This window comes from Acinetobacter radioresistens DSM 6976 = NBRC 102413 = CIP 103788, assembly GCF_006757745.1.
Lineage (GTDB): Bacteria > Pseudomonadota > Gammaproteobacteria > Pseudomonadales > Moraxellaceae > Acinetobacter > Acinetobacter radioresistens.
Genome location: NZ_AP019740.1, coordinates 1 through 57,671, shown reverse-complemented (window position 1 = coordinate 57,671; position 57,671 = coordinate 1). Strand labels below are relative to the sequence as shown.

53 protein-coding genes and 1 pseudogene (1 of these 54 running past the window's edge) are annotated in these 57,671 nt (G+C 43.0%); 32 read left to right on the top strand and 22 right to left on the bottom strand.

Annotated features, from left to right (window positions below; translation table 11 throughout):
* Both ACRAD_RS00270 and tviB read right to left on the bottom strand, forming a co-directional pair.
* Positions 1–61: the 5' end (the start) of an NAD-dependent epimerase/dehydratase family protein gene (locus tag ACRAD_RS00270; RefSeq protein WP_005023753.1), read on the bottom strand. The gene continues 956 nt to the left of window position 1, outside the view; the window shows 61 of its 1,017 coding nt (coding positions 1–61); its start codon is at positions 59–61; the stop codon falls past the left edge of the window.
* A gap of 18 nt (positions 62–79) precedes the next feature.
* On the bottom strand, positions 80–1,357 hold the full coding sequence (tviB, locus tag ACRAD_RS00265) for a Vi polysaccharide biosynthesis UDP-N-acetylglucosamine C-6 dehydrogenase TviB (protein ID WP_005023755.1): 1,278 nt from the start codon (positions 1,355–1,357) through the stop codon (positions 80–82).
* A gap of 362 nt (positions 1,358–1,719) precedes the next feature.
* Here tviB and ACRAD_RS00260 point away from each other — a divergent pair, with 362 nt between their 5' ends.
* The 5 genes from ACRAD_RS00260 to ACRAD_RS00240 all read left to right on the top strand — a co-directional run bounded on the left by ACRAD_RS00260 (position 1,720) and on the right by ACRAD_RS00240 (position 7,080).
* Positions 1,720–2,799 carry a polysaccharide biosynthesis/export family protein gene (locus ACRAD_RS00260; protein WP_005023757.1) on the top strand — a complete coding sequence of 360 codons (1,080 nt, stop codon included), beginning with the start codon at positions 1,720–1,722 and terminating at the stop codon, positions 2,797–2,799.
* Positions 2,800–2,801: 2 nt separating this feature from the next.
* A complete protein-coding gene (locus ACRAD_RS00255) occupies positions 2,802–3,230 on the top strand; it encodes a low molecular weight protein-tyrosine-phosphatase (protein WP_005017405.1) in 429 nt (142 codons plus the stop codon).
* 17 nt (positions 3,231–3,247) lie between these two features.
* Positions 3,248–5,431, top strand: coding sequence for a polysaccharide biosynthesis tyrosine autokinase (locus ACRAD_RS00250; protein WP_005023759.1), 2,184 nt, complete (start codon positions 3,248–3,250; stop codon positions 5,429–5,431).
* A 208-nt stretch (positions 5,432–5,639) separates the two neighbouring features.
* Positions 5,640–6,344 (top strand): FKBP-type peptidyl-prolyl cis-trans isomerase, encoded by a 705-nt coding sequence (locus ACRAD_RS00245; RefSeq protein ID WP_005023763.1) that lies wholly within the window; start codon positions 5,640–5,642, stop codon positions 6,342–6,344.
* Positions 6,345–6,390: 46 nt separating this feature from the next.
* Positions 6,391–7,080 (top strand): FKBP-type peptidyl-prolyl cis-trans isomerase, encoded by a 690-nt coding sequence (locus tag ACRAD_RS00240; protein ID WP_005017411.1) that lies wholly within the window; start codon positions 6,391–6,393, stop codon positions 7,078–7,080.
* Here the strand turns inward: ACRAD_RS00240 and ACRAD_RS00235 are convergent.
* Entirely contained in the window at positions 7,072–8,166 is a 1,095-nt protein-coding gene (locus tag ACRAD_RS00235; RefSeq protein WP_005023766.1) for an RNA-guided endonuclease InsQ/TnpB family protein, read from the bottom strand. The genes ACRAD_RS00240 and ACRAD_RS00235 overlap by 9 nt on opposite strands.
* A 20-nt stretch (positions 8,167–8,186) precedes the next feature.
* Between ACRAD_RS00235 and tnpA the strand changes: the two genes are divergently transcribed.
* A complete protein-coding gene (gene tnpA, locus ACRAD_RS00230; protein WP_005023768.1) occupies positions 8,187–8,600 on the top strand; it encodes an IS200/IS605 family transposase in 414 nt (137 codons plus the stop codon).
* 142 nt (positions 8,601–8,742) lie between these two features.
* On the opposite strand, the gene murJ is transcribed toward tnpA, so the two are convergent.
* Positions 8,743–10,284, bottom strand: coding sequence for a murein biosynthesis integral membrane protein MurJ (murJ, locus tag ACRAD_RS00225; protein ID WP_005023769.1), 1,542 nt, complete (start codon positions 10,282–10,284; stop codon positions 8,743–8,745).
* A gap of 69 nt (positions 10,285–10,353) precedes the next feature.
* On the bottom strand, positions 10,354–10,932 hold the full coding sequence (gene ampD, locus ACRAD_RS00220) for a 1,6-anhydro-N-acetylmuramyl-L-alanine amidase AmpD (RefSeq protein WP_005023770.1): 579 nt from the start codon (positions 10,930–10,932) through the stop codon (positions 10,354–10,356).
* Positions 10,933–11,077: 145 nt separating this feature from the next.
* On the opposite strand from ampD, the gene nadC reads away from it, so the two are divergent.
* Positions 11,078–11,923, top strand: coding sequence for a carboxylating nicotinate-nucleotide diphosphorylase (gene nadC / locus ACRAD_RS00215; RefSeq protein WP_005023773.1), 846 nt, complete (start codon positions 11,078–11,080; stop codon positions 11,921–11,923).
* A gap of 8 nt (positions 11,924–11,931) precedes the next feature.
* Here nadC and ACRAD_RS16395 read toward each other — a convergent pair whose 3' ends face one another.
* From ACRAD_RS16395 to ACRAD_RS00190, 5 genes and pseudogenes are all read right to left on the bottom strand, one after another.
* A complete protein-coding gene (locus ACRAD_RS16395) occupies positions 11,932–12,075 on the bottom strand; it encodes an ABZJ_00068 family colistin stress protein (RefSeq protein ID WP_016801140.1) in 144 nt (47 codons plus the stop codon).
* 356 nt (positions 12,076–12,431) lie between these two features.
* Positions 12,432–14,595 (bottom strand): annotated as a pseudogene (locus tag ACRAD_RS00210) (phosphocholine-specific phospholipase C).
* 284 nt (positions 14,596–14,879) lie between these two features.
* A complete protein-coding gene (gene rph / locus ACRAD_RS00200) occupies positions 14,880–15,596 on the bottom strand; it encodes a ribonuclease PH (RefSeq protein WP_005017425.1) in 717 nt (238 codons plus the stop codon).
* A gap of 69 nt (positions 15,597–15,665) precedes the next feature.
* Complete coding sequence (locus tag ACRAD_RS00195) at positions 15,666–16,838, bottom strand: fatty acid desaturase family protein (protein ID WP_005023779.1); 1,173 nt, start codon at positions 16,836–16,838, stop codon at positions 15,666–15,668.
* A 32-nt stretch (positions 16,839–16,870) separates the two neighbouring features.
* Complete coding sequence (locus ACRAD_RS00190; protein ID WP_005023781.1) at positions 16,871–17,890, bottom strand: flavin reductase family protein; 1,020 nt, start codon at positions 17,888–17,890, stop codon at positions 16,871–16,873.
* Positions 17,891–18,063: 173 nt separating this feature from the next.
* Between ACRAD_RS00190 and ACRAD_RS00185 the strand changes: the two genes are divergently transcribed.
* Positions 18,064–18,699 (top strand): TetR family transcriptional regulator, encoded by a 636-nt coding sequence (locus ACRAD_RS00185; protein WP_005017428.1) that lies wholly within the window; start codon positions 18,064–18,066, stop codon positions 18,697–18,699.
* 136 nt (positions 18,700–18,835) lie between these two features.
* Positions 18,836–19,471, top strand: a complete 636-nt coding sequence (locus tag ACRAD_RS00180; RefSeq protein ID WP_005017430.1) for a TetR/AcrR family transcriptional regulator — start codon at positions 18,836–18,838, stop codon at positions 19,469–19,471.
* Positions 19,472–19,550: 79 nt separating this feature from the next.
* Here ACRAD_RS00180 and ACRAD_RS00175 read toward each other — a convergent pair whose 3' ends face one another.
* Positions 19,551–20,168, bottom strand: a complete 618-nt coding sequence (locus ACRAD_RS00175; RefSeq protein ID WP_005023783.1) for a thiol:disulfide interchange protein DsbA/DsbL — start codon at positions 20,166–20,168, stop codon at positions 19,551–19,553.
* Between the two features lie 182 nt (positions 20,169–20,350).
* Between ACRAD_RS00175 and ubiG the strand changes: the two genes are divergently transcribed.
* From ubiG to ACRAD_RS00115, 12 genes are all read left to right on the top strand, one after another.
* Positions 20,351–21,070, top strand: a complete 720-nt coding sequence (gene ubiG / locus ACRAD_RS00170; RefSeq protein WP_005023784.1) for a bifunctional 2-polyprenyl-6-hydroxyphenol methylase/3-demethylubiquinol 3-O-methyltransferase UbiG — start codon at positions 20,351–20,353, stop codon at positions 21,068–21,070.
* The gene (locus tag ACRAD_RS00165) at positions 21,067–21,762 is read left to right on the top strand and encodes an HAD family hydrolase (RefSeq protein WP_005023791.1); all 696 of its coding nucleotides are present in this window, start codon (positions 21,067–21,069) and stop codon (positions 21,760–21,762) included. Before ubiG ends, ACRAD_RS00165 begins: the two co-directional genes overlap by 4 nt.
* Positions 21,763–21,791: 29 nt before the next feature.
* A complete protein-coding gene (locus tag ACRAD_RS00160) occupies positions 21,792–22,538 on the top strand; it encodes a YciK family oxidoreductase (protein WP_005017438.1) in 747 nt (248 codons plus the stop codon).
* A gap of 341 nt (positions 22,539–22,879) precedes the next feature.
* Entirely contained in the window at positions 22,880–23,257 is a 378-nt protein-coding gene (locus ACRAD_RS00155) for an RcnB family protein (protein WP_005023793.1), read from the top strand.
* A 224-nt stretch (positions 23,258–23,481) separates the two neighbouring features.
* Complete coding sequence (locus ACRAD_RS00150) at positions 23,482–23,838, top strand: RcnB family protein (RefSeq protein WP_005023794.1); 357 nt, start codon at positions 23,482–23,484, stop codon at positions 23,836–23,838.
* Positions 23,839–23,964: 126 nt separating this feature from the next.
* A complete protein-coding gene (argA, locus tag ACRAD_RS00145) occupies positions 23,965–25,311 on the top strand; it encodes an amino-acid N-acetyltransferase (protein ID WP_005023795.1) in 1,347 nt (448 codons plus the stop codon).
* Between the two features lie 309 nt (positions 25,312–25,620).
* Positions 25,621–26,586: a sulfonate ABC transporter substrate-binding protein gene (locus ACRAD_RS00140; protein ID WP_005023796.1), complete on the top strand. Its 966-nt coding sequence runs from the start codon at positions 25,621–25,623 to the stop codon at positions 26,584–26,586.
* 18 nt (positions 26,587–26,604) lie between these two features.
* Positions 26,605–27,594, top strand: coding sequence for an aliphatic sulfonate ABC transporter substrate-binding protein (locus ACRAD_RS00135; protein ID WP_005023797.1), 990 nt, complete (start codon positions 26,605–26,607; stop codon positions 27,592–27,594).
* Between the two features lie 23 nt (positions 27,595–27,617).
* Positions 27,618–28,793, top strand: a complete 1,176-nt coding sequence (ssuD, locus tag ACRAD_RS00130) for an FMNH2-dependent alkanesulfonate monooxygenase (RefSeq protein WP_005023798.1) — start codon at positions 27,618–27,620, stop codon at positions 28,791–28,793.
* Positions 28,790–29,596 carry an aliphatic sulfonate ABC transporter permease SsuC gene (gene ssuC, locus ACRAD_RS00125; RefSeq protein ID WP_005017455.1) on the top strand — a complete coding sequence of 269 codons (807 nt, stop codon included), beginning with the start codon at positions 28,790–28,792 and terminating at the stop codon, positions 29,594–29,596. The genes ssuD and ssuC overlap by 4 nt, the downstream gene beginning before the upstream one ends.
* A 16-nt stretch (positions 29,597–29,612) precedes the next feature.
* Positions 29,613–30,407, top strand: coding sequence for an ATP-binding cassette domain-containing protein (locus ACRAD_RS00120; RefSeq protein WP_005023799.1), 795 nt, complete (start codon positions 29,613–29,615; stop codon positions 30,405–30,407).
* A 414-nt stretch (positions 30,408–30,821) separates the two neighbouring features.
* Complete coding sequence (locus tag ACRAD_RS00115; protein ID WP_005023800.1) at positions 30,822–31,487, top strand: TetR/AcrR family transcriptional regulator; 666 nt, start codon at positions 30,822–30,824, stop codon at positions 31,485–31,487.
* Positions 31,488–31,525: 38 nt separating this feature from the next.
* On the opposite strand, the gene ACRAD_RS00110 is transcribed toward ACRAD_RS00115, so the two are convergent.
* Entirely contained in the window at positions 31,526–32,107 is a 582-nt protein-coding gene (locus tag ACRAD_RS00110) for a 5'-methylthioadenosine/S-adenosylhomocysteine nucleosidase family protein (RefSeq protein WP_005023801.1), read from the bottom strand.
* 87 nt (positions 32,108–32,194) lie between these two features.
* Complete coding sequence (locus ACRAD_RS00105) at positions 32,195–33,325, bottom strand: TDT family transporter (RefSeq protein WP_005023802.1); 1,131 nt, start codon at positions 33,323–33,325, stop codon at positions 32,195–32,197.
* Positions 33,326–33,534: 209 nt separating this feature from the next.
* Between ACRAD_RS00105 and ribF the strand changes: the two genes are divergently transcribed.
* From ribF to ACRAD_RS00075, 6 genes are all read left to right on the top strand, one after another.
* On the top strand, positions 33,535–34,536 hold the full coding sequence (gene ribF / locus ACRAD_RS00100) for a riboflavin biosynthesis protein RibF (RefSeq protein ID WP_026055429.1): 1,002 nt from the start codon (positions 33,535–33,537) through the stop codon (positions 34,534–34,536).
* Between the two features lie 64 nt (positions 34,537–34,600).
* The gene (gene ileS / locus ACRAD_RS00095; protein WP_005023805.1) at positions 34,601–37,441 is read left to right on the top strand and encodes an isoleucine--tRNA ligase; all 2,841 of its coding nucleotides are present in this window, start codon (positions 34,601–34,603) and stop codon (positions 37,439–37,441) included.
* Positions 37,434–37,970, top strand: coding sequence for a signal peptidase II (lspA, locus tag ACRAD_RS00090; RefSeq protein WP_005017478.1), 537 nt, complete (start codon positions 37,434–37,436; stop codon positions 37,968–37,970). The genes ileS and lspA overlap by 8 nt, the downstream gene beginning before the upstream one ends.
* A complete protein-coding gene (locus ACRAD_RS00085; RefSeq protein ID WP_005017480.1) occupies positions 37,967–38,449 on the top strand; it encodes an FKBP-type peptidyl-prolyl cis-trans isomerase in 483 nt (160 codons plus the stop codon). The genes lspA and ACRAD_RS00085 overlap by 4 nt, the downstream gene beginning before the upstream one ends.
* Before the next feature lie 311 nt (positions 38,450–38,760).
* A complete protein-coding gene (locus ACRAD_RS00080) occupies positions 38,761–39,222 on the top strand; it encodes a hypothetical protein (RefSeq protein ID WP_005023806.1) in 462 nt (153 codons plus the stop codon).
* Between the two features lie 114 nt (positions 39,223–39,336).
* Entirely contained in the window at positions 39,337–39,876 is a 540-nt protein-coding gene (locus ACRAD_RS00075) for an NADPH-dependent FMN reductase (RefSeq protein ID WP_005017485.1), read from the top strand.
* A gap of 84 nt (positions 39,877–39,960) precedes the next feature.
* On the opposite strand, the gene tyrS is transcribed toward ACRAD_RS00075, so the two are convergent.
* A complete protein-coding gene (tyrS, locus tag ACRAD_RS00070; RefSeq protein WP_005023807.1) occupies positions 39,961–41,193 on the bottom strand; it encodes a tyrosine--tRNA ligase in 1,233 nt (410 codons plus the stop codon).
* A gap of 63 nt (positions 41,194–41,256) precedes the next feature.
* Here tyrS and ACRAD_RS00065 point away from each other — a divergent pair, with 63 nt between their 5' ends.
* The gene (locus tag ACRAD_RS00065; protein WP_005017492.1) at positions 41,257–42,387 is read left to right on the top strand and encodes an anhydro-N-acetylmuramic acid kinase; all 1,131 of its coding nucleotides are present in this window, start codon (positions 41,257–41,259) and stop codon (positions 42,385–42,387) included.
* Positions 42,388–42,500: 113 nt separating this feature from the next.
* On the top strand, positions 42,501–43,346 hold the full coding sequence (locus ACRAD_RS00060; RefSeq protein ID WP_005023808.1) for an alpha/beta fold hydrolase: 846 nt from the start codon (positions 42,501–42,503) through the stop codon (positions 43,344–43,346).
* 52 nt (positions 43,347–43,398) lie between these two features.
* Here the strand turns inward: ACRAD_RS00060 and erpA are convergent, their stop codons facing one another.
* The 4 genes from erpA to ACRAD_RS00040 form a co-directional block, all read right to left on the bottom strand.
* Entirely contained in the window at positions 43,399–43,734 is a 336-nt protein-coding gene (gene erpA / locus ACRAD_RS00055; protein ID WP_005017496.1) for an iron-sulfur cluster insertion protein ErpA, read from the bottom strand.
* A 124-nt stretch (positions 43,735–43,858) separates the two neighbouring features.
* Positions 43,859–44,863, bottom strand: coding sequence for a putative solute-binding protein (locus ACRAD_RS00050; protein WP_005023811.1), 1,005 nt, complete (start codon positions 44,861–44,863; stop codon positions 43,859–43,861).
* A 132-nt stretch (positions 44,864–44,995) separates the two neighbouring features.
* Positions 44,996–46,003, bottom strand: a complete 1,008-nt coding sequence (locus ACRAD_RS00045) for a putative solute-binding protein (RefSeq protein ID WP_005023813.1) — start codon at positions 46,001–46,003, stop codon at positions 44,996–44,998.
* 197 nt (positions 46,004–46,200) lie between these two features.
* Positions 46,201–47,205, bottom strand: a complete 1,005-nt coding sequence (locus ACRAD_RS00040) for a putative solute-binding protein (protein WP_026055428.1) — start codon at positions 47,203–47,205, stop codon at positions 46,201–46,203.
* A gap of 232 nt (positions 47,206–47,437) precedes the next feature.
* On the opposite strand from ACRAD_RS00040, the gene ACRAD_RS00035 reads away from it, so the two are divergent.
* The 3 genes from ACRAD_RS00035 (at position 47,438) to ACRAD_RS00025 (ending at position 51,378) form a co-directional block, all read left to right on the top strand.
* Positions 47,438–49,372, top strand: coding sequence for an ATP-binding cassette domain-containing protein (locus ACRAD_RS00035; RefSeq protein ID WP_005017509.1), 1,935 nt, complete (start codon positions 47,438–47,440; stop codon positions 49,370–49,372).
* Positions 49,373–49,653: 281 nt separating this feature from the next.
* Complete coding sequence (locus tag ACRAD_RS00030) at positions 49,654–49,899, top strand: DUF2171 domain-containing protein (RefSeq protein WP_005017512.1); 246 nt, start codon at positions 49,654–49,656, stop codon at positions 49,897–49,899.
* A gap of 315 nt (positions 49,900–50,214) precedes the next feature.
* Entirely contained in the window at positions 50,215–51,378 is a 1,164-nt protein-coding gene (locus ACRAD_RS00025; protein WP_005017515.1) for a zinc-dependent alcohol dehydrogenase, read from the top strand.
* A gap of 54 nt (positions 51,379–51,432) precedes the next feature.
* Here the strand turns inward: ACRAD_RS00025 and gyrB are convergent, their stop codons facing one another.
* The 4 genes from gyrB to dnaA form a co-directional block, all read right to left on the bottom strand.
* Positions 51,433–53,901, bottom strand: a complete 2,469-nt coding sequence (gyrB, locus tag ACRAD_RS00020) for a DNA topoisomerase (ATP-hydrolyzing) subunit B (RefSeq protein ID WP_005023820.1) — start codon at positions 53,899–53,901, stop codon at positions 51,433–51,435.
* Positions 53,902–53,925: 24 nt separating this feature from the next.
* The gene (gene recF / locus ACRAD_RS00015) at positions 53,926–55,029 is read right to left on the bottom strand and encodes a DNA replication/repair protein RecF (protein WP_005023823.1); all 1,104 of its coding nucleotides are present in this window, start codon (positions 55,027–55,029) and stop codon (positions 53,926–53,928) included.
* Between the two features lie 15 nt (positions 55,030–55,044).
* Complete coding sequence (gene dnaN, locus ACRAD_RS00010; protein WP_005023825.1) at positions 55,045–56,193, bottom strand: DNA polymerase III subunit beta; 1,149 nt, start codon at positions 56,191–56,193, stop codon at positions 55,045–55,047.
* A 95-nt stretch (positions 56,194–56,288) separates the two neighbouring features.
* Positions 56,289–57,671 (bottom strand): chromosomal replication initiator protein DnaA, encoded by a 1,383-nt coding sequence (gene dnaA, locus ACRAD_RS00005; protein WP_005017523.1) that lies wholly within the window; start codon positions 57,669–57,671, stop codon positions 56,289–56,291.

Sequence of the window (57,671 nt, the reverse complement as noted above, 5' to 3'; positions counted from 1 at the left end):
TAATTAACCAGGTTTTTGGTGCTTGTTGTAATTGCTCGCATACAGTTTGATATTGGCTCATTTTTATGGTCCCTATAAATTACAGACGAAGGTCAGATTCAGATTGATCCAGTACATATTTTAGATCATATAAAATATGCGCGGACTTGCCCAAGGCACGTAATGCTTCAGCACCCATAGCTTTAAACTGATCATGGGCAACGGCCAGAATCACTGCATCATACTGATCCTGCTCCAGGTTTGCGACTGGAGTAATCCCGTATTCATGTTGAGCTTCGCTTGCATCTACCCATGGGTCATACACATCGGCAGCAATATTGTATTCTGTCAGTTCATTAACAATATCAATAGTTTTGGTGTTACGAATATCCGGGCAGTTTTCTTTAAAACTTAAGCCTAAAACCAGAACCTTGGCACCTTCGACCTGAATTTTTTTCTTGATCATGGCTTTGACCAATTGGGTCACCACATAAGCCCCCATGCCATCATTTAAACGGCGACCTGCCAAAATAATTTCAGGGTGATAACCGATAGACTGTGCTTTATGAGTTAAATAGTACGGATCGACACCAATACAGTGCCCTCCGACCAGACCTGGACGGAATGGCAAGAAATTCCATTTGGTACCGGCAGCCTGCAAAACCGCTTCAGTATCAATGCCCATTTTATTAAAGATCACTGCCAGTTCATTGATCAAAGCAATATTGACATCACGCTGGGTATTTTCAATAACTTTGGCCGCTTCAGCTACTTTAATGCTGGTCGCTTTATGCGTACCTGCCTCAATTACCAAGTTATATACCTGATCAATAAATTCAGCGACTTCAGGGGTAGAGCCTGAGGTAATTTTCAGAATATTGGTCACTCGGTGCAGTTTATCACCTGGGTTAATTCGTTCCGGACTATAACCGGCAAAGAAATCCTGATTGAACTTCAGGTCTGATACCTGTTCCAGAACCGGAATACAGGTCTCTTCAGTGGCTCCCGGATATACTGTGGACTCATAGACCACCACATCACCTTTTTTAAGCACTTGACCAATACTGGTCGAAGCCTTAACAAGCGGGGTTAAGTCTGGCTGTTTAAATTCATCAATAGGGGTAGGCACAGTCACAATAAAAAAGTTACAGCTTTTTAAATCTTCTAAATTTGCTGAATAACTGAGCTGATTTGCCTGTTTGAGTTCTTCTGGGGAAACTTCTAGGGTATGATCTTGACCACTTCTAAGTTCATCAATTCGTTTTTGGTAGATATCAAAACCGATAACAGGTACTTTTTTACCAAACTCTACCGCCAGAGGTAAACCCACGTAGCCTAGGCCTATAATTGCTATTTTTAATTCAGGGAGTTGCAACATAGAACAGCCTTTATCCTTATATGTTAAAATCAACAATTTCTGTAATAGAAAAACTTAGCAAGTCATTAAGGGACAGTAATATAACAGAAAAATTTCAATAGAATTTCTTCATTAAAAGTCATTTTGTTTATTTCTGTTATCTTTTGTTTTATATAAAAAATTTAAAAATAAATATATTTATATATAAAATTTTTAAATTACATTATTCTGACAAGTACACAAATTTATACAAACTATACAAACCAAGAAATTCTTCTAGTGTATTCCATGTTTTTTTCAGTTAAGATTTCTGCGCATTGAGTATCAATTTTATATTGTTCATTGAATTAAACAAATTAGAGATAAATATATAAGGGTCAAGCGTGAAATTTTACCAAGCTCTTTTTTTATTGGGTTTCGGCCTCGGTTCTACAGGATGTGCGATTACTTCAGGTTTTCAAACTTATAATTTGCCAGAAGAAGGGGTGTATCAGACTGAGCTTGGTACACCATTAAATATTGTAAAAATTACACAAGATAATTTATCTGCCATTCAACCAGCTACGGTCAATTTTCAGCGTGACTATGCTCACTTGTTTCAAAATAGTCCACATACCTATTTATTAAGTCCAGGAGATGTTCTTTCCATACAACTGTGGGCTTATCCAGAAATTAGCGGGAACAGTACCGATCCCGCAAATGGTTATCAGATTGATCAAAGTGGATATATACATTTTCCCATGATTGGACGCTATAAAGCCGCAGGTAAAAGTTTAGTCAAAGTTAACCAAGAACTTCGTTCTCAGCTTTCTCGTTACTTAAAAAATCCTGATGTCATTGCACGTGTAATATCTTACCAAGGAAAACATATTTCAATTTTTGGGAATGTTGAAAAGTCTGGACAAATCAACTTAAATGATCAACCCATGACGCTGTATAATGCCTTAAGTATGTCAGGTGGGGCCGCAGAAAACACCAGTAATACCTACGTGCAGCTTATTCGTAATAGTATGACATATGACTTAAATATTATTGAGTTAGAACGTGCAGGAATGTCACTACATAATTTAATTCTGCAACCTAATGATACCATCTACGTCAGTACTCGAGAAAATCAAAAAATATATGTGATGGGAGAAGCCAGTAAAAATCAGGCATTATCTATACGTGACCAGGGTATGAGCTTAGGTGATGTGCTAGGTGAAAGTCAGGGCATTAATCCACTTTCAGCAAGTGCAGGACGTATTTATGTTTTACGTACGAATCTTAATGATCGAAGTACAGAGCTTTATCATCTTGATTTAAGTAATATAGGTGATTTCGGACTAGCCAATCAGTTTAAAATGCGTAATAACGATGTCGTCTATATTGACTCGACTGGCTTAACTCGTTGGCAACGTGTCATTGGACAGATTGTTCCATTCTCTAATGCTATTTATAGTTTTGATCGTTTAGGTAACTAATAATGGCCATTAAGAATATTCTGGTTGTGTGTATCGGAAATATCTGCCGTAGTCCAATGGCGGAGTATTTTTTAAAGCAAGAATTTCCAGAGCTTCATATTGAATCAGCTGGAATTTCTGGTTTAACAGGTCATACAGCAGATGAGAAAGCTCAGCTTTGTATGCAGCGCTTAGGTATGGATATGCAATCGCATATTGCCAAAAAATTAAATGCCGAGTTAATTAAAAAAGCTGATCTTGTACTGGTCATGAGTCAGAATCAGCAAAAACATATTGAACAGAGTTGGCCTTTTGCTAAAGGAAAAACCTTTCGGCTGGGTCACTGGCAGAATAAAAATGTACCAGATCCTTATCAGCATGATCAGCAGGTATTTGATGAAACCTGTGAACTGATTCAAAGCTGTATTGCGGACTGGAAAAAATATATTTAACTTTTGAACCAAGAATTATGAGCCAAAATACCACCACTGAAGATACCATTGACCTAAAGGAACTGTTTTTTTCCTTGATTGCGCAGTGGAAGTTGATCGCCCTCTGTACGATTTTAAGCCTAGTTTGTGCTTTACTTTATCTCAGGACTACACCGAATATTTATCAAGTTGATGCTATGGTGCAAGTAGAAGATAAAAAGGGGGCTTCTGCAGCATTACTAGGCGATCTGTCTGAGATGGTTGAACAAAAGTCTCCAGCACAGGCAGAAATCGAAATTTTAAAATCTCGTTTAATTCTTGGTAATGTTATCCATTCTTTAAATCTTGATGTGCAGATTTCAAGCACTGAAGACAGTTTTATACAACGTTTACTTCATAAGCCTGAATTTCAAACTAAATATTCTAACCAATCAGTTGTTTTTAAAGACGGGAATAAGACTTTTAGTCTCCGTCAATTTGATGTACCCTCTTATTACTTAGACAGAAATCTACAGCTAATTTTTGAGAATAATAATTTTATTTTAACTGATACGATAACGCATGAGCCAATCTTTAAAGGTTTGCTCAACCGTAACAATCAGTTTAATTCCCAATATGGTCTATGGAAAGTTGCCATATATAGTAAGGACCAGTTAGCTGATACCTATAATATTAAAAAACTTTCCTTACCTGCCGCAGTAAATACTATTTCTGCCCCCTTTTCTGTAGCAGAAAAGGGTAAACAGTCTGGTATTCTAGGATTGAATTATGAAGGTACAGATAAGCAGCATATTACACAGGTCCTAAATGCGATATTAGCAGCGTATAGTCAGCAAAATATTGAACGGCGTACAGCCGAAACTGCCCAAACCTTAAAATTTCTAGATGAACAGCTTCCACAATTAAAACAGCAGCTTGATAAATCTGAACGTGAATTTAATAATTTTCGTGAGCGTTTCAATACGGTTGATGTCACTAAAGAGTCTGAATTATATTTAACTCAGAGCATTACGTTAGAAACCCAAAAAATAGAGCTGCAGCAGAAACAGGCAGAGATGGCAGCTAAATATACTGCTGAACATCCACAAATGCGTGAAATTAATGCCCAGCTTGGTGCAGTAAATAATAAAATCAATGAACTGAATGGTACATTAAAACGATTACCTGAATTACAACGACAATATTTACAGTTATTTCGTGAAGTTGAAGTAAACCAGCAACTTTACACCACCTTACTTAACTCTTATCAGCAGCTGCGCGTAGCTAAAGCTGGTGAAATTGGTAGTGTCCGTATTATCGATACTGCAGTTGAGCCATTAGGACCAATTAAACCTAGAAAACCTTTAATTCTAGGAATATCTCTTTTTATTGGGGCATTTATAGGGATATTACTTGCATTACTACGTAATATGATGCGCTCAGGCGTAAAAGATTCGAGCCAAATTGAAAATGAATTAGATTTACCTGTTTACGCAACTGTTCCTCGTTCTCCTGTACAGGAGAGCCGTATTAAGCTTCTTAAAAAGAAAAAACATATTCCTGTTCTCGCAGTTAAGAATAGTGATGATATTGCCATTGAAAGCCTGCGCAGCTTACGTACTGCAATTAATTTTGCTTTAGCAAATGCTAAAAATAATATCATCATGATCGCAGGACCTGCACCGGAGGTGGGGAAATCATTTATTTCAACCAATCTTTCTGCAATTTTTGCCCAAAGTGATAAACGCGTATTACTCATTGATGCTGATATGCGTCGTGGCTATCTGCATAAGTATTTTAATGTAAATACACAGCCAGGACTGTCTGAATATCTAAACGGGCAAAATAATCTATCTGATGTAATTCATGAGACTGAAATTAAAAATTTATATATGATGAGTCGGGGAAAAAGTCCAGCTAATCCTTCTGAATTATTAAGCTCTACAGCTTTTAGTACAATGCTAGAGCAACTTTCCAGTCAATATGATCATATTATTATTGATACTCCACCGGTACTGGCCGTGACTGATGGAATTATTATTTCTCAATATAGTGGTGTAAACCTGATTATTGCCCGCCATGCTAAAACACAAGTGAAAGAGCTGGAGATTACAGTGAATCGCTTTGAGCAGGCAGGCGTAAAAGTTAATGGCTTTATACTGAACGATATTCAGCATACTGCAGCAGGTTATGGTTATGGCTATAACTATGCTTATGCTTATCAGGCAAAAAAAGATGATTAAATCAGTTTTGAAATAATTTAAAAGCCGGAGTTTATTCCGGCTTTTTATTTTACGGTAGCAGATAGATTGTTATACAAGTTTAAAGTAGGATTTTAATGCACAGAAAAAACATATTGTTTGATTGCAAAATATTCTATGCTAAAAGAGTTAGATGACCTGATTACCCCATGGTCTATGTTAAAAGATAAAATGAACTGGAACGCCCTTTATGAGTAAAGCCTTACCTATTGCTGTTGCTGTTATCCTCGGCGGTGCTGCCCTGATCCCTGTTTACTATGCCAGCCAGCATCCTGTGACGCATACCGGTAATGTTAGCAAAGATGCCTCTTCAATCCAGAAAATCAGTTATGCGCTGGGTTATGAAGTTGCACATCAAACTCCACCAGAACTTGATGTTGACAGTTTTGTAACTGGTATCCGTCAGGGACACGCCCGTGCCAAGCCAGCTTATACTGAAGAAGAGCTACAGGCAGCGTATGTGCAGTTCCAGCAAGATATGCAGAAAAAGCAGCTTGAACAGGCTCAAAAAGCTGAATCTGACAGTAACAGCTTTTTGACTGAAAATGCCAAAAAAGCTGGTGTACAGACTACAGCTTCAGGGTTGCAATATAAAATCATTAAAGAGGGTACAGGCAAGCAGCCTACTGCTACTTCCCGTGTGACAGTTCACTATAAAGGCCAGCTGACAGATGGAAAAGTATTTGACAGCTCTTATGACCGTGGCGAGCCAGTCGAGTTCCCTTTAAACCAAGTCATTCCGGGATGGACAGAAGGCTTACAATTACTGAAAGAAGGCGGCAAGGCTACCTTGTATATACCTGCTAAACTTGGTTATGGTGAACAAGGCGTACCTGGTACGATTCCACCAAACAGTACTCTAATTTTTGATGTAGAGCTGCTTAAAGTACAATAATAATGCACAGGAGGGTCTGATTGCCCTCTACCCTTCAGGATTTTTTATGAAAAAAACACTGCTCGCTTCTATTTTAATCTCGGCCAGCTTCTCTGTCTGGGCGTTACCTGTGACCAATAAAAGTCCGCAAAAAGACCAGCTGGGTTATAGCTATGGCTATGTCATGGGTCGTACCAATGCAGATACCTTGAAAGACCTTAATCTGGAAGCTTTTATTCAGGGCCTAAAAGAAGGCTCTGAAGGCAAGTCTGCCCGTTTGACTGAAGAGGAAATGGCCCGAGCCTTAACTCAATATAAAAAGCAGGCGGAAGCTGAACAGCTGATTGAATTTCAGAAGATGGCTGCCAAAAATGGGCAGGCCGGTGCAGTATTCTTAGCAGAAAATATGAAAAAGCCTGGTATTATTAGCACCAAATCTGGCCTGCAATATCAAATTATTCGAGCGGGGCAGGGAAAAACTCCCAAGCCAACCTCACAGGTCAAAGTACATTATGAAGGCCGTTTACTGGATGGTACCGTGTTTGACAGTTCAATTGCACGTAGCCAACCGGTAGATTTTCAGCTGAACCAGGTCATTGAAGGTTGGTCTGAGGGTTTACAGACCATGAAAGAAGGCGGTAAAAGCCGTTTCTTTATTCCAGCCAAGCTGGCTTATGGTGAAATTGGTTCCGGTGACGCTATTCCACCGAATAGTACCTTAATTTTTGATGTAGAGCTTTTGCAGATTTTACCTTAATTTCTGTTCTTTGACATCCTCCCCGACCTTTAGGACAGGGATTCCTCCTACGAGACGCTCATGTCCGAGCGCAAGAATGTTGAGTGCTGAGTTTATATCTCTATCGTGGAATGTACCGCATTCCACACACTGCCATTCTCTTATTCCAAGCCCTGCTCTACCTTTCGGACTACTGGAGCGTGAACCACAGCACGAACAAGTCTGGGTGGTATATGCCTCGTTGACTTCTTCATACCATACTCCTGCGTTCTCGCATTTATACTTGAGCATGGATCGAAGTGTTGTCCAACCTGCATCTAGCACAGACTTGGCTAGTTTGGTCTGTGCCAATGCTTTGGCATTGACATTGCCAACGAAGATTGCTGCATGTTCATTCACCAGTTTATGGCTGAATTGATGCAACATATTTTGTCGTATATTTTTAATTTTGGCATGTATCGCTTTGACACGTTTCTTATTTTTTGCACGTTGTGCAATACCAAGTCTTTGTTCGTATTGGCGATAAATTTGAGGGGCTTTGAGTTTCATCCCATTTGAACAGGTCGCTAAATCTTTTAAGCCTAAATCTATGCCTATTGATGTTTTTGCATTGGTCTTTACTTGTTGAACATTTTCAACCACTAGACATACATACCAGCGTCTACGACTGTCTTCTACAAACGAGCCTGTTTTGATATTATATTTACTTAGTCCATAACTGTCCCATAGTTTGAATTGGTGCTTGCCATATTGAATATAGCCATCAGCATATTTGATTGCTACTTTCTTGAAGGGTATCCAACCTAACGAACGCCTAGCCGATTTCTTATTACTAACACGCCATTTTAGTTTTGCTTTCTTGAATTGCTTGCGTCTTATGACTAATTCTTCTGTGACAGCCTGAATAGTTTGGCTATGCAGATTACATTCTTTAGATGCGCCTTTAGTATATTTAGCAACGTCATAAGCTGAAAAGAATTGCTGTTTTCTTTGCAGATACTTGAAACACAAATCATTGACGTAATTCCAGACAAAGTTTACCTCTAATGCTAGTTGGTCTAACTCCTTGCAATATTTGTCTTTTATGCGTAGTTTAAGTGTCTTCATCACTAAAATATATTTGGTCTATGAGTAATAGTCAAGAGATTAGGACAGGTCGCCATTGTGTTTTTAATATGCACGTTCATTTAGTCTTTGTGGCTAAATATCGTAGCGATGTTTTTACCAAAGCTATGCTTGAAACAATGCGTGATGTGTTTGAGCGTGTTTGCCTTGATTTTGAAGCAGAATTAGTAGAATTTGACGGTGAAGATGACCATGCCTATTTACTTGTAAATTATCCACCTAAAGTTGCTATTTCTAGCTTGGTCAATAGTTTAAAGGGCGCATCAAGTCGTATTTTACGCACTAAACACCCCGAAATTAAAAACAAACTATGGGGTAATGCCTTATGGTCGCCCAGTTATTTTGCAGCCAGCTGTGGTGGTGCTCCAATTTCAATCATTAAACAATATATTAAGAGCCAGCAAACACCTCATTAGTAATCCTAGCTAACCCCTACAAGGGGGACTAGCGGATTGCAGCCTTATATTACCGCCCTGAAGGGTGAGGTTTTACGGCTATCCTGATAAAAAAACCGCCTATATAGAGGCGGTTTTTTATTTATATCGTAGTAAAACTGGCTTAATGCTTGAGCTGGCGAGGATGAAAACCGCTGATCAGCAAACCAACAGCATAAGCTAGAACTCCGACTATACACAGTCCTGCCACTTCAGCCACACGTAACCACTGTGAAAGCTCGCCGTTATACCACTGTAAGCCAAACCATAAGGCAGTTGCCATTATGGTGTTGGCGACCACAAATTGTATAAACAGTTTTTTCCAGTGGCTACCGAAGCGGAAAATATTACGCTTATGCAGGTAATAGTAAAGCAGACCGGCATTGGCAAGTGCAGAACCTGAAGAGGCTAATGCCAGCGCCATATGCTCTGCATGCCAGTTGATCAGTTTAAAAAATCCAATAAAGACTATATTCAATATAGCATTGGTTGCAACTGCAATCAGGCCAACACGGACTGGAGTCTTGGTATCCTGCTGGGCATAGAAGCCAGGTGCAAAGACTTTAATCAGCATAAAGGCAATTACTCCCGCACTCATACATTGCAGTGCCAGTGCTGTCATTCGGGTATCTTCCCAAGTAAATTCACCACGCTCAAATAACGCCTGAATGATCGGTGTAGAGAGCATAAACAGTGCAATACTGGCTGGAATACCAACCAGCATGATTACGCGGGCTGCCCAGTCCAGCATGCCACGGAATTTGGTCTGATCCTGCTCGGCATGACGGGCTGAAAGTGAAGGCAGGATCACCGTACCAATCGCGACACCGATTAGACCCAGCGGCAATTCAGTCATCCGTTCGGCACTATACAGCCATGAGACCGAACCATCCTGCATAAAGGAGGCCCAGATGGTGTTCAGTAACAGGTTAATCTGGGTAACTGACACCCCGAACAGTGCTGGCAGCATCAGTTTAAGAATACGTTCTACCCCTTCATGCTTGAAATCCACTTTAGGTGGAATCAGCAGTTTTTTACGCCACAGTTCCGGTATCTGAATCGCCAGTTGTAGAATACCAGCGACAACCACAGCCCAGCCCAATGCCATGATTGGCTCAGCCATATACGGCGTCAGCCACCAAGCCCCAGCAATCATCGCGACATTAAGAAGTACGGGTGAAAAAGCTGGTGTACTAAAAGAACCATAGCTGTTTAAAATACTGCTGGCAAAAGCCGTCAGTGACATAAACATCAGGTAAGGAATAGTCAGGCGGAACATGTCGACTGCCAAATCAAACTTGGCCGGATCATCATGAAATCCTGGTGCATAGATATACAGAATAGCCGGTGCTGCTACCATCGCGATAAAGGTTAATAGTGTCATGACCGTCAGCAGGCAGCCAAAAACCCGGCTAATCAGGATCTGGACTTCAGCATGAGTACGGCTGGTTTTATATTCAGTTAAAACTGGAATAAAGGCCTGCGAGAATGCACCTTCAGCAAACAGACGCCTGAAAAAGTTAGGGATACGAAAGGCCACCACAAAGGTATCGAAATCCTTGCCAGCACCAAATACATTAAGCAGGACCACATCACGTACCAGTCCCAGTACCCGTGACAGCATGGTCATTGCACTTACAATAAAGGTCGATCGCCACAGCGCCATGTATCCACCCAAGCCAAAAAGAAAGACGTTATTGTAATGAAAGTGCAGTAAAATTGCGTTGTAAAATCATCAATAAGATGACTGCTTTTTCTGCTTTAATAATTCCCTGAAATGTGCCCAGTCAAAATGGGGCCCTGGATCGGTTTTTCGTCCCGGCGCAATATCGCTGTGGCCGGCAATATGCTGGCCAATTTTAGGGTAAGCCTGTTGCAAGACAATCGTCACTTCAGCCAGCACCTGATATTGAATCTCGCAAAACTCAGTATCATCACTGCCCTCAAGTTCAACCCCGATAGAATAATCATTACACTCTACCCTGCCCAGATAGCTGGAGCGGCCCGCGTGCCAGGCACGATCATTGAAATTGACGAACTGCAGGACTTCACCGCTACGCAGGATCAAAAGATGGGTTGAAACCTGCATACCGCGAATGGTCTGGAAATAAGGATGCGCATTCCAGTCAAGCTGGTTCTGAAAAAACTGTTCAATATAGCCCCCCCCAAATTGTGACGGCGGCAGGCTAATGTTATGCACGACAATCAGCTGGATTTCACATGGCTCGGGACGCTGGTTAAAATTGGGAGAGCTGATCTGTCTGGCCCCCATTAATTTTCCGTCAATTACCTGAAATGTGGGAGCTGTATGCATAAATTTATCCGTTTAGAAAATCTGTAGGTGAGCCTGAACCAGTGATCTGGACGCTGAAAAGCAGGATGAAAAACTGTCTCTTTCCAGCGGGACAATGCTAATATATCGCACAATTTTTATGGGTACATCACGATACGGAAATTATATGAGCATTCCTGCCTCTTTGCTTGAACAGTCGATTCAGATCAATATCCAGCAGGCCCTGCAAGAAGATATCGGTATGGGTGACATCACGGCTTTATTAACGCCTGAAGATGAACAGGCAACTGCAACTATTATCAGTCGGGAAGATATGATACTGGCAGGACAGCCTTGGGTGAATAGCCTGATTCAGACTTATGACCCTAAGATAGAAGTGATCTGGCTAAAAAATGATGGTGACCGGGTACAGGCGAATGAGGCTTTTCTAAAACTGGCTGGCTCTGCACGCAGTCTGCTCACTGTGGAACGCCCTGCCCTAAACTTTATTCAGACTTTATCAGCTGTCGCAACCAAAGTAGCCGACTATGTTCAGCGACTTAACGGGCTGAATACCAAGCTTCTTGATACCCGCAAGACTCTGCCTGGGCTACGTATTGCCCAGAAATATGCAGTTGCAGTGGGTGGTGGACAAAATCACCGTTTGGGTCTGTTTGATGCTTTCCTGATTAAGGAAAATCATATTATGGCAGCTGGCGGTATTGCCCAAGCCATTGCTAAAGCCCATGACATTGCACCTGGTAAACCGGTTGAAGTTGAAGTTGAAACCTGGGATGAACTTAATCAGGCCTTAAACGCTGGTGCAGATATTGTCATGCTGGATAATTTTAGCACTCAGCAAATGCAGGATGCGGTTCAACATGTAGCGGGACGCTGCAAACTGGAAGCTTCAGGTAATATCACCCTGGAAAATCTGCGAGAAGTTGCCTCGACAGGCGTAGATTATATTTCGATGGGTGCCCTGACCAAAGATATAAAAGCTGTTGATTTATCAATGCGTTTTAATGGCTAATACAGAAATTAATTAACAGTTTCCTCACTCTGGTCGGTAGTTTCGGCTGTCTGCCAGGCTGATTCAGCCGTATTTTTTTCTTGGGAGCGTGGATCACAGGCCATTAATGCGAATGTAATAAAAGAAATTAAAATAATAAACAGTTTCAGCAAAAGTATAGTTCCTTATAGGTTAGGTCATAATGAGAAGGTATAAAACACATTAACTTATTCAGATAGACTGCGACGCAGGTTTAAGCCTTTCTATGTATTTTATTGGTTATATTTTGTAGGGGTGAATAAATTGCTGTATTGCCTTGAGTCAAGAAGGCTAATTTATATCATATATGGGGTTAAAATTATGAATTTCAATAGATTATACTTTTTATTTTAGACTCTTTAGATTCTCTTTTATATCATCTGTTCTTTTGAGCTCCTCTGGTTAGAGCCAAAAAGGAAGAGTGTGCTCAAGGCAGGAAAAGTACTGGCTATAACCGGTTTAAATAAACATTATAGCCAGCCAGTTAAGATTAAACCGAATAACCCATAAATGGATCAGAGTAAGAATCTTTTCCTGTTTCAATCCGTCCGGCAAAGCGGCGTTTGAATTCGGGCTCATTTTCTAGACTGACCGTAAAATCATACCAGCCGTACCATTCACTCATATCCAGTAACAGCTCGGTTTCCGCCGTGCGGGTTTCTATGTGCCAGGACTTGTTTAAATAGGCATTGGCCTGAATCACCAGCTTTGCTGTTTTTTGACTCTCACTTCTGAGTTTTAGATATATTTTTGGTTCACACTCTTCTACACATATCCGAATTTCAGGCAGACTTTCACTATAAAGTTTGCTGTGAAGATTCCCCTGAAAACTCCGGTGAAAACCATTTGGTCCCAGTACCCACAAGTCATATCTGCCGTCATGTACAGACCAGATATCGTCTAGCTGTTTCCCTGCTTCTACCATATAACGTCGCGGAATAGCTTCCAGATCAAGCTTGTCATAAACATGAAAAACTGCTGCCTGCTCGCCGGTATTGGAAAAAATTAGCTGAACCTGCTGTCGGGCCAGTTCGACCTTGGCGCTACAGTGCAAAATATAGGGTAAGGCACGTGACAGGCGTATACCAGTCTGCTGTAGTGGCATGTTCTGGTTTTTCGGTACAGCCAGCTGTGGCAATAAAGCCTGCGTTAGACGGATTGCATCTGCTTCCTGTCTGGATTTCTGCCCAGGCAGCTCAGGTAGAATGTCCAGATTAGGAGTTTTAAAATTAAAGGCGGAGGTCAAGTCACCACAGACTGCGCGGCGGTAAGGGCTGATATTGGGTTCCTGTATTCCAAAGCGCTGTTCCATAAAACGTAAAATAGAGGTATGGTCAAAAACCTGTGAGTTTACCCAGCCACCACGGCTCCAAGGTGAAAGGATATACAATGGCACACGTACGCCTGGACCATATACCCGGCCATCCGGCTTGGGTTGTGATTTGGAACCTGCCACCGCAGGGTGATTGAAATATTCATAAGAAAGCTGCTGCTCGGTTAAGGTTGTTTTGCCGTGTAACTGGCCAGTCTGATCTTTTGAGGGTGCACTTGGCGATGGTATATGGTCAAAGAAGCCATCATTTTCATCAAAATTGACCAATAATACGGTCTGGCTCCAGATGTGCGGATTTTCTGTGAGAGCATTTAAAACTTCTTGGATATACCATGCACCTTGTACCGGGCTGGAAGGCCCGGGATGTTCACTATAAGTTGCGGGCGCTACTATCCAGCTCACCTGTGGTAACTGACCCTGCTGGATATCTTCTTTAAAACTGCCGAGAAACCCGCCATCTGGCATGGTATTGGCAATACCTTTATAAAGCGGCTGATTGGCATCAATTCTGGCATCGTATGCTGGACTTTTCAAGTCACTGTGACTAACGGGCTGACCAGACTGCTCATTGGCACGGCGATACTGTTTAAAACCGGCTAACGGATTATCTGTAAAGTTATCTGGCATGTTCTGGTAGACCTTCCAGCTGACTCCCGCCTGCTGTAGACGTTCAGGATATGTACTCCATTCATAGCCTTCACTTGAAGGCCCCAGTCCATCAAATTCATTTAATACGCTGGCTACGCCTGCTCCAGTTGGGCCATTGGTACCAGTCCAGATAAATTTGCGGTTCGGATTGGTTCCTGCATGCATGGCACAGTGATAGGCATCACAGATGGTAAAAGCATCTGCCAAGGCAAACTGATATTCCAGTTCCTGTTTTTTATAATATCCCATGGATTGTGGCTGCTTGTACTTGATCCAGTCTCCCATACGGCCATGGTACCAGGCTGCTTGTCCATCTGACCAGGAATGTGGTGTACCACTGACCCGCTGGGCATTACCTTTCGTACTGTCCAGATGATAAGGCAGAACTTTGTTCTGCTGGGCATCATACTGCTCCCAGACTGAACGGCCCTCTTTCAAGGGAATGGTAAAACGGTCCCCGAAACCACGGACTCCTTTTTAAAGTACAAAAATAATTGTCAAAGGAGCGGTTTTCCTGCGTCAGGATAACTACATGTTTGACGTCCTGCAGCGTACCTGTCTCTACTTTGGCATCGATTGCCAGTGCTTTTTGAATACTGAGCGGAAAACTGGCCAGAGCGGCGGTGCCAAACAAGGTTTTACTAGTGGTTAATAAGAATTCACGACGGTCCATTTTAAGTCCTGCTGTTTGTCCAGAGATTAAGGGGCACAGTGCATTTTGCATCCAGAGGGTGAAGGCACTAATGTGCCGGAGTCGGCCTCATCTTCATTACAGGCACTGAGCAGCAGGCTGCCGGTTATGATTAAAACTAAAAATAATTTATGCATTGTCCATTACCCAATAAAGAAGTAAGGACTAGAAATACTGAAAACCAATGACGTTTACGTTATATTTTGATGTCGTTTCCATGAAATAAAAAACGCATCCGAAGATGCGTTTTGAATAGAACATGCAGCTTACCAGCCCAGCGCTTCCTGCTGTTTCTTGATCAGCTCGCTAATTCCCTGTTCTGCCAGCTCCAGCATGGCATTGCATTGGGCACGGGTAAATGGCTTATCTTCTGCAGTCCCCTGAATCTCAATAAATTCACCTGCCTGAGTCATTACCACATTCAGGTCAGTCTGGCAGTTTGAATCTTCTTCATAACACAGGTCCAGTAACACCTCATCCTGATACATGCCGACAGAAATAGCCGCAACTAGCCCTTTTAAGGGATCATGTTTGATTTTTTTGCGCTCGAGCAACACATTCATGGCATCTACCAGTGCAACAGCTGCTCCAGTAATGGCTGCTGTACGCGTACCGCCATCAGCCTGGATCACGTCACAGTCGATAGTAATAGTATTTTCACCCAGTTTTTTCAGATCGACCATTGCACGCAGGCTACGGCCAATCAGGCGCTGGATTTCCTGGGTACGGCCACTCTGCTTGCCGCGTGCCGCTTCACGGTCACTGCGAGTATGGGTAGAGCGCGGTAACATGCCGTATTCAGCAGTTACCCAGCCCTGACCCTGACCTTTTAAAAAGCGAGGTACAGAATTATCGATACTGGCTGTACACAATACTTTGGTATGACCAAACTCAACCAATACTGAGCCTTCGGCATAACGTGTGTAGTTGCGGGTGATTTTGACATCACGTAATTGGTTTAGGGCACGCTGGTCAATACGCATAATCCATCCTATAGCTGGCTCAAAATTGATTGCGCGCTATTATAGCAGATGCATCTCTTTCCCGTGCAGCTACAAATTGTGCTCATTCGAAAAGCGGTTCTTCAGTAAGGTAAATGCTTCCTTCCAGCGGCCTGCCTTGACCTTTTGCAGACTACCTTCCGGTAAAGAGCATTTCGCCAGCCGGACCCATACGCTCGCAAACTGCTGCATAAAACTCGCTTCATTATAGTGAATGCCATATTCTGCACACAGAGCCTTAATTTTCGGCGCCACTTCGGCATAGCGGTTAGCCGGCATATCCGGAAACAGGTGGTGTTCAATCTGGTGACTCAGGTTACCGCTCAGAATATGCAGCCCTTCCGTGCCACTGAAATTACTTGAACCACGAATCTGGCGTAAATACCACTCTGTTCGGCTTTCACTTTCAGTATTGTCTGGCTCGAAGGTTTCGGCATCTTCAGTAAAATGGCCGTTAAAAATTACCGCGGAGGCCCACAGGCTCCGAATTATATTGGCCACCGCATTTCCGGCAAAAACTGGTAAGGCGTTCGGTCCGGCGATTAATGGAAAGAAGATATAGTCTTTAAGTACTTGACGGCGGACTTTCAGGCGCAGTTTTGCTGCATCTTGCCAGACCTGTTTCCATGTTTTGGTTTTATAGACCAGTACATCTTCCAGATGCAGGTTCTGTACACCCACATACCACTCAAAAAACACCATAAGCTGGATTGCCAGTGGAATATTAAATAGAAAGCGCGGCTCCCATTTCTGTGATTCACTGACCCGAAGCAATCCATAACCGACATCATGATCCTTACCGACAATATTGGTATAGGTATGGTGCACATAATTATGGGTATATTTCCAGTCATCTCCCGTCGAGATAGTGTCCCAGTCATAATTTGCCCCATTCAGGCTCGGGTCATTCAGCCAGTCAAACTGGCCATGCATCACGTTATGACCCAGTTCCATATTTTCAACAATTTTAGAAATACCCAGCAAGGTGGTTCCAGCCAGCCAGACTGGTGGGATCCAGCCGGCAAACATCAGCATGCCACGTGAAGCAATTTCACTATAACGGACGAAGTTGCGGATTTTATAGATATACGCTGCATCCTTTTCGCCAAGACTATCCATAACTTCACGGCGGATTGCATCTAATTTTGCACCAAACTGCTGGATTTCTTCAGGTGTTAAATGGCGGGATTTAGAATTTAGTGGATACTGTATGGACATGTTCATGGGTGCTCTCCAATATTTTTAATTTTTTGACTCTAGAGATTAATCTCAAGCGGACTGACTGCCTGACTGATACAAAGCTTGATCTGAACGTTGTTACCATGGTCAATTTCACCGGTCAGCAGATTTCTGGTTGAGCCACTGACCTTGGTACAGGTGCAGGTATTACAGATTCCCATACGGCAACCGTGCGCAGGTCTTAAACCGGCCTGTTCTGCACTGTCCAGCAGATTACCTTTGGCCTCAAATACCTGCTGTGAACGTATGAACCTGACTGGCTGGGCTTCTAGGGTCTCATCCATGACTGGCTGGAAATACTCCTGATGTAACCAGCCCTCTGCCTGTGCCCCATGATAAATATACTGTACCGCCTGCATCATGCCTGGCGTACCACAGGCATAGCTGTGAGTATGGGCAAAATGTGGCACAATAGCCTTGAGTAAAGCCAGGTCCAGATGCTGTTTCTGCTGGGTAGTATTGATAAAATGATAGTTGAGCTGCGGATAGGCCTCTGCTAATTGCTGGATTTCATTATGCAGGACAGTATCACGGCTAAAATACAGCAGATCGATCTGTCTAACCTTTTGTGTCATGGCTTGCTGTAACAGAGCATAAATAGCTGTAATTCCGCTTCCGGAAGCAATCAGTAAAGCAGGCTCCTGACCAGCATGCAGACAGAACTCCCCCTGTGGCTGCGATATTTCAATTACCTCGCCTTTTTTCAGCTGTGACATGGCCCGGGAAACCCGGCCCTGCACCTTAACCCCTAATATCAGCGTACCAGCATCTATAGCGATAATCGAATAACTACGCTGTAAACGTACACCTTCTACTACAACTGTGACCAGAACCGACTGCCCGGCACGATACTGTTGTGTATTAAACCGGTGGCTGGGTCTCAGTTTAATCCGGTACATGTCGGCTGCCAGAGGATAGACACTAATGACTTGTGCCTTGATCCGTTTTAAGGCCAACATCGGGTCAACCTTTTCCAGAAGAAAGTCTACAAAATCTTCACGTATCCATTGTGGCTTGTATTGCATTTGTGCGGTCATCGGTGTTCCTCTTTATGCTAGCTATTTAGTGAGTGAACAAACGTTCTTTAAGTGTACAATTGTTCACTATACGCTTTTCCATTATTCAGTCAACACCTGTACACTGATATTCGTCGTTTAAAAGTAGCTATTTTTTGCTAGACTCTTGCACAAAGTAATTTTGGGTTAGCATGATGTCGATACGTGATGAACGAAAGCAGCAGAGTCGTCAGGCCTTACTGGATGCGGCATTGCGCCTGAGTACTTCTGGTCGTTCATTTAGCAGTATCAGCCTGCGTGAAGTTGCACGTGAGGTTGGTTTAGTGCCAACTGCCTTCTATCGGCATTTTCAGGATATGGACCATTTAGGTCAGGAACTGCTTGATCAGGTCGCGCTGCATTTAAAAACAGTGTTACATCAGCTGGGTCTGGCTTATCTGTCACAGCTCGGCAGTAAATCACAGAATACCTTACAACTCTTTTTTCAGGCAGTTGACCAGAATCCTGAACCCTGGATTTTTATGATTTCTGAACGTTGGGGCGGTTCCAAGGTCGTTCGCCAGGCGATTGGCCGTGAAATTGAATTTCTAATTGATGATCTGGTCAATGACCTGCGCCGGATTGAAAGCCTCAAGCATATTCAGGATGAAAATGACCTTAAGGTACTTTCTACTATTCTTACCAATCTCTCTTTTACCTGGGCCATGACCTGGATCAGTCTGTCACGCCAGCATAGTGGACTGGCCTTGAAGGAACAGCAGGAGCAATTTATGCAGCAGGCTGCGACCGAATTACGATTTATGTTCCGTGGCGTATCTAACTGGACATAGTGCTAAGCACCAATTTTTAACACAAAAATTGCTATCACCCGGCTTTTGGCTTTCTGTTATCTCAACAAATAGTTTAATTTTACAGTAAGGTAAGTACTGCTACAGTATAGCCATCGGCAAGGAACGGAAAACAGGCATGAATCCAGAGCGCCATAAACAATTTTTATTACGTAAAGAACGCATTCTTCAGGCAGCAGAGAAGCTACTACTGGAAAATAATCAGGAAATTACACTGGATGAACTGGTTGCAGAGCTGGATATTGCCAAAGGTACACTGTACAAGCATTTTAAAAGTAAAAATGAGCTATTACTGGAACTGGTGATCCAGAATGAAAGACAACTGCTGGAAATTTCCCGTGCACCTTATCGTAACTTTAGGGAATATGCACCTGCCTATATGCTACATCACCTGCTTGCGCCTGGCCGTACTATTTTACTGCACCAGCTTGAAGAGCATCTGACTATGACAGCATCCGGTCTGAATACACTCTTTGAAGAGCTGTATCAGGTACGGCAGGAACGGATTCTGGCCATTCGTGAAGTCACCGAACAATATTTAAAATCATTAAATTATGATATGTCGATCCGTGACTATCTGTCTTATATCTGGTCCCTGACTTATGGTGCAGCCCTGTTACTTAATTCTAGCTACTATCAGCGTTCTATCGGTTCACGTAAAAAATTGATTCAGCTTTATATCAATCAGGCACTTTCTTTACCAAGCCAACCGATTAATCTGGATGCATTCGAGCTGGACAGCGAATTACTCTAAGTTCAGTTTAAATACTATCTATAAAAAAGCCGTTTCCTGCCCTGGCAGAAAACGGCTTAAATAATTAAATAACTATAGACTATTTGGCTTTACGTTCTTTATTAATCAGGAAATCAAGCACCTGGGTAACTTTAGCATCTTCACCCTGAATAATATATTTACCATTTACAACTACAGCGGGTACACCAGTTAACTGGTATTGCTGCGCCAGACGGTTAGATTGCGCCACTTTTCCGGTAATCGAGAAAGAGTTGAACATGCTGTTGAATTTACTCTCTGGTATACCGTACTTGGTAAAGAATTTTGCCTGAGCAGCCTGGTCAAAAATCTGCTGGTTGTTGACATGAATTGCATGGAATAATGGCAGATGGGTTTTTTGGCGTACACCGAGTGCCTCAGACACATAATAGCCACGTGCACCCTGTTCCCAGACTTTATTCATGGCAGCCGGAGTACGTACAAAGCGTACGTCTTTAGGTATCTTTTTAAGCCAGGCCTGCATATGCGGTTCAAGCTTAAAACAGTGCGGACAGCCATACCAGAAAAACTCACGGACTTCGATCTTGCCCGGTACTTCAACCTTAACAGGATTGGCCACTACGGTATAATCCTTGCCTGCTACGAAATTGGCTGCCATGGCACTACCTGAAAATGCCATTACAGCAGTACACAAACTACCTAAAATAAACTTTTTCATTGACGCTGAGATTCCTCTGAATTGTTATGCCGAGTTTATGAGCTCACTATAAATTAAATATGCCAGAATCGTTTTCCTTCTGTGAACTTTTTTACAGCTTTTATCGCTTTTTCTGGAATTAACGCTACACTAAGTCTGAATATTTTATTCCTGATCATTAACTGGATAATGAGGTGACTGTCATGTCGCAACTGAATGTTGATCCACAAGAAATTGCTAAATTCGAAGCACTTGCAGCCAAATGGTGGGATCAGCATTCTGAGTTCCGTCCCTTACATCAGATCAATCCCTTGCGTTTGAACTGGGTAGATGAGCTCAGTGGTGGCCTGGCTAGTAAAAAGGTACTGGACGTAGGTTGTGGTGGTGGCATTTTGACCGAAAGTATGGCGCGTCGCGGTGCGGCTGAAGTGCTGGGTGTAGATATGGGTGAAGCGCCTTTAGCAGTTGGCCGCCTGCATGCCCAGCAGGAAAATGTGCAGAATATTGAGTACCGCCAAATTCCGGTAGAACAGCTGGCTGAAGAACAAGCGGGCCAGTATGATATTGTGACCTGTATGGAAATGCTGGAACATGTACCAGATCCGGCTTCTATTATTAAAGCCTGTCAGACTCTGGTAAAACCGGGCGGCCATGTGTTTTTTTCTACCATTAACCGTAATCCGAAATCTTATCTGTTCGCTATTATTGGTGCCGAATACCTACTCCGGATGCTGCCTAAAGGTACTCATGATTATCACAAGTTTATACGCCCATCCGAGCTGGCCCATGACATCCGGGCTGCCGGGCTAGAGCTTAAACAGATGACCGGTTTACATTACAACCCGCTGACCAAACATTACTGGCTGGCACCGAATGTAGATGTCAACTATATGGTACATACCGTTAAGGAAGTCACAGAATGAAAGCTGTCCTGTTTGACCTTGATGGTACCTTAATTGACACCGCAGCTGACTTTATCCGCATTATTCAGGATATGTGCTGTGCCGAAAACTGTGAGGTGGTAGCAGCAGACCTGATCCGCACCCAGGTGTCTGAAGGTGCGCGAGCCATGGTCAAACTGGTCTATCCGCATCTTGAGGTCGATGATCCGGTATTTCTGGCACACCGTCAGCGTTTTCTGGACCTATATGGAGCAGATATTGCAGTTGAGACAGACCTGTTCGAAGGCATGTACCCTTTACTTGATGAACTGGAAGCTCGAGGTATTCCTTGGGGAATTGTGACTAATAAGCCCCGTGGCTTAAGCGAGGCTTTACTTGCTGCCCTCAACTTAACAGAACGCTGTGCAGTACTGGTCTGCCCTGAGGATGTCACCAGAACCAAACCTGATCCGGAACCGATGTACCTGGCTGCCAGACAAATTAATCTTCCGGCAGAGCAGATTATTTATGTCGGGGATCATCCGCGTGATATTGAAGCTGGTCGTAATGCAGGAATGTATACCATCCTGGCTGCTTACGGCTATTTACCGTTAAGCCACAAAGATAACTTAACGGCCTGGCAGGCAGATTGTATAGTAAATGATATTTCCGAACTGCGGCAGAAGGTATGCCAACTGCTGAAACTGGAATCAGAAAAACCCGTAGTACTTTAGACATATCATAATAATGAGGAGGTTTGCCTATGAAATACTCACAATATCAACCTCGTCCAGACTTACTGAAAAATCAGGTTATTCTGATCACGGGTGCAGGTGACGGTATTGGCCGCGCTGCTGCCTTAAGTTATGCCCTGCATGGGGCTACAGTTGTTTTGCATGGCCGTACCCTAAACAAGCTTGAAGTCATCTATGATGAAATTGAAGCACTGGGGGCACCTCAACCTGCCATTTTGCCTTTACAACTGTCCAGTGCTTCTGCACAGGATTATGAACATCTGGTCAATATTCTGGATAAACAGTTCGGACGTCTAGATGGAATTTTGCATAATGCCGGTATCTTGGGTGAGCGTATCGAACTGGCCCATTATCCAGCTGAAGTCTGGGATGACGTGATGGCGGTAAATCTGCGAGCACCCTTTGTACTAACGCAGGCCCTATTGCCTCTACTGCAAAAATCTGAACATGCTTCAGTAGTTTTTGCCAGTTCAGGTGTAGGCCGGGAAGTTCGTGAGCGTTGGGGTGCATATTCTGTTTCTAAAATTGCTATTGAAGCGGTAAGCAAACTGTTTGCTGTAGAAAACCAGCATCCGAATATACGCTTTAACTGCATTAATCCGGGCGCCACCCGAACAGCCATGCGGGCTAAGGCTTTTCCAGATGAAGATCCAAAAGTGCTAGCGACACCAGAAACAATTATGCCGGCTTATTTATACCTGATGGGTGAAGACAGCCGTCATATGAATGGGCAGAGTATCGATGCTCAGGATTAGTCTCGGATTTTATTTTTGAATCACTGTTTGGCTTAAATAAAAACAGGCTATACCAAGTTAAACTACTGCTATTGCAAAAGAGGTTACAGGCATAGACGAGATCATATCTTGCTCTATGCCAAGAATGAGTAAAAGCAGAAATAAGCTTAAATATTTAAAGCAGAAATTTACCGATACATATAAATAATAATAGTATGGAGAATACTTAATTTGTTTTATATTAAGTACGCATTGTCTCTGCAATTTTAAATAATTAGTTGAATTATCTTCACAGTTTCTCTGTTTTTTTTTCGTACAGTAGATGGGTAAAGAAATTTTAAGTATGAATTTGAGGATTAAACATGAAAAAGATTATGGCTGTGCTGGCATTATCTTTCTCTACCTTCATGGCAAGTGTAGCTTTTGCAGCACCTCCTCATAAAAATCAGGACCATTCGGACCGACGTGGCGGGCCACATGGCAAGATGTTCCAGCAGGACGAAGATTCTGTCCGTGAACAGCGTCGTATGCGTGAAGAACGTGGAGTCAGTCGTCTGAAACAGCACAAATGGCAAACCGGTTATATTATGCCGCAACATTACCGAGGCAACGGCTATAAGGTTGAATATGAAAATCATGACCTACCGAAACCTTCGCGTAATCAGCAATGGTATAAGGTCAATAATGATTATCTGTTAGTCGATTCAGATAAACACAGTATTATCAGGATTATGGACTGATACATATTCTTCATTATTCCGTTCATCCAGAATAAAAAGGCCTAAATACAATTTAGGCCTTTTTATATAGGGCTAACTGGCTTTTTCTGTCGAGTTAATCCGTAATTTCCTTCTCAATTCCTTCATTAATTTCACAATTCAATAAAACGGCTTTCATGCTTTATATCTAATTGTTGCCTAAAGTAGCGTTATAAATTGATGAGCTTGCAACGCAGGATAAAAACATGAAAACATTACTTACAGGTATCGCTTTATCTTTGAGCGCGCTGATTACTACCAGTGCTATGGCCGCACCACAGCATTATGATCGCCCTAATACCCCACACTGGAGCCATGATGACCGTCGTTATGATGACCGCCGCTGGGATGATCGCCGCTCATCTTCACGAGTAAATCCAAGTCGTGAATGGCGCAGTGGTCAGGTGCTGCCTCGTCAGTATGATAACAACCGTTACAAGGTTGACTACCGTGATAGCCGTCACCTGAATAAGCCTGCCCGTTATCAGCAGTGGTATAAAATTAATGGTGACTATGTGCTGGTCAATGAACGTAACAACCGTATCATACGGATTCTGGGCTAATTCAGTCCTATATCGATACATATTCACCCGGGCACTGACCCGGGTGTTTTTTTGCTTTTTATATACCTGCCTGCTGTTTTTTGATTAGAATCAGCAGACTGAATAAGCAACTGGATCAGGCATATTATGAATTCTCTGGAAACCGCGAATACTACTGAACAACTCAATGTACGCTGGTTCCGGCATTCTGCTCCCTATATTAATGCGCATCGTAATAAGACCTTTGTCATCATGTTTGGAGGTGAGGCGGTCTGCCATGATAATTTCCAGCATATTATTCACGATATTGCCCTGCTCAATTCCTTGGGAATTCGTCTGGTTCTGGTTCACGGTGCCCGTCCGCAGATTAACCAGAATCTGGAACAGTTTCAGCTGAGTGCACCATTTCATAAGAACCGCCGGATTACTACACGTGAGTCTCTTGGCTGTGTCATGAGTGCTGTAGGCTCAATCCGTCTGCAAATTGAAGCCTTGCTTTCTACCGGGTTAGCGAACTCACCTATGTACGGCGCAGCTATCCATGTAGTCTCTGGTAATTTTGTCACTGCTAAACCTTATGGTATTCATGATGGTATCGATTTTCAGTTAACCGGTGAGGTCCGCTCCATAGACAGTACCAGTATTTATCAACATCTTGAGCATAACAGTATTGTACTGCTCGGACCGACTGGGTACTCCACTACAGGCGAAGTCTTCAATCTGCTGGCAGAAGAAGTCGCAACCAAGACAGCCGTTGCCCTAAAAGCCGATAAACTGATTTTTCTGGGCCAACAGCAAGGTCTATTAAATTCCAAACAGCAATTATTACGTGAATTAACATCTCAGCAGCTGGACCCTTATATAGAACAGCATGAACAGGCAGATCCAACCCAGGCTTTATATTTACGTGCGGCACGCGATGCTTCCCTAGAAGGCGTCAATCGTGTTCATCTGATTTCTTATACGTATGACGGTGCGCTAATTGAAGAGCTATTTACCCGTGATGGGATTGGCACCATGATCACCGATGCACATTATGAAGAAGTCCGCATTGCCAGAATTCAGGATGTAGGTGGACTGATCAAACTGTTACGCCCCCTCGAACAAGAAGGGATACTGGTTTACCGTTCACGTGAACGGCTGGAAACTGAAATCAACCAGTTTGCTGTCATTGAGCGTGACGGTACCATTCTCGCCTGTGCGGCACTTTACCCGATTCCAACTTTGAAGAATGAAATACCTTCGGCAGAAATTGCCTGTGTAGCGGTACATCCGGCATACCGCAAATCGAATCGAGGCAGTCAGATTTTAAATTTTCTTGAAAAAAAGGCACAAGAGAATGGAATCAAGCAGTTGTTTGTACTGACCACCCGCACAGCACACTGGTTCCTAGAACATGGTTTCATGCCAGCCTCTGTTGATGATTTACCCAATACCCGGCAGGCACTTTATAACTATCAGCGAAATTCACTGGTATTTAAAAAACAGTTATAGAACCGGCCTTAATATTTAGCTTTATTTTTAATAAATATATCTTTGAACCAGAAATAAAAATTAGGATTTTTAAGGTTTTTAATTATTATTTCTGGTTCTTCTTTAGCTCAATAAAAAATTAATAATAATATTCAGATATTTAATTAAAAATAATATTAATTTTTAAATCATAAATACTCATAAGTTAAGCAGTTTTATATTTTAGCTTTTTTTTTCATGACTAAACGATAAAAGCTTATTTTTTTAGCATTACCGGGCATCTTAGGCTGTATGTGATTGTTAAATTTCACTGCCAGGAGCACTTTTTCTATGAACAGCCAGCAAATTTCTTGGGCCCGTTCTGCCATCTTATTGAGCAGTCTGGCAACTGCCCTGTTTCTAGGTGGCTGTTCCAAATCTGACCCTCAGACTCAGGTCTTGAATATCGGTTTTCAAAAATATGGTATTTTACCGATTCTAAAGGCCCAAGGTAGTCTGGAAAATGCTCTCAAATCACAAGGTATAAAGATTCGTTGGGTTGAATTTCCTGCAGGTCCACAGCTCCTTGAAGGTTTAAATGTCGGAAGTGTCGCTTTTGGAGAAGCAGGTGAAGCTCCCCCTATTTTTGCTCAGGCAGCCAATTCAAATATTGTCTATGTAGCAAATCAGCCGGGCGCGCCTCATGGGGAAGCATTGGTAGTCCAGAAGAATTCTCCCATACAGTCTGTTGCTGATTTAAAAGGCAAACGGATTGCACTGAATAAAGGTTCTAATGTTCATTATTTACTGCTCAATATTTTAGAGGTGAATGGTTTAAAGCTTGAAGATATTCAGGTGATCTATCTGCCACCGGCAGATGCTCGTGCTGCATTTGAACGTGGTTCTGTCGATGCTTGGGTAATCTGGGACCCCTTCCTGGCCGCAGCAGAACAGCAACTTGGTGCCCGGGTTTTAAAGGATGGTCAGGGGTTGGTCAATAACCTGCAATTCTATCTGGCCGACCGTAAATTTGCAGAAAGCAACCCAAAAGTCATTCAGACTATTATTCAAGAATTAAACACTACGACCCAATGGGTTGCCCAGCATCAGGACGAGGCAGCCAGTCTGTTAGAACAACCAACCGGACTGGAACATAATATTTTAAAAACTTCTATTTCACGTATGGGCTTTGGGGTAAGACCAATTAGCCAGGAAGTTTCTCATGCGCAGCAGAAAGTGGCTGATGCCTTTTATGCCCAAAAATTAATACCTGTCAAACTTGATATTCAGGCTGCGATTTTAAAGCAAACACCATAACAATAAGAAGGATGCCAGATGTACTCACTCAAAAATTTTTTAATTAGCAGTTTTATAGCCTTAGGTCTGAGTGGCTGCCAGAAAACCAGTTCTGATACTGCACCGGGTCAACAGTCCGTTCAAGAAGACAACCTCAAAACCCTGGCGGTCGGATACCAGAAATCCTCACTGAATCTGTTAGTCGCTCGCCAGCAACAGCTATTTGAACAGCAGTTTCCCGGCGTTCAGGTGGCGTGGAAAGAGTTTCCAGCTGGCCCACAAATGCTGGAAGCACTGGCAGTTGGCGCAATTGATTTTGGTGCAGTAGGTAATACTCCTCCTGTTTTCGCACAAGCGGCCGGGAAAGATCTGAAATACATTGGCTATGAAGTGGTTCCCCAGAATGCACAGGCATTATTAATACCTGCAGACAGTTCAATTCGTACACTTGCAGATCTAAAAGGTAAACGGATAGCGGTACAGAAAGGTTCAAGTGCTCATGAACTTTTGGCTAAAGCTTTACAAAAGGCTGGTTTAAGCTGGCAGGACATTCAGCCCATCTGGCTTCCTCCGGCAGATGCACGGGCAGCTTTCGATAAACAGTCAATTGATGCTTGGTCGATCTGGGAACCGTACTTAAGTGCAGCAGAGCTGGATGCCAAAGCCAAGGTATTAATTGACGGCCAAGCCTTTGCACGGACTTATTCATTTTATATCGCTAACCCACAATTTATTGAGCAGCATCCCGGTGCAACTGAAAAGATCCTACAAAGTTTAAATACTGCCGATCAATGGGTACTTCAACACCAGCAACAGGCATTAAAGATTTATCAGCAAAGTACCGGCCTTAAACAGAATATTGCCCAACGGGTTATAGATAAACGGCTCAAACCCTCTCCTATTTATAGCCTTAAACCTGAAGTCGTACAGGCACAACAAGAAATTGCTGATCTCTTTCAACAGGTCAAATTAATTCCAAAATCAATCCAGGTCAGCCAAGTGGTCTGGGTCCCTACACCTAAAAACTGATTTAGACAGATAAGGATACTGAGATGAAAATTTTTTGGTTTATTCCGACTCATGGTGATAGCCGCTATTTAGGCACCAGTAAAGGTGGGCGCCAGGTTGATCATGCTTATATGAAACAGATTGCAGTGGCTGTAGATAACCTGGGTTATGAAGGTGTACTGATTCCGACCGGCCGCTCATGTGAAGACCCATGGATTACAGCTGCCAGCCTGATTGATGCCACTAAAAACCTGAAATTTCTGGTGGCTTTGCGCCCTGGCGTAACCACCCCTGCTCTGGCAGCCCGTATGGCAGCAACTTTTGACCGTCTCTCAAACGGGCGGGTATTACTGAATCTGGTTACAGGGGGTGATGAGCAAGAGCTAAAAGGTGATGGTGTATATGAAGACCATGCTACACGCTACCAGACAGCAGCAGAGTACACCAAGATCTGGCGTGAAATCTTGACCCGTTCTCATACAGGTGAAAGCTTTACTTTCCATGGCGAACGGCTAAGTGTTGATGATGCTAAACTGCTGTATCCGCCTGTACAGCAGCCTTATCCTCCGCTCTGGTTCGGTGGTTCATCTGAAGCTGCTCAAGAACTGGCTGCTGAGCAGGTCGATACTTACCTGACCTGGGGAGAACCGCCTGCAGCAGTAGAAGAAAAAATCCAGACCATGCAGGCTAAATCCGCTGCAAAAGGACGTCGTCTAAACTATGGTATCCGTCTGCATGTAATTGTACGTGAAACCAGTGCAGAAGCCTGGGCCGCAGCTGATGAACTGATTCAGTATGTAGATGACGCTACGATTGCCGCTGCGCAACAAAAATTCCGTCAGATGGACTCAGTAGGTCAACGTCGTATGGCTGAATTACATAATGGCGATAAGAGCAAACTGGAAGTATCACCAAACCTCTGGGCTGGTGTAGGTCTGGTTCGTGGAGGTGCCGGGACTGCGCTGGTCGGTGACCCGCAGACTGTAGCAGACCGTATTCAGGAATATGCAGATTTGGGTATTAATACCTTTATTTTTTCAGGTTACCCACATCTGGAAGAGTCTATTCGCTTTGCTGAACTGGTCTTTCCCTTACTGCCATTACAGACCCGTAAAAAGCTGGCTCAGCCTAACTTGACCGGTCCATTCGGTGAGATTGTTGCCAATAATTATGTACCTGACCGGTTAGCAGATAATAAAATTGTCAAGGAAGGGGCATGATGCAAAAGAATAGTATAGATAACTACGTTTCACGTGGAACAGGTGTATTTAGAAAACATTTGCTACCTTGGTTAGTGCCCTTATTATTACTTGTTCTGTGGCAGCTTACTTCAATGAGCGGCTTACTGCAAAGCCGGATTTTGCCTGCCCCTACAGCCGTACTTACAGCTTTCTGGTCTTTACTCATCAGTGGTGAACTGTGGCAGCATGTCAAGGTGAGTACGGCCCGGGCATTGACTGGTCTTGCTGTGGGTGGAGGTCTAGGTTTATTGCTCGGCCTATTAAATGGTTCTTCCAAGGTAGCCTCGAATCTTCTGGATACTACTTTGCAAATGCTACGTAATATTCCGGCTCTGGCGTTAATTCCTCTTGTTATTTTATGGTTTGGAATAGATGAAAGTGCCAAGCTTTTTCTGGTAGCGATAGGTGTATTTTTCCCGATCTATATCAATACCTATCATGGAATCCGATCAGTTGATCCGCAGCTAATTGAAATGGGAAAGAGTTATGGGCTGAATCGTCGCCAGCTTTATCAGCAAATTATTTTACCGGGCGCTATGCCTTCTATCCTGGTCGGGCTACGCTTTGCTTTAGGTCTGGTCTGGGTATTGCTTATTGTTGCCGAAACAATTTCTGCGCAGTCAGGAATTGGCTATATGACCATGAATGCCCGTGAGTTTTTGCAGACTGATATTGTACTGGTCGGCATTCTCCTGTATGCCCTTTTAGGCAAGCTGGCAGATATTCTGGCTCAAGGACTGGAACGCTATCTGCTGCGCTGGCATCCCGGCTATCAACAATAGGAACAGGAATATACTAATGAGCAATTTAAATATACCGCTATCAGTTGATATAGAAGCTAAGCCAAGTACGAATTTTACCACTCAGCCACAGAATGGAGCAGAAATTGTGGTTGAGCAGCTTCATAAGTTTTATGGGCAGGTTAAAGTTCTTGAGGAGCTAGATCTGCATATTCAGGCGGGAGAATTTGTAGCAATCGTGGGACGTAGCGGATGTGGCAAGAGTACTCTACTACGTCTAATTGCTGGCCTGGAAGCAGCAAGTTACGGTGAAATAAAATTCAAGTCTGCACAGAATTTTCGTGAAGGTATTACCACAGATGATATTCGGGTTATGTTTCAGGATTCACGTCTATTGCCATGGAAGACTGTCGAGAAGAATGTACAGCTAGGGTTGGCCCATAATCGTCATGCCCATGCAGTAGCTCTACTCAAAAAGGTGGGACTCGCTGAAAAAGCCAGTAACTGGCCTGCACAACTTTCAGGCGGACAAAGGCAACGTGCTGCTCTGGCTCGAGCTTTATCCCATACGCCACGAGTTTTATTACTGGATGAACCCTTAGGCGCACTTGATGCCCTTACCCGGCTTGAAATGCAAAATCTGATTGAACAGTTATGGCGTGAGCAGGGCTTCACAGCTGTTTTAGTCACTCATGATGTTGCTGAAGCAGTACAACTGGCTGACCGGATTATTCTACTGGATAAAGGCCAGATTGCTCATCATTTTAAGATTGATTTACCACGGCCCCGTAAAAAGAGTGTCCAGTTCACCGAGCTGGAGCAGCAAGTTTTAGATGCAGTATTAGCCACCTAAACTCATACACGCCAACAGCCATCTTGAGATGGCTGTTTTATACATGAGGCTATATAAACAAGATATCTTTTAACAAGAAGGTAAAGATCATAACTTCTTTTACAGTATAGTCATGAAAAACTCATTCTATACTAAATATAATTATTAAAATCAATTTCTTAAACTTATAAAAAATATATTTGGTACTTTAAAAAAGATTTTTCATTTAATTTTTACAGCTAAAAATAATTTTATTTTAAAATTATTTTTTAAGCTAATTTTTTATTAACTATCAATTTATTAGGGGTTACTTTTTTTACCAAATGTTAAAAAAGATGTTTAATTCAGCATATTGGAAGAATTACTTTGCAAAATTGTGCACAAATCGACCCATTTGTCTTACAATTATGACTTTATCGATATTTGTGGGGAACAATGGAACAAAAGAAGAGCACTCAAAAACGGAATTTACTTTTAAATGCAGCTCTAGACGTTTTTTCTACCTATGGTTTTAACGGGGCAAGCCTGGATGAAATTGCTCAGCTGGCCGACATGCATAAGTCAAATATTTTTTATTATTATGAAAATAAAGAGGCTTTATATGTTGAGGTACTTACTACAGTACTCCAGAAGTGGCTGGCTCCTCTACAGTCGCTTGAAGTAGACCTTGAGCCAGCTGAAGCATTAGCTAATTATCTGATGCTCAAGATCGAGGTTTCACGTCACCAGCCTAAAGCCTCCAAGCTGTTTGCACTAGAAGTTATTCAGGGTGCGCCACATATTTTATCTATTTTAAAAGGCCCGCTAAAAAAACTATTTAAGCGTAAGGCTAAAGTGATCCAGAACTGGCAGGAACAAGGAAAAATTTCTGCAGGTATTGATCCGGAATTGCTGATTTTAAATATCTGGGCAATTACCCAGAATTATGCTGATTTTAGTACTCAAATTGAAATGGTGATGGGAAAAACGCTTAAAAGTAAAAGCACCTACCAGAGGACTATCGAACATACCATCCATCTGATGCTCTATGGTATTTTACCGCGCTCTGAATATAGCCCGGTCACGCTTTCAGCCGAAGTTTCCGAAGCTAACCAGAATTAATGCTTCAGCTCCTTAATTCTGGTCTTTTTAGTTGTTCTTTACGATTGAAATGAAAGCCTTGCTTGCTGGTATAAATCCAACAGTTTATGCGCTCCCAACAGCAGATTATTTTCCCAATCCAGATGTGCTGTGGTGTTGGCACCATCACTAATATATTTGACAGATATCAGGCGTACTCCAAGTTTTTTACAAACTTTAGCCAAGGCATAACCTTCCATATCCACCAGATCACAAGACACTTTAGGCAAGCCTGTTTCGAAGGAGTCACCAGTTCCACAGATTCCTTTAGGCAATTGATCGAAGTATGAAACCAGTTCAATACATACTAGTATTTCCTCATCCATTGGAGTAATGCCCGGGACAAAACCTAAAGGAGAGACATCCATATCACGTTGTACAAAACTGCTGACCTCGACCAGTGAGTGGGTATCAAAGTGACTACTGCCTGCGGTACCTAAGTTAAAAAGTATTTTACATCCAGTACGTTGAATTACCTCATAGGCTTTAAATGCTGCATTGACCTTGCCAATACCGCTGTAATGAACCTGAATACCGGCCTGCTCAAACAGACCTTTAGATTCACTTGGGAGCGCCATGATGAGTGCAGATTGCTCTACCATTTAGAAAACTCGTTAAAATTTGATTATTAGAAAATAAAGTTAACTCAGGTACAAGGTACTAAGGACTGATTAATCCACTGTAAATACTTAACCCTTGTCCAGAAAACTTTTCAGGCAAGGTGAGAACAACAGGTTGCCCTGATAAAATCCTTGTACGGTCTTAGTCGCAACAACCACCCAGAGTATGATTAAAATATAGGCCAGGCTAGAGGCAATATTATGTAATATAGAGAGCTGCAGCTGCTGGCCCAAAGTGTAAATGGCCAGTGTAAACACCCCTAATGGAAAGGTTAAACCCCACCACCCCAAATTGAAAGGTAGACCTCTTTTTATATATTTTAAGGTCGTCAATACTGCAAGACCAAGCCACCAAAGCCCGAACCCCAGTAGAATCAAGCTGCTGGCAGTACCTGCATACTGCAAAAACATGCCTAAATCTTTCTGTCCAATAAAAGTTAGAATGCGTGGTGCCTGTGATCCTAAGCTCAGTAAAGCCAATGCACCCGTTCCAATAGGGCCTAATGCCAGCCAGCTGCTAATCGCCATATCTTTAGAAGGTAACTGATGCAGGGCAAGTCTTAACATCAGAATAGTTAATATGGCAAAAGCTGGCAGTACTGAAATCCCCCATAACCCATAACTGGCGATCAATATAGCCACTGTCTGCTGGCTTATAGCCAGATATTGTATTAATACTCCACCTGAGTTTGCTGCCACCTCACAGGCTACAATTGGTAATAGCCAGATCGCTGTCATACTGTGTAACTGGTGCTGCTGGCAACTAAACATACAGAAAGGTACTAACCAGGCAATTCCCACTGCCATAACGACATCGATATACCAAAGCAGTTTGGCTATTTCTAGTGCAGAATCGCCATATAGCGGCAAACCGTATTTTAAAAATCCATTTACAATAGTGGCCAAGCCCATAGGAATAGCACCCAGAAACAGACTCATGTTTGAATGAAAAAAGATTTGTCTGGCTTCGGTGGGATAGAACAACCAGCGCAGGCTATAAAGCAGACTAAAGCTGATAAATAAGATAATATTGATCTGCCAGAGGAAAGCACCTCCTAACCACAGATTAATTGAACCAGATGACAGTTCAGGTAAAATAAGTGCTACTACACCCGTTCCCATAGTGACGGTAAACCAGTTAGGTGTGAATTGACGAATGATATCTCGTGGCTGCCCTAGCTGTTCAAATGGCCTGTTCATTATGTACCTGATTGAATTTTTAATGCAGCACTAATTATAAAAAGGCCTAAATATAAATAAAACTGATTTATCTATATTATATAAATCAATAAAAATGATATTTAATTTATTGATCAGCCAAAAAAATGAGTAAAAACACAACAACAAGACGAAACTGTGAGAATATGGCAATATATGACCTTTCAAATTTTGCACTGATTTCTTCGCCCATGAAGCTGCTCCGTCTGAATGCCCTGATGCCCGATTTTCAGCTGCCTGCAACCGCAGTGACAATTGGCAATTTTGATGGTGTCCATCTTGGACATCAGGCCATGATTGCTCAGCTTAAAACTGTTGCTGCCCAGAAGAATTTAAAAACACTGGTTATGCTGTTTGAGCCCCAACCGCTAGAATACTTCAAGGGCTACGAAGCTCCTCCCCGTATCAGCTCACTACGTGAAAAAGTAGAGTATTTGACTGAACTTGGTGTGGACTATATTGCTGTAGCCAAATTCGATGACCAGTTCCGTAGCATGAGTGCAGAAGGCTTTGCGTCCCTTTTAAAAGATAAGCTTCATGCTCATAGCCTGGTATTGGGTGATGATTTTCATTTTGGAAAAAACCGGCAAGGCAATAGCGAATTTCTAAAAAACTATGGCTTTGCAGTCACTAATCTGAATACTGTCGACTTTCAGGGAGAGCGAGTCAGTTCGACACGGATCCGGCAGGTATTACAGCAGGGTGACCTGACTCTTGCTGCCCAGCTTTTAGGACGTCCCTACAGTATGGTGGGTCGAATTCAGTATGGTGACCAGATTGGGCGTACCTTGAATTTCCCGACCATTAATGTAGGGATGAACCGGCATAAGCCCTGCCTGCATGGAATTTATGCGGTAGAAGTGATCTCTGAGCATAATTCTCTTGCTGCCAGAGTACGTCTGGAACACCCAGATTTACCCGGAATCGCAGGTTATGGACCGGAGAGTTTATTTGGTGCCGGACATGTGGGAACACGGCCCGCAATTCAGCAGCAACAGCCAGAGTGGCGATTAGAAGTACACTTTCCTGAGGTTTCTGCTAATCTGTATGGCTTGCTGGTGCGGGTCACTTTTTTAAAATATCTGCATGGTGAAGTAAATTATCCTTCGCTTGAAGCATTAAAGACCGGAATTGACAATGATGTAGCCAAGCTCATTGAGTTTCGTAGAAATACCCCAAAATCCCCTGTTTAAATTCTGTTTTTTTGATTGTAAAACCCGTCAGCGTTCAAGCTGATTGAACTGGAAGACAACTTGCATGAGCGATAAGCAAACTCCTGAAAATGCTGTGGATTATAAAGCCACACTAAATCTGCCGGGCACTGAATTTGCCATGAAGGCAAATCTGGCAGTACGTGAAGTAAAATGGTTAGAAGAGTGGTACGCCGACAACATTTATCAGCAGATTCGCACATCGCGTATTGGCAAGAAAAAATATATTCTGCATGATGGCCCTCCCTATGCAAATGGCACAATTCACTTGGGTCATGCAGTCAATAAAGTTTTAAAAGATATTATTGTTAAAAGTCGCACATTATCTGGCTTTGATGCACCTTATGTTCCAGGCTGGGACTGCCACGGTTTGCCAATTGAACTCAAAGTTGAAGAAAAAGTAGGTAAAGTGGGCGAAAAAGTTGATGCAGCCACTTTCCGTAAATTATGCCGTGAATATGCTTCACAACAAATTGATCTGCAGCGTAACGACTTCAAGCGTCTGGGCGTACTGGGTGATTGGGATAATCCTTATCTGACCATGAATTACAAGCAGGAAGCAGATATTGTTCGTGCACTGGGCCAGATTCAGAAAAATGGTCATATTCAGCCTGGCTTAAAGCCGGTGAACTGGTGCATGGACTGTGGCTCGGCACTGGCTGAAGCTGAAGTTGAATATGAAGATAAAAAATCTGATGCAATTGATGTCGGTTTTAGTGTCGTTGACTTAAAAGATTTATCTACCCGTTTGAAGGTAGAAATTGATGTGCCTACTGATATTGTTATCTGGACCACAACACCATGGACCCTTCCGGCTAACCAGGCAGTTTCAGTAAATGCTGAAATTGAATATCAGCTGGTACAGACCCAGACGGACAAAGGCCTACACAATCTGATTCTGGCTAAAGATCTGGTAGAGTCTGCTGTAGAACGTTATAAGCTGGAAAACCCGGTAGTACTGGCCGATTTTACCGGTGCAGTGATTGAAAACCTGCAACTCCAGCATCCACTTCTGGCAGATCGCCAGGTTCCGGTCATTTTAGGTGAACATGTGATTGCAACCAGTGGTACGGGTGCAGTACATACTGCGCCTGGCCATGGTGTAGATGACTATAAAGTTGGTCTGCTCTATCAGCTGAAAGTCGATAATCCGGTGGGTGGTAATGGAGTATATCTGCCAACTTCACCACTTTTCCCGGGTGTACACATCTATAAAGCCAATCCGCAAATCATTGAAGCCCTTGGTGCAGCAGGCCGTTTGTGGGCACATCAGCCAATTCGACACAGTTATCCACATTGCTGGCGCCACAAGACTCCTATTATTTTCCGTGCAACGCCTCAATGGTTCATTAGTATGGATCAGCAAAATTTACGTCAGGATGCACTGGATGCGATTGAAAATGACATCGAATTTGTACCAAGCTGGGGTAAAAATCGGATTGAATCCATGATTGATGGCCGCCCGGACTGGTGTATCTCACGTCAGCGTACTTGGGGTGTGCCAATTCCGTTTTTTGTACATAAAGATACCAATGAGCTGCATCCACGTACTCCGGAACTGATCGAAGAAGTTGCCAAGCTGATTGAACAGGAAGGTATTGATGCCTGGTTTAACCGTGAAGCGAAAGACTTTATTGGTGATGATGCCGAGCATTATAATGCCGTACGTGACACGCTGGATGTCTGGTTCGATTCAGGTACAACCCACTATGCAGTACTTGACCAGCGCGAAGATCTGGAAAGCCCGGCTGACCTTTATCTAGAGGGCTCAGACCAGCATCGTGGCTGGTTCCAGTCATCCCTGCTGACGTCTATAGCGATTCATAACCGTGCGCCTTACAAAGCGTTACTGACCCATGGCTTTACAGTAGATGAAAACGGACGCAAACTATCAAAATCGCTAGGGAATTATATCCCGCTAGATGACATCATCAAGCAGCTGGGAGCTGATGGTCTACGACTGTATGTTGCTTCAAGCGACTACCGCTATGAAATTGCAGCAAGTAAAGAAGTCTTTAACCGTGTTAGCGACAGTTATCGCCGTATCCGTAATACTCTACGCTTCCTGCTGGCCAATCTAAATGGCTTTAAGCCAAGTACTGATGCACTGCCAGTAGACCGGCTGATTGCATTGGATCAGTATATCCTGCAACGTGCGCATGAGGTTCAGCAGAGCATCCTTACTGCTTATGATGAAATGAACTTTCATGTCGTCTGTAGCTCACTAACCAATTTCTGTATTAATGATCTGGGCGGTTTTTATCTGGACATTATTAAAGACCGTCAGTACACCACCAAAACTGACTCTCAGGCACGTCGCTCTGCGCAGACTGCGTTATATCATATTGTACAGGCCTTTATCCGCTGGATGAGCCCAATCTTGAGCTTTACTGCACAAGAGGCTTGGCCACTGATTCCTGAGCAGTCAGAAAAATATGTATTTATGAGCGAGTGGTATCAGATTCCGGTGGCCTCAACAGCCAATCTGATTTCTGAAGAAAACTGGCAAACACTAATTACAGTAAAATCTGCAGTAAATAAACAGATTGAAGCTGCACGTAACGCTAAACTGGTCGGCTCTAACCTCTCTGCCAAGGTTGAACTCTGGGCCAAACCAGCGTTAAAAAGTATTTTGGACCAGCTGGGCAATGAGCTACGCTTTGTCCTGATCACCTCTCAGGTTATTGTTCATGACTTTGAGGAAGCAGGTGAAAGTACCGAGCTCGAAGGTCTGCGTGTCAAGGTTTCAGCGGCAGAAGGTGAAAAATGCGCTCGCTGCTGGCATGTACTGCCTGATGTTAATACACATGCAGGTCATCCAGGTATTTGCGGACGCTGCCTAATTAACCTTCCTTCTGGTCAGGGCGAAGAGAGAAAATATGCCTAATACACCGCAAAGAAAAGGCTGGTTCCAGTTCTATCCACATAATCTGGTGTGGATCGGGCTGGCAATTGTTGCCATTATTTTGGATCAATGGACCAAATGGATTGCAACAAACCATCTGAACTATGCCGATCCGGTAGCCGTACTGCCCTTTTTAAACTGGACGCTGCTACATAATTATGGTGCAGCATTCAGTTTTCTGTCTGATGCCGGTGGCTGGCAGCGTTATTTATTTACCGGACTGGCGGCTGGAGTTTCCTTGCTGTTTGTTTTCTGGCTAATGCGTATGCCAAAACATCTGGTCATTTTACCAATGGCTATTGCCCTGATTCTAGGGGGCGCCATCGGTAACCTGATAGACCGGGTCAGTCTGGGTTATGTAGTAGATTTTATTCATGTCTACTATCAGAACAGTCACTTTCCTGCATTTAATATTGCTGATAGTGCCATCACTCTTGGAACAATCCTGTTATTAATCGATACTTTCTTTCTGGAAAAACACCGGATTCAACGTGCAGAGGCAACAAAATGACAGAGTTACTCAACCCGAATGAAGATACCCGAATTGAAGAAGGTTCTCAGGTAGAGCTGCACTTTTCAGTTGCCATTGAAGATGGTGTTGAAATAGATAATACCCGCAGCCGTGAAGAGCCGGTGAGTCTGGTGATTGGTGACGGTAATTTACTGCCAGGCTTTGAACAGGCTCTTTTTGGTTTAAGGGCAGGTGACCGCCGTACTGTACATTTACCGGCAGAAGATGCCTTTGGACCGTGGAATCCGGAAAATATTCAACGCTTTGATACGGTCAAATTTGAACAACGCCCTGTGGTTGGCCAAATGATCGAGTTTGAAGACAAAGCTAAAAGCAGCCTGTACGGTGTGGTCAGATCAGTGAATGATGACATGACCGAGATAGACTTTAACCATCCGCTGGCAGGTAAAAATATCAGTTTTGAGGTTGAAATCTTCAAGGTTACACCAGCAGGTCAGCAAGGTATTAAACTCATCTAGACGCTGCCTAAAATCAATCATTCTAAAGCCGGTCTGTGTATGTCCGGCTTTTTTTATTATAAGTAAAATATAAACTAAATATTTAAATGTCTAGCCAGTTTACTGATCATTTAAATGATCAGCAGATGGTTTTTCTAAAGGTCTATATAATAAAAAGCGATGAATGCAGCTTCACGCTTGGCTATATATTAGGCTAGAATTCAATCAGCCATAAAGACTGGCAGATATCTAAAAATACACTTTATCCCAGTTTTAATTATAAAAATTATTACTCAGCTTAAGTGCTGTATGATTAAAAACAATGAGTTGTTATGCTGACACTAACTGTTTTATTACGTTGTCTTTCTAGCGCAATACGCGAAGCATTATTACAAACCCTGAATGAATGTGCCCAGCACCAGATTACCCAAGTCCAAGTATCTCATCTTTTTTTACAGCTCTTAAAGCAACCCGAACCAAATGAATTAATCTTTTTATTAGACCGTTATGATATTTCTGTCTTGGAGCTCAGGCGGCAGCTGAATATAGCTTTACTTTCAGCACATATTCAAAGCCACAGTACATTGGTGTTAAGTGAGGCTTTAATTATTTTATTGCAACAGGCCTGGCAGTTTTCCCAAACAGAGCAATGTCCGCAGATTAATATATTTCACCTTCTACAGGCATTAATGGATACAGATATTTTATTATGTCAAAAAGCTTGTTCTCCAGTCATAGATCTGGTCGAACGATCTGAAATATTGAATAGCCATCTAACGATTATACCTGCTTAAAAATTAAACTGGTTCATAACTTTTGATGTTTTAAAATAGAGATACAAATTCTGTCTAGGCGCTTTCCAAAAAAATAATTAGTTTAATAAAGATCATGCCCAACCGGAAAATATTATGAAAATCTATATTATTGTAGGCAGCATACGTGAAGGTCGTACTGCTATTAAGGTGGCCAAATGGGTTCTCGAGGCTATTGAGAGTTTTGACTATAACACCCTGGAAACTGAAATCGTTGATTTAAAAGAATGGGATTTGCCTGTTTTTGCCGGAAGCCATCCGCCCATTACAGGTATCTATGACCAGCCAAAACAACAGCAATGGGCAGAAAAAATTTCCGAAGGTGATGGCTTTATTTTTATTAGTCCTGAATATAATCATGGTTATAGTCCAGCCCTGAAAAATGCTCTAGATTACTTAGGTAAAGAATGGCAAGGCAAACCTGCTGCCTATGTGGGTTATGGGGCAACCAATGGTTCACGTTCAATTGACCAGTTACGCCAGGTCGGGACCTATCTGGGTTTAATCGACTCTAACGCTACTCTAGAAATTCGTGATATTTTCAAGCGTAATCAAACTGAGCAGTTTGAAGGTAATGAAGCCGAGATTAAGATCCTAAGATCAGTGATAGAAAAACTGATAAATCACGCTATTTAGCAATATATCCTATAGTTCAGATGATTCTGTCAAATAAAAGTGATAAAAAAGCAGGTCCAGAGACCTGCTTTTTTATTCATCTATTTAGTCAGTAAAGGTAACTTTAGCAATCGCCTTTTTGCCTGCCTGAATAATATAAGTTTTATTTTCTTTTACTGAAAAGTCTGCATCTACTACTTCCCAGTCAACTTTAACGGCGCCCCGCGCTACAGCATCCTTAGCCTGCGCTGCATTTTTAGTTAAACCCGCAGTACGCAAAATGGACGCAATAAAGATTTCACCACCAAATTCGGCACGAGAAATAGTTACTTCAGGTGTGCCTTCTGGCAATTCACCTTCAGTAATAATATTTCCTGCACCTTTATGCGCATTGGCCGCTGCTTCACTGCCATGGAAACGCTCAACCAGTTCCAGTGCCAGAATACGCTTGATTTCCTGCGGATTACGGCCTTCTACCATCTCTTTGAGCAGATCTTGAATTTCAGGCATCGATTTAAAGCTGAGCAGTTCAAAGTAACGTTCGATTAGGCTGTCTGGCATCGACAGTACCTTTTGGTACATTGCACCTGGTGCATCAAATACACCGATGTAATTGCCCAGAGACTTCGACATTTTCTGTACACCATCCAAGCCTTCTAGAATTGGTACGGTAATACAGACTTGAGGCTCTTGATGATAGCGGCCTTGCAAGGTACGGCCCATTAATAGATTAAATGTCTGGTCCGTACCACCAAGCTCAACATCCGCTTCCAGAGCAATTGAGTCATAACCCTGCACCAGCGGGTATAAAAATTCATGAATCGCAATCGGCTGCTGACTGCTATAGCGCTTGGTGAAATCATCACGTTCCAGCATACGTGCAACGGTCTGCTGGGAAGCCAGTTGAATCAGATCAGCCGCAGTCTTGCTGGCAAACCATTCTGAGTTGAACACTACCTTGGTTTTATTCGGGTCAAGAATTTTAAAGACCTGTTCCTGATAGGTTTTGGCATTTTCCAGAACCTGTTCACGCGATAATGGCGGACGTGTTGCACTCTTGCCAGTCGGATCACCGATCATGGCAGTATAGTCACCTATCAGGAAATATACATCGTGGCCTAAATCCTGAAATACTTTAAGCTTATTAATTAAAACCGTATGACCCAGATGCAGGTCAGGTGCAGTTGGATCAAAACCCGCTTTAACTTTAAGGGGACGGTTTTCTTTTAATTTCTTCAGAAGATCTTCTTCAGAGATAATTTCATGAGTGCCTCGTTGAATGAGGGCAAGTTGTTCTTCAGCCGGCAGGAAATTTGACATCACAAAACCCAAACACATCAGTTATACAATTTGTGAGATATACTAACACTTTTTCAGCACATTGCAGGCTTAAGAATCATCATGACAGCGATCTATATCGGGGTAATGACCGGCACCAGCATGGATGGTGTCGATATCGTTGCTGCTTCTTTTGATCCTCTCCGGCTCCACGCTACCCTGACATTACCATTCGATCCGGAATTACGTGACGAGCTGATGGCATTAACCCTGCCAGATGATAATGAAATTGACCGGATGGGAGCTGCTGATGTTGCTCTGGGCCAAATGATCGGTCATGGTATTAACCAGATGATTGAAAAAAATGCTCTGGACCGTAGCCAGATCAGGGCCATCGGTTCACATGGCCAAACTATTCGTCATCGTCCTGAACATCATTTTACCCTACAGATTGGTGACCCTCATATTATTGCCGAACTGACCGGTATTGCAGTGGTATCTGATTTTCGTCGTCGTGATATGGCAGCTGGTGGCCAAGGTGCACCACTCGTTCCGGCTTTTCATCAGGCCCTATTTCAGCATCCTGAAATTCATCGGGTGATTTTAAATCTGGGAGGTATTGCCAATGTCAGTCTGTTACCCGCTGGTCAGCCCGAGAAAGTCTATGGGTTTGATACCGGTCCGGCCAATATCCTGATGGATGGCTGGTGTCAGCGTTATACAGGTCATCCTTATGATGAAAATGGCAGTTGGGCTGCCTATGGCCAGCCAATTCGTGCTTTACTGGAACGCTTACAGGCGCATGAGTATTTCTCGAAAGAACCTCCAAAAAGTACCGGACGTGAAGACTTTAATCTGGACTGGCTGGATGAGCAGATACAGGACTGGCGTAATGACGATCTGGGGTATGATGAGCTGGAAGATACACCCGAAAATGTACAGGCTACTTTATTAAAGCTGACCACAAGGGCAATTAAAAAAGCCATTTACCGTTCAGGACTGGATACAGGTGAAGTATATGTATGTGGCGGCGGTGCTTACAATGCACATTTATTAGACCAGTTACGCTGGCGCCTGCGCAAGCATCAGTGGAGTGTGCAGACTACTGACAGTCTGGGCCTTAGTCCAACCTGGGTAGAAGCAACAGCATTTGCTTGGCTTGCTATGCGGTTTGTACAACAGCAAAGTGGTAACCTGCCTGCTGTTACCGGTGCACAAGGCTTTCGCATTTTAGGCAGTATGACTGCAGCCTGATTAGACGGGCTATAAGTGAGCTACAGCATACTTTCTGGTGAAGATACACCGCAGTAATTTTTACTAAAATATATGACTAAACAAAAATTCAAAGTAACAATAAGAGAAAAAAGATGATTGATTTAAGTAAACAGCGCCTTGAGCGTTATCATCGTGGTGAACTGAGCTTTGACCTGATCGATAGCGGTCCGCTAGAAGGTGAAGCTGTGGTACTACTCCATGGCTTTCCCGAAACGGCACAGTGCTGGGATCAGGTCCGGGTTCAGCTCAATGCAGCAGGTTTTCGTACCTTTGCACCGAACCAGCGTGGCTATAGCCTTGATGCACGCCCTGAAGGACGTCAGGCTTATCGGATGCAGGAGTTACTTCAAGATCTGGATCTGCTGATTGACCAGATTAACCAGCCAGTCCATTTGGTTGGCCATGACTGGGGAGCAATTGTGGCATGGGAATACGCTATGCATTACCCTAAAAAATTAAAAAATCTGGTGGTGTTATCTGTACCTCATCCGGGTGCTTTCCTGCGTGCCCTGCTTGCCTCGAACCAGCTATTTAAATCTTATTATATCGGGTTATTTCAGCTGCCTAAATTGCCAGAACTATTATTTGAAAAATTTCCAAAAATAGGACTGGGTTTACTTAAAAATTCAGGGATGACCAAGCAGCAACTGGAAATTTTCAAAACAGAAATGCTGGAACAGGGCCGTTTAAGTTATAGCCTGAACTGGTATCGGGCACTACCTTTCAATGCCCGTTTCCAGCGATTCGATCCGGTCACTGTCCCTACTCTGTTTATCGGCGGTACCCAGGATGTGGCTATTAGTGATGCTGGCGTTAAACTAAACCAGCGTTATGTACAGGCGCCGTACCGTGAAGTCATGTTAGAGGCCAACCACTGGCTTCCTGTGCAGCAAGCTGCTGTAGTCAGCCAGCTTATCCTGGAGCAGATTCAGGCTTAACTACAATGATAAAAAAACCCATCTCAGGATGGGTTTTTTAAACAGTTATCTTCTAGATTGAAAATGAAGATCCGCAACCGCAGGTCGTAGTAGCATTCGGATTCTCAACGATAAAACGTGATCCTTCCAGTCCCTGAATATAATCAACCACTGAACCTACCAAATACTGGTAACTTAGTGAATCTACCAGCATGGTCACATCGCCATTGGTAAATTCAGCATCATCTTCATTCATGCTTTCAGCAAAGTTAAAACCGTAAGAGAATCCTGAGCAGCCGCCTCCTGTTACATAGACACGTAACATTAAATCCTGATTCCCTTCGCTTTCACGGAGTTGGCGCACTTTATTTGCAGCATTATCTGACAACACAAGAGCTGGGGCATTCATACTGGGCGTTCCTCAACAAATTCATCTGCCTTAAAAGGCAAAGGCCATATATTTAAAGTATAACATACTCAATATATGGCCAGCGCCTGAACTTTAAAGTTTATCCTGAGTTATTTTATCAGGTTTATTTATAGTTCTCATCCTGTAGGCTGCATTCAAAATTACTGCGGTCTTCTTTACAGCGGAATTGCCATAACAGTTTCATCATGCGCCTGTCATAAACACCACGTCTGGTCAGGTCGATCCGTGATTCACGCATCAGTTTCTGGTAACCCGGCTTATCTGCCGCTGGTATATTCATCCAGTATTTCTGTGGAATATCCGCTTTCATTTTTCCAAGAATACCAAACGCACGTGGTAACTGGGTTTTAACCCATTCCCGCGATTTTTGTCCATAGCCTGCAGGGAACTTGTCTGGACGAATAATCAGGTTTCCTGTTACCTGCAGAATCGGATAATTAACAATAGCGCCTTTGGTACCGAGACCTTTATGTAATTCCAGCGGTTTAAACACGGCTGCCGGCGCACCGATAATATCGACCTGGCGGTTATTGAACTTGCTGCCAAAATTAGTTACATCGGCACTAACTGCCTGCGCCCCGATTTGCTGAACCATAATCTTCTGGGCTTCATCATAATCAAGAACTGCAATTTTTTTGCCAGCTGCTTTAGCAACTGTATTAATACTACGGTCATTTACCATCAAGAATGCATCGCCGACCGGAATCACTCCTGCAACTTCATATTTACTATTGGTCATATATTTGCCAAAAGTCGGGCTGGCTAAGCCCTGCATGACCTTAACAGCCAACTTAAGGTCCGGAATAGCTCCAATTGCATCCAGGGAACCGGTAAATTTATTAAACTGTCGGCCACGCATACCGGTGACACTAATACCGTCACATTTCCCGGCTTTAAAATCTTCAGCAATCACTGCCTCATTCTGGCCTACACGCAGTTCGATATCTGCTCCCCAGTTTTTAGCAGCAAGCTGATAGTCTTTCATCAAAGCATATACATCGCCATTTTTACCGACCAGATCAAAAACACAAAAAACCTGTTTTGCCTGAGCTGCTTCTGCTGCCATTAATATTCCTGCACCCAGCACAAGTGCTTTAGTCCATTGCATAATTTTATCCTTTTAATTTTATTTTTTCTTATTTTCTGTTTTCTATCCGGCAGCTGAGTACTGACCTTACATGCCTATAAAAATACAGACAAAAAAGCCCGGTTTATAGCCAGGCTTTTTAACTTCCATAATTTATTCGCCTGCCATAGAGCATTCGAAGTTGGCTTTATCGACTGCACAGCGAGCTTTCTTCAATACTGCCATCATATTTTTGTCATAAATACCCTGTCTGGTTAAATCCATACGGCCATCACGTAACATCTTCTGGTATTTAAGCTTGTCTTCAGCACTTAGATTCATTTTATATTTGCCCGGAATACCGGCTTCTAAACGCTGAATCATTGAAAAGCTTTTTGGCAGCTGTTTGGCAAACCAGGTACGTGATTGCTGACCAAAACCAGCCGGGAATTTATCGGCTCGCAAGACCAAGTCAGCGGTTACCTGTAATACCGGGAAATTCATCATTGCGCCACTACTGCCCAGACCTTTATAAATTTCCAAAGGTTTATAGGCATAAGCCGGCGCACCGACCATATCGACCTGGCCATTATTAAATTTGGCCACAAAGTTAGATACATCAGACAGGACTGCCTGTGCTCCAATACGCTGTACCATAATTTTCTGGGCATTGTCATAGCCCAGTACTGCAAACTTCTTACCTGCTGCTTTCTCAACGGAATTAATATTTTTATCACGTACAAAGATATAAGCTGAACCTAAAGGTGATACACCGGCAACTTCATATTTATTGCCACCCAGAGTTGTAGTCATTTTGCCGGCATTACGGGCATCCAGTACATAAGAGATTGCACGTTGGGCCACAGCATTACTTGGCACAGCACCCAAGGCATCAATAGAACCCACGAATTTGTTATACGGACGGGCGCGCATTGAAGTCATAAAAACTGCATCACATTTACCTGCCTTGAAATCACTGTCCGCTACAGCTTCATCCTGACGTGGAACCAGGTTAATATCTGCTTTCCAGGATTTTGCAGCCAATGCCCACTCTTCCATCATTTTGTAGGATTCACCAGATTTACCCAGTAAATCGAAGACACAAACATCTACTTTAGCCTGAGCAGTGCCTGCCAGACCTAAAAGTGCAGTGGTAACAGCAGTCAGTACTATTCTTTTCATTGTTTTCTTCCTTTTTTGAGATTTTATTCTCGAACTTCCCTTACATTGCAAGATATTACCCAGCTTTATTTAAAAAAAATAGAGTATTTGCTCCATTTTTTTAAATTCTGATCTATCTTTGCATTTTTTAAGTAATTAAAATTTTCTATCTACACTTATATTCAGGAAATCAATAGCTAGAAAACTGTCATTTTGTATTATTCGCCCGAAAGTGAACATTCAAAGTTAGTCCGTTCTACTGTGCAGCGCGCCCTTTTTAACACACGCATCATGGTTTCATCATAAATGCCCTGACGGGTCAAATCGATGCGGCCTTCACGTAATAAACGTTGATAAGCAGTACGGTCTTCACTGGACAGCTGAATTCGTAATTTTGCAGGAATGCCTGCTTCAAGGCGTTGTACCATAGCCATGCTGCGAGGCAACTGTTTTAAGAACCATTGACGTGACTTGGCAGCAAAGTCCTGTGGAAATTTATCTGGCCGGATAATTAGGTCTGCAGTAACATTGACTACCGGGAAATTGATCATGGCGCCATTTGGGCCCATACCTTTATAAATTTCCAGAGGCCGGTAAGCATACGCAGGCGCTGCAACAATATCCGCCTGTCCATTATTGAATTTACTGACAAAATTCGAAATTTCCGAGGCCACGGGCTTGGCATTAATACGCTGTACCATGATCCGTTGAGCAGCATCATGCCCAAGAACTGCAAATTTTTTCTTGGCGATTTTTTCAACTGTATTAATATTACGGTCTTTTACAAAAATATAAGCTGCGCCGAGCTGACCGATTCCAGCAACTTCATATACCTGTCCCTCCAGTCTGCCCACCAGACGTTTACTGTTACGCTGATCTAATGCATAGCTGATGGCCTTTTGGGCTATTGCATTACTAGGTACCCCACCTAGGGCATCAATTGAACCGGCAAATTTGTTGAAAGCACGAGCACGAATAGAAGTCATATACACACCATCACAATTTCCAGCTCGAAACTCACGCTCTGCCTGTGCCTCATCTGCTACAATTTTTAGTCCGACATCAGCATTCCAGTTCTTGGAAGCCAGCAGCCAGTCTTCCATCAATTTATAGGACTCGCCAGCTTTGCCCAGCAAATCAAAAATACAGATATCTACTTTGGCCTGGGCTGAATGAGCAAATAAAAAAAGTGAAGCAGCTAACAGAATTTTTCCCTTATTCATCTTATTCATCTTATTCATCCTGAGTCTTATTGTTTAAATGAGGGCTTTATCACTATAAACAGCTTAACTGTACAAAAATAGAGCATTCACTCTAATTTCCGATAAAGTGTTTTTGTGTGGAGTCAAATTATTGGATGAAATTCATATTCTTTTGCAGAGACAGGTGATTTTTTGTTTTTCTTGGCAGATATCCTTTAAAATGGCCTACCTCTGATAATAGATTTGCGTATTCATGATTCAGCTTGACCAACTTTCGATTCGCCGCGGTGGCCGTATACTCTTTAAAAAAGCGAGCATGCAACTGCATCCAGGCTGGAAGATTGGTCTAACCGGAGTTAACGGCGCCGGTAAATCTACTCTGTTTTCGGCATTGCTTGGCAATATGTCGGCCGATGAAGGTTCTCTAAGCCGTCCTGCGGTATGGACAGTTGCTCATATGGCACAGGAAGTCGAAGCACTGGATATGGCAGCACTGGATTTTGTATTATCAGGTGATGAAGAATATTGGGAAATTCAGGCAAAACTGGAACAGTCCGACCAGCTATCTGATCATGATATTGCCCATTTACATGGCCGCTTTGACGAGATTAATGGTTATTCGGCTCCTGCCAAGGCAGCACAGCTTATGGCAGGTCTGGGCTTTTTCGAATATCAGCTAAAACTGGCAGTATCCAGTTTTTCTGGAGGATGGCGTATGCGTCTGAATCTGGCCCGTACCCTGATGAGTCGCTCAGACCTGCTTTTGCTGGATGAACCGACTAACCACTTGGACCTTGATGCCATTTTATGGCTGGAAGACTGGTTAAATGCCTATGAAGGTACTTTGGTCCTAATCTCACACGACCGTGATTTTCTTGATGCTGTCACTGATCATATCCTGCATATTGAAAATCAGGAGCTTACTTTATATACCGGAAATTATTCCACTTTTGAACGGACCCGTAGTGAACGTCTGGCCCAGCAGCAACAGGCTTATGAAAAACAGCTGGAAACCCGCGCACACCTGCAAAAATATATTGACCGTTTTAAGGCACAGGCCACCAAAGCACGTCAGGCACAGAGTCGAATCAAGCAACTGGAGCGAATGCAGGAACTTTCGGCTGCCCATGTCGATACGCCCTTTACGTTCAGTTTTCGTGAACCTAGCAAAATGAGTTCACCCTTACTGACATTAGAACATGCGGATATTGGTTATGGGGAAAAACTGATTACCACTAATATCCAGATTCAGATTACGCCTTCAAGCCGTATTGGTCTGCTGGGAATGAACGGAGCAGGTAAATCTACTCTGATTAAATCACTCGTAGGTGATCTGCCCCTGCTTAAAGGTTTACGTCATCCTTCAGAACTGCTCAATATTGGCTATTTTGCCCAGCACCAGATGGATGCCCTAGATGGTCAGGCCAGCCCTATGCTGCAACTGGCACGAATTGCCGACAAGAAAATCAGTGAGGCCAGCCTGCGCTCTTTTTTAGGTAGCTTTGGTTTTAGTGGCGAACGTATGGATACACCCAGTGAAAGTTTTTCGGGTGGAGAACGGGCCCGCTTGGCTCTGGCCCTGATTGTCTGGCAGCGTCCAAATGTCCTGATCCTTGACGAACCAACCAACCATCTAGACCTGGATATGCGTCACGCATTAACTATGGCTTTACAGGACTTTCAGGGTGCGGTAGTTCTGGTATCACATGAGCGACAGCTGATTGCCAGTGTTTGTGACGAGTTATTACTGGTACATGACGGTCGTATGACCGAGTTTGAAGGAGACCTTCAGGATTATGCTAACTGGCTACGTCAGGCCCGTACACAAATCATGAAACAGGGCCAGCAGCCTGCTGCGCCAATCCAATCTGTAGTTGTTGATGTACCTGCCATTTCCAAAGTTGATAAAGAAGCACAGCGTAAAGAAGCTGCACGCCGTCGTGATATAACTCGCCCGGTCCGCAAGAAAATCGAACAATGCGAAGCCCGTATTGAAAAATTACAGCCGCGTCTTGAGACACTTGAAACCGAACTAGGTGATTCATCGCTCTATGATAATGACCGCAAGAATGACCTGCTTAAACTGATGAATGAACAGACAGAACTCAAGCTCGCCTTAGCCGAGGCAGAAGAACAGCTTCTGGAATTAATGATGGAGCTTGAAGAGCTGGAACAATCATTTCAGTAATCTAATTCTATATAACCTGATTTTAAATAAAATCAGGTTATATTCTTAAAAAATTAATTTTAAAATCATTTTTGCTACAGTTTTATAATAACTTTATATTTTATTAATAAACCTTACATAAGTATTACCTAAAAAGATTTCTTTATTATTTTTAATCCTCTAAATTATTTAAATTAATTATTCATATCTGAATAATACTAGAGATAGAGATTATTCATAAATGTTTTTTATTTTTGAATAATCTAAATGACTTAAACTATATAAGTAAAGGAGAAAGAAGCATGGCAACAGGTATCGATCTCAGTCAAATTACTCAACATGCAGAAGTTTTAGGTTCAGATAACGAACATGTAGGCCGTGTTGACCACCTAGAAGGTGAAGATCAACTAAAACTTATTAAGAATGATGAAGACAGTGATAGAAAACATCATTTAATTCCTCTAACTTGGGTACAGGAAGTCAGCAATAATCAGGTAATTTTAAACCTGACAGCCAATGAAGCAAAACAGCAATGGCAAGCTGTATAATATAATTTAACATTATATTAATAAAAGGATTACTCTATTTAAAGGTAATCCTTTTATTTTATTTAAAAATATTTTTTTAAAATAAAAATAATTAATTTTAAAATGTAAAGAATCATTTCGGTTAATTGCTACTTTAAATCAACATTATTTTACCTAAGCCTTGTATATGTACATTTTTTCAACAGGCTAAATTGTTTTTTTATACATAAGCTTACCTCATGACGCTGCATTATGAATGACAGGTCAGTTTTCTTACTCAACAAAATTTTTACATGATTCTGCTGACTCTAAAAATAAACCAGAGAGGAAATAAGAATGCGCGCTCTTACATATCATGGTGCTCGGGATGTCCGGGTAGAATCTGTTCCTGATCCGATCATTCAAGAACCGGATGACGTTATTTTGCGAGTTACTGCAACTGCAATTTGTGGTTCTGACCTGCATTTATATCGAGGTAAAATTCCGGCCACTAAAGATGGTGACATCTTTGGCCACGAATTTATGGGTGTAGTAGAGGAAGTTGGTCCGGCAGTCACTGAAGTAAAAAAAGGCGACCGGGTAATTATTCCTTTTGTGATTGCCTGTGGTAGCTGCTTCTTTTGTGAACATGATCTGACTGCGGCCTGTGAAAATACAAATACGGGTCGGGGTGCTATCTTAAATAAAAAGCAGATTCCGCCAGGTGCTGCGCTGTTCGGCTATAGCCATTTATATGGTGGAGTTCCAGGTGGGCAAGCTGAATATGTACGTATTCCTAAAGGAAACGTAGGGCCATTTAAAGTACCAGGTTCTTTATCTGATGAAAAAGTTTTATTTTTGACTGATATTTTGCCTACTGCCTGGCAAGCAGTCACCAATGCCAAAATTGGTAAGGGATCAAGTGTTGCAATTTATGGTGCAGGACCGGTAGGCCTGCTCTCGGCCGCCTGTGCACGTATGCTGGGTGCCGAACTTATCTTTATGGTAGACCACCATAATTACCGTCTACAATATGCAAGGGACACCTATGGTGCCATTCCGGTTAATTTTGATGAAGTCGATGCAGCTGAATTTATTATTAGCAATACGCCGGGCTACCGTGGTGTAGATGGGGTAATTGATGCTATCGGTTTTGAAGCCAAGGGCAGCATGCTAGAAACCGTCATGACCAACTTGAAGCTTGAAGGTTCGAGTGGCGCTGCATTACGTCAATGTATTGCAGCTGTACGTCGTGGCGGCGTAGTAAGCGTACCGGGTGTTTATGCAGGACCAATTCATGGCTTCCTGTTCGGTGATGCATTCGATAAAGGCTTAACCTTTAAGATGGGACAAACCCATGTACATAAGTTCCTGCCACAATTACTGGAATTTATTGAAAATGGTGACCTTTCCCCAGAAGTAATTATTACCCACCGTATGAACCTGTCTGAAGCCGCTGAAGGCTATCGTATATTTGATAAACGTGAAGAAGACTGTCGTAAGGTAATCCTTACTCCTTAATAATAAGATATAAAAAAGCGCCTTCTGGCGCTTTTTTATTGAGCAGTGATGAGATTAAGCATCAATATCGGCATTCAATGCATTTTCTTCAATAAATGCACGACGTGGCTCGACATCGTCTCCCATCAGGCAAGAGAACATACGGTCTGCTTCAATTGCATCATCAATAGTCACTTGCAGCATATTACGATTTTCCGGGTCCATCGTGGTTTCCCAGAGCTGCTCGGCATTCATCTCACCCAGACCTTTATAACGCTGAATCATCATGCCACGGCGTGAGTCCTGCAAGATGAACTGCCAGACCTGATGGAAATTACTGACCTGTACACGACGCTCACCTTTTTCAAGATAAGCACCCTCTTCAATCAGGCTGAACCAGCTTCTTGAATTCTTGAGCAGTCGGGCATATTCGGCAGAGCCCAGCAATCCGGCATCAAGCAGATAATGATGTGGCAAGTTATGCACATAAACAGTGATCCGTGGCCAGTAAAGCGCCGAGGACTGACCATCTGCATCAATACGTTCAAATTTTTCAAGACTCAATTCAGGACGTAAGCTAGACTGCATGTCTGCAATACGTGAACGTAACTGTTCACCCCATTGCTGGACATAACTTTCATCATGGTTCTGGTCCATTTTAAAAGCTTCTAGCGCCAAGAGACCATCAAGCAAGGTCGCAGGATAACGCAAGGTTAATCGGTGCAGACTCTTTTGTGAAACCTGGTAATCCTGAATCACCTGAGCCAATGCCTGTCCATTAATTGCTGGCGCATCGACACTGACATGCAGAGACAGATCATCAATTGCATTGGAAATCAGATAGGTTTCCAGAGCATCATTATCTTTAATATACTGTTCCTGCTTGCCTTTTTTCAGTTTATATAAAGGCGGCTGAGCAATATAAATATGACCCCGTTCTACCAGTTCAGGCATTTGACGGAAGAAGAATGTCAACAGTAACGTACGAATATGTGAACCGTCGACATCAGCATCTGTCATGATCACAATCTTATGATAACGCAGCTTGTCCGGATTATATTCCTCACGTCCAATACCACAGCCTAATGCCGTAATCAGTGTACCGACCTCAGCAGAAGAAATCATCCGGTCAAAACGGGCACGCTCTACATTTAGAATTTTACCCTTTAACGGTAAAATCGCCTGCATTTTACGGTTACGGCCCTGCTTGGCAGAACCGCCTGCCGAATCACCCTCGACTAGAAACAGCTCAGACAAGGCGGGATCTTTTTCCTGACAATCAGCCAGTTTTCCAGGTAAGCCGGCAATATCCAGTGCACTTTTACGGCGTGTCATTTCACGGGCTTTACGTGCTGCATCACGGGCACGTGCTGCATCAATAATTTTACCTGCAATAGACTTGGCTGCTGCCGGGTTCTCAAGCAAATATTCAGAGAACGCCTTATTCATCGCCTGTTCGACTGCCGGTTTAACTTCACTGGACACCAATTTTTCTTTGGTTTGCGAAGAAAACTTAGGATCTGGAACTTTAACTGACACAATAGCAGTCAGTCCCTCACGTGCATCATCCCCTGTTACTGCAACTTTTTCTTTCTTAAGAATATTCTCATTCTCAAGATAGCTGTTCAGGCCACGGGTTAGTGCTGCGCGGAAACCAGCCAGATGGGTACCACCATCTTTTTGCGGAATATTATTGGTAAAGCAGCGTACATTTTCCTGATAAGAATCATTCCACTGCAACGCCACTTCAACACCAATTCCATTTTCAGCCTGAGTGGTGAAATGGAAAATTTCATTCAGGTGATTTTTACCTTCATTGATATATTTAACAAATTCGGACAGACCACCTTCATAGTCAAATACATGTTCAAGGTTAATGCGTTCATCGCGCAGAACAATACGGACACCGGCATTTAGAAAGGACAGCTCACGCAGACGGCGTGCCAGAATATCGACATTAAAAATAGTCTGGCTAAAGGTTTCAGCACTCGGCCAGAAACGGACTTTAGTACCTGTACGTTCAGTTTGTCCCACGACACGTAACGGATACTGAGGTACACCGTGCTGGTATTCCTGCTCATGTATCTGTCCTGCACGCTGTACAGTCAGCTCAAGCTTGCTCGACAAAGCATTAACAACCGATACACCTACACCGTGCAGGCCACCAGAGACTTTATAACTGTTATCATCAAACTTGCCGCCCGCATGCAAAATTGTCAGGATTACCTCTGCAGCAGAGACACCCTCTTCCGGATGGATATCGGTTGGAATACCCCGGCCATTGTCAGATACGCTCACAGATTCATCTTCATGAATGGTCACCAGAATTTCATCACAGTGTCCAGCCAGTGCTTCATCAATCGAGTTATCGACCACCTCGAATACCATATGGTGCAGCCCTGTCCCATCGTCTGTATCACCAATATACATACCAGGACGTTTACGCACTGCGTCTAGGCCACGTAATACCTTGATACTAGAGGAATCATAAGCCTTTTCTTGGGTGTGTTCTGTTGGAGAGGCAGATTGAGATTCTGAACTCATGGTTTCTCCCTAGTGTAAAATGGATCAATCCAAAGATGGGTTAAATCGTTGCTGAACGACACTGACTTGACCGTGTTCAACATGGAATAATTGATAGGAAATAGACAGATCATGCAAATGCTGCTGTACCGATTTATGCTCTAGAGTGGTAATAAAAACTTGACTACCAAGTTGGCTCAATCGCTCAATTAAACGTTGTTGTGCGGTTAAATCTAATTCTGCCGTCAGATCATCTAATAATACCACAGTTTCCTTATTGCTCGCATGCAACATTGCAATCTGAGAGAGTTTTAAGGCCATAATTAATAGTTTTTTTTGTCCTCTTGAAAGAATGTTATCCGCATCTCCAAGTGGTGTTTTCAAGCGTAGGTCTGCCCGGTGTGGTCCATACTCGGTATAGCGTCTATCCAGGTCTTTCTGATGATATAACGTCAGGTCCTGATAAAGCCCCTGCTCACTATGAAAACCGGATACATAGTCTAGCTCAATCTCCAGATCAGGTAAAAGCTGGCTTAAATCCTGTTTAAAATAAATCTTCCATTGCTCCATCACCTGTGAACGTTGAGCATGGAGCAATTCACCATAACTGGCCAACATCTTGTTCCATGGATCAAGCTCATCCACACTTAGAGTTTGGCGGGATTTAAGCAGACTGTTACGCTGCTTGAGTGCGCGAGAATAATATTGCCATGTCTGATAAAATTCAGGTTCCACGTGGAACATCAGCCAGTCCAGTAACTGTCGCCGCGGTTTGGCTCCATGGTCAATGATATCCGTACTGAGTGGGTCGATATATTGTAATGCCAGCATTTTAGCAAGCTGACCCTGAGTTGCGACCGTATCGCCATTCACTTTAATTATCTGCTCACCCGAGAGCATTTTTTGCATGCCAATTTTCTCGGTAGCAGACTGTGCAAATACAATCGTGTCTGAAGCACCACTCTGAATGTAGTGTTTGGGAATATAAGTTCGAAAAGAGCGGCCTGTGGCCAGCAAATGAATCGCCTCAAGAATCGAGGTTTTGCCTGAACCATTGGCCCCGTAAAAAACATTAAACGGCTGCAACTCAGAGAGTGCAACCGCTGAAAGGTTCCGGACACGTTCGATATTTAAACGCGTAATATACATAAAATAGCTTTAAGTCTAGACACGCATTGGCATGACAACATAAGTCTGGTCCTGCTGGGCAGGGTCTTGCACCAGCACAGACTGATTGGCTTCAGTCATGGTCATAACAACATCATCGCCATCTAGTACGTTCAGCACTTCAAGCAGATATTGTGCATTAAAAGACATTTCTAGCGGAGAGTTATTATATTGAATAGCCAGATCCTCAATCGCTTCATCCTGCTCCGGGTTGTTGGCTCGAAGCTGTAATGAATCTGCATTAAAATTGAGGAATACACCACGCAATTTTTCATTACTAAGAATCGCCACCCGTTGCAATGACTGTTTAAATACGTCATGCGCGATCTGGACAGTTTTATCACCACCACGTGGAATAACGCGACGATAATCAGGGAATTTCCCGTCAATCAGTTTAGTCGTGAAACGTACTGTAATCTCGCCCTGTTCCTTGTCACGGCTTGGGGTTTGAATTGTAACATTTAACAGTTCACGGCCAATCAGTAACGTAAGCTGTTCATCTTCAATGCTGAGCAGGCGTTGCAGTTCTGCTACTGCCTTACGTGGAACAATTGCCTGTACTGACTGAGAAGCGGTAGAAGATGCCAAGGTTTCACACAATGCCAGACGGTGACCATCGGTAGTTACAGCACGCAATTGAGCTTCATCAATTTCCAGTAATGTGCCGGTTAGATAAAAACGGACATCCTGCACTGCCATTGCAAAAGCAGTTTTTTCAAACAGACGCTTGAGTTCACGCTGGGTAACTTGAACCTGAGTACCCTGACTATTGTCATGATTAAGTAAAGGATAATCTTCAGCAGGTAAGGTTCCCAGTACAAAACGGCTATTTCCAGACTTTAAAATGCAGCGCTGGTCTTCAGTGATTTGTAAATCGATTAAAGCAGCACTTGGTAGTGACTTACAGATATCCATGAGTTTACGTGCCGGCACAGTAGTTTCACCCGGCTGTAAACAGGCTCCCTCACTTAAGCCGGTACTGGCCACCAGCTCAACTTCCAGGTCAGACCCGGTGATTGTCAGAGCCTGCGGACTCGCCTGAATTTTAACGTTTGAAAGAATGTTCAGGGTATGACGACGTTCGACCGCCCCTACCACATGTGATAGAACATTGAGTAAGCTCTCTTTAGCGATTTTCAAACGCACGATTCATTCCTCTAACAACTGAAGACAGATAAAAAAATAATTTTTAGCAGTGTACTATGCGGCAGTTTCAAGCACTTTGCAAGAATCCGGATTGATCAACTCTGCAACAGGCGCAGCAGGTTTTTATAATCCTCATTAAAGATCGGATCTTCAGCACGGAGGCTCTGGACTTTTTCGCAGGCATGCATGACTGTACTATGATCTCGCCCGCCAAAAGCCATGCCAATTTCTGGAAAACTGTCACCAGTTAATTCACGCGCCAAACCCATTGCCAATTGACGAGGACGTGCATAAATTCGGGTTCTTTTAGGCCCGACCAGCTCTTTGAGGGGAATACGAAAATACTCACTCACCACACGCTGAATATTTTCTACACTAATAGTTCGGGCCCTAATCGCCAAAACATCTTTTAAGGATTCTCGTACCACGTCCAGATCAATTGCGGTTCCTTTAAACCGGGAAATAGCGACAACCTTGTTTAACGCGCCTTCAAGTTCACGAACATTGGCAACCACCTGCTGTGCAATAAATAAAGCACAGTTACGGGGCAAATCAATCTCATTGCTTTCAGCTTTTTTCAGCAGGATTTCTATCCGTGTTTCAATGTCTGGTGGCTCGACTCCAACAGATAAGCCCCAGGAAAAACGGGAAACCAAACGTGGATCCAGTTCAGTCAATTCTTTCGGATAGCGGTCTGAAGTTAAAATAATCTGCTTGGATTCATCCAATAAAGCATTAAAGGTATAGAAAAACTCGACCAGACTTGCTTCTTTACCCGCTAAAAGATGAATATCATCGACCAATAATAAATCCAAGGAACGACAATTTTTTTTGAATTCTTCAACCTTGCCACGCTGTAAAGAACTGACAAAATCCTGTACAAAACTTTCCGCAGTCATATACATGACACGTGCATTAGGTTTGGCCTGTAATAGCGCATTACCGACAGCCTGCATCAGATGTGTTTTACCCAAACCGGTAGGTCCATACAGAAATAAGGGATTATGCTGGGATGCACCAAGCTGTGTCAGTACTTTGCGGCACGTTTCTGCTGCCATCTGGTTAGAGCGCCCTTCTACAAAAAGTGCGAAAGTGAAAAGTGGATTTAAAAGACGCTTCTTATTCTGTTTGGCCGGTTCAGCTTCTTTTTCCTTTTTAGGACGCGATACCGGCATAGAAGCCGGGTGCTCTAATGCAGCCGTAGTAGTGGCTGGCTGCTCCGCTGCTGATAAAATAGCGCCGGGCCGGGAATCTACTAAAATCTCAACCTTACGTACACGGCCTTCCGACATTTGTTCAGCCAGAATTGTGATTAATTCTAGATGATGCTCTTGAATATATCTGGTCCAATAAGGATTAGGCGCATATAAACGTAAAGTATCCTCCAGTTCTTCAGCCACCAGAGGACGAATCCACATCGCAAAGATATTATCAGAGAGCTCTTGTCGCAAGCGAGTTAAGCAGTCCGTCCAAAGCAT

What these genes read in the sequence shown, in the direction of transcription:
- tviB (WP_005023755.1), bottom strand. Translation starts at nt 1,357, where the DNA reads ATGTTGCAACTCCCTGAATTAAAAATAGCAATTATAGGCCTAGGCTAC.
- ACRAD_RS00255 (WP_005017405.1), top strand. Translation starts at nt 2,802, where the DNA reads ATGGCCATTAAGAATATTCTGGTTGTGTGTATCGGAAATATCTGCCGT.
- ACRAD_RS00250 (WP_005023759.1), top strand. Translation starts at nt 3,248, where the DNA reads ATGAGCCAAAATACCACCACTGAAGATACCATTGACCTAAAGGAACTG.
- ACRAD_RS00245 (WP_005023763.1), top strand. Translation starts at nt 5,640, where the DNA reads ATGAGTAAAGCCTTACCTATTGCTGTTGCTGTTATCCTCGGCGGTGCT.
- ACRAD_RS00240 (WP_005017411.1), top strand. Translation starts at nt 6,391, where the DNA reads ATGAAAAAAACACTGCTCGCTTCTATTTTAATCTCGGCCAGCTTCTCT.
- ACRAD_RS00235 (WP_005023766.1), bottom strand. Translation starts at nt 8,166, where the DNA reads ATGAAGACACTTAAACTACGCATAAAAGACAAATATTGCAAGGAGTTA.
- tnpA (WP_005023768.1), top strand. Translation starts at nt 8,187, where the DNA reads ATGAGTAATAGTCAAGAGATTAGGACAGGTCGCCATTGTGTTTTTAAT.
- murJ (WP_005023769.1), bottom strand. Translation starts at nt 10,284, where the DNA reads ATGGCGCTGTGGCGATCGACCTTTATTGTAAGTGCAATGACCATGCTG.
- ampD (WP_005023770.1), bottom strand. Translation starts at nt 10,932, where the DNA reads ATGCATACAGCTCCCACATTTCAGGTAATTGACGGAAAATTAATGGGG.
- nadC (WP_005023773.1), top strand. Translation starts at nt 11,078, where the DNA reads ATGAGCATTCCTGCCTCTTTGCTTGAACAGTCGATTCAGATCAATATC.
- rph (WP_005017425.1), bottom strand. Translation starts at nt 15,596, where the DNA reads ATGCGTATTGACCAGCGTGCCCTAAACCAATTACGTGATGTCAAAATC.
- ACRAD_RS00195 (WP_005023779.1), bottom strand. Translation starts at nt 16,838, where the DNA reads ATGAACATGTCCATACAGTATCCACTAAATTCTAAATCCCGCCATTTA.
- ACRAD_RS00190 (WP_005023781.1), bottom strand. Translation starts at nt 17,890, where the DNA reads ATGACCGCACAAATGCAATACAAGCCACAATGGATACGTGAAGATTTT.
- ACRAD_RS00185 (WP_005017428.1), top strand. Translation starts at nt 18,064, where the DNA reads ATGTCGATACGTGATGAACGAAAGCAGCAGAGTCGTCAGGCCTTACTG.
- ACRAD_RS00180 (WP_005017430.1), top strand. Translation starts at nt 18,836, where the DNA reads ATGAATCCAGAGCGCCATAAACAATTTTTATTACGTAAAGAACGCATT.
- ACRAD_RS00175 (WP_005023783.1), bottom strand. Translation starts at nt 20,168, where the DNA reads ATGAAAAAGTTTATTTTAGGTAGTTTGTGTACTGCTGTAATGGCATTT.
- ubiG (WP_005023784.1), top strand. Translation starts at nt 20,351, where the DNA reads ATGTCGCAACTGAATGTTGATCCACAAGAAATTGCTAAATTCGAAGCA.
- ACRAD_RS00165 (WP_005023791.1), top strand. Translation starts at nt 21,067, where the DNA reads ATGAAAGCTGTCCTGTTTGACCTTGATGGTACCTTAATTGACACCGCA.
- ACRAD_RS00160 (WP_005017438.1), top strand. Translation starts at nt 21,792, where the DNA reads ATGAAATACTCACAATATCAACCTCGTCCAGACTTACTGAAAAATCAG.
- ACRAD_RS00155 (WP_005023793.1), top strand. Translation starts at nt 22,880, where the DNA reads ATGAAAAAGATTATGGCTGTGCTGGCATTATCTTTCTCTACCTTCATG.
- ACRAD_RS00150 (WP_005023794.1), top strand. Translation starts at nt 23,482, where the DNA reads ATGAAAACATTACTTACAGGTATCGCTTTATCTTTGAGCGCGCTGATT.
- argA (WP_005023795.1), top strand. Translation starts at nt 23,965, where the DNA reads ATGAATTCTCTGGAAACCGCGAATACTACTGAACAACTCAATGTACGC.
- ACRAD_RS00140 (WP_005023796.1), top strand. Translation starts at nt 25,621, where the DNA reads ATGAACAGCCAGCAAATTTCTTGGGCCCGTTCTGCCATCTTATTGAGC.
- ACRAD_RS00135 (WP_005023797.1), top strand. Translation starts at nt 26,605, where the DNA reads ATGTACTCACTCAAAAATTTTTTAATTAGCAGTTTTATAGCCTTAGGT.
- ssuD (WP_005023798.1), top strand. Translation starts at nt 27,618, where the DNA reads ATGAAAATTTTTTGGTTTATTCCGACTCATGGTGATAGCCGCTATTTA.
- ssuC (WP_005017455.1), top strand. Translation starts at nt 28,790, where the DNA reads ATGATGCAAAAGAATAGTATAGATAACTACGTTTCACGTGGAACAGGT.
- ACRAD_RS00120 (WP_005023799.1), top strand. Translation starts at nt 29,613, where the DNA reads ATGAGCAATTTAAATATACCGCTATCAGTTGATATAGAAGCTAAGCCA.
- ACRAD_RS00115 (WP_005023800.1), top strand. Translation starts at nt 30,822, where the DNA reads ATGGAACAAAAGAAGAGCACTCAAAAACGGAATTTACTTTTAAATGCA.
- ACRAD_RS00110 (WP_005023801.1), bottom strand. Translation starts at nt 32,107, where the DNA reads ATGGTAGAGCAATCTGCACTCATCATGGCGCTCCCAAGTGAATCTAAA.
- ACRAD_RS00105 (WP_005023802.1), bottom strand. Translation starts at nt 33,325, where the DNA reads ATGAACAGGCCATTTGAACAGCTAGGGCAGCCACGAGATATCATTCGT.
- ribF (WP_026055429.1), top strand. Translation starts at nt 33,535, where the DNA reads ATGAAGCTGCTCCGTCTGAATGCCCTGATGCCCGATTTTCAGCTGCCT.
- ileS (WP_005023805.1), top strand. Translation starts at nt 34,601, where the DNA reads ATGAGCGATAAGCAAACTCCTGAAAATGCTGTGGATTATAAAGCCACA.
- lspA (WP_005017478.1), top strand. Translation starts at nt 37,434, where the DNA reads ATGCCTAATACACCGCAAAGAAAAGGCTGGTTCCAGTTCTATCCACAT.
- ACRAD_RS00085 (WP_005017480.1), top strand. Translation starts at nt 37,967, where the DNA reads ATGACAGAGTTACTCAACCCGAATGAAGATACCCGAATTGAAGAAGGT.
- ACRAD_RS00080 (WP_005023806.1), top strand. Translation starts at nt 38,761, where the DNA reads ATGCTGACACTAACTGTTTTATTACGTTGTCTTTCTAGCGCAATACGC.
- ACRAD_RS00075 (WP_005017485.1), top strand. Translation starts at nt 39,337, where the DNA reads ATGAAAATCTATATTATTGTAGGCAGCATACGTGAAGGTCGTACTGCT.
- tyrS (WP_005023807.1), bottom strand. Translation starts at nt 41,193, where the DNA reads ATGTGTTTGGGTTTTGTGATGTCAAATTTCCTGCCGGCTGAAGAACAA.
- ACRAD_RS00065 (WP_005017492.1), top strand. Translation starts at nt 41,257, where the DNA reads ATGACAGCGATCTATATCGGGGTAATGACCGGCACCAGCATGGATGGT.
- ACRAD_RS00060 (WP_005023808.1), top strand. Translation starts at nt 42,501, where the DNA reads ATGATTGATTTAAGTAAACAGCGCCTTGAGCGTTATCATCGTGGTGAA.
- erpA (WP_005017496.1), bottom strand. Translation starts at nt 43,734, where the DNA reads ATGAATGCCCCAGCTCTTGTGTTGTCAGATAATGCTGCAAATAAAGTG.
- ACRAD_RS00050 (WP_005023811.1), bottom strand. Translation starts at nt 44,863, where the DNA reads ATGCAATGGACTAAAGCACTTGTGCTGGGTGCAGGAATATTAATGGCA.
- ACRAD_RS00045 (WP_005023813.1), bottom strand. Translation starts at nt 46,003, where the DNA reads ATGAAAAGAATAGTACTGACTGCTGTTACCACTGCACTTTTAGGTCTG.
- ACRAD_RS00040 (WP_026055428.1), bottom strand. Translation starts at nt 47,205, where the DNA reads ATGAATAAGGGAAAAATTCTGTTAGCTGCTTCACTTTTTTTATTTGCT.
- ACRAD_RS00035 (WP_005017509.1), top strand. Translation starts at nt 47,438, where the DNA reads ATGATTCAGCTTGACCAACTTTCGATTCGCCGCGGTGGCCGTATACTC.
- ACRAD_RS00030 (WP_005017512.1), top strand. Translation starts at nt 49,654, where the DNA reads ATGGCAACAGGTATCGATCTCAGTCAAATTACTCAACATGCAGAAGTT.
- ACRAD_RS00025 (WP_005017515.1), top strand. Translation starts at nt 50,215, where the DNA reads ATGCGCGCTCTTACATATCATGGTGCTCGGGATGTCCGGGTAGAATCT.
- gyrB (WP_005023820.1), bottom strand. Translation starts at nt 53,901, where the DNA reads ATGAGTTCAGAATCTCAATCTGCCTCTCCAACAGAACACACCCAAGAA.
- recF (WP_005023823.1), bottom strand. Translation starts at nt 55,029, where the DNA reads ATGTATATTACGCGTTTAAATATCGAACGTGTCCGGAACCTTTCAGCG.
- dnaA (WP_005017523.1), bottom strand. Translation starts at nt 57,671, where the DNA reads ATGCTTTGGACGGACTGCTTAACTCGCTTGCGACAAGAGCTCTCTGAT.